Below are 57,671 nucleotides of genomic sequence, written 5' to 3' on the forward strand. Positions count from 1 at the left end.
CTTAAAGTGGTAGCGGTTTTGAGCTGACAACTGCTTTGCCGCCGCCAGCCCGGCTAACCCACCCCCAATAACAACAATATCAGTCACATCCTTGATACTTTCAAAGTTAACATTGTCCAGCACTTGAGATGCCAAGTGCTTTAAGTTAGTAGTATGATCTGTTGGTGCTTTCATTTTTCTGTCCTTGTATGTGGTAATAACTAAGTTGTCTAAACATCTGCACACTAGGATAAAAGCCAGGGACTCGTTTAAGTATGTATTTGTTGTCAGCGAATGTGGCAAAGTGTGAGAGAGTGCTGGAAACCATCAAGGTTGCGTTCATATTTCAGTCGTTTTGACATCGTTCCAAAGCAATAGATCGATAAATGTCGACACTATTTTGCTTAATGGTATAAACAGTATTGGGATAGACTGAAACCTGCTCAGCAAATAATAAATTTTTAACAGTATAAACAACTGAATGCATAGAAATCGTTCGCAAATTCAACTAGCCTAGTAACACGAGCTCCGCTTTTTAAGCATCTTCTTTGGTTGCCAATCATGCATTTGGGTAAACGGCTTTTTCTAGTCTATTTCGGTTTGGTCTTGATGGCTGTTACGCCAGCGCTGTGTTTTGGCAACATCCCGGTACTTGCCAATCAATACTCAGTTAAAAAGCTGACTGCTGAGGATGGCTTCGTCTCATCCGAAATCTATTCCATCATACAAGATCAACAAGGCTTACTCTGGTTTGGCACTGCAGAGAATGGCGTGATGCGCTATGACGGTCGAAAAGTCACCCTGTTTGAATTTGATGGCCAAAGTGACACTGGCTTATCGCACAATGATGCTGGCAACCTGATGTTAGATAGAAATGGGGACATTTGGATCGGCACCTGGGGCGGAGGGGCCAATCGCTATGATCCAAAGACCGGACAGTTCGAAAACTTTCGTCATGACCCTAAACAACCAACCTCAATTTCAGCAAACCGGATCCAGTCTTTATATCATGACCTGGATGGTTCAGTCTGGCTGGGCTCATATGATAGCGGGCTTAATCGCTACCTGGGGCAAGGTAACTTTGAGCATGTCAGTAAGAGCACCGACTCTGTTACTAGGCTATCTCACAATCGAATCTGGGATATAGAAAATGATGGCATGGACCGCCTTTGGATAGCAACGAGTTACGGCCTGAACCTCTACGACAAAACCACTCAGCGTTTTAATTACTTTTTCCCGGACCCAACAAACACCACCCCAACCGGTACCAATGAAATCAGGCACATTTTAAAAACGTCGCATAACAAGCTGTACATCGGAACCCAGCAAGGTCCTTTTGCATTCGACCCAGCCAGTGCTGAGTTCAGTAAAATTGGCCCTGCAGATGGCCCCCACCTGGGACAGGTTAACTCTATGATTGAAGATCAGGAGGGTTATATCTGGTTTGTAACCAGTCAAGGCGTGTTCAGAAAACACCCGTCGAATGAAGAATTAGTACAGCTGGAACTTGAGTACAATAATGGCATGCGGATTATATTTGAAGACAATGCCAAAACACTATGGATCACCAATGAGGTGCACGGTATTTTTAAGCTGGTACCACATCGTAAATTCAAATCTATCAGCAACTCGATGCTCAAAGCGCCAAATGGCATTGCTACGGATAAAAATGGTGACCTGCTCATCGTCAATTCGACTTCTCACTTGCTCAGATGGGATGTCGCATCACAAACCCTGCACCCTCTCTCCCCGCCGTTATTTAATGAGTTTAATGGCTTTAGTGAAAATCGACTCCTTGAACGCCCTGTTTTACATCTCGACGGTGATGCCACTTTGTGGGTCGCGCAGAATGAGGGGCTAGCACAGTTTAACCTGGATACACGTGCCGTGACGCTTATTCGCTATCCAAAGGATGATCCAAACCACAGACAATTTCGGGAAATAAGAGCACTTGCAGTTGATAAACAAGGCAACCTCTGGGTAGGGACATACAAAAACGGGGTTTACATTTATAATCCGGACGCTGGTACCTTCAGACACCTTGATAGCTCTTATGGCTTGTCACACCCAGAAGTATTAACCATATACAAAGATAATGCGCATAATATGTGGGTCGGCACCGGTAACGGCGTAAACCTATGGCTTGAAAAAGAGCAGATTTTTCAACCTTTTGTGAATAACCCCTATCGTGAGGACAGCCTGCTTGGCAGCATTGTACAGGATATCTACCAAACCCAGGATGGGCAAATCTGGATTGCTACCCAACAAGGGCTCAACCTGTATCAGGCCAAGACGAACAACTTTGCGCACTTTAGCACGCAAAATGGCCTGCCAAGTAACTTGATCCGCGCAATCTCGGACGATATGAGAGGTAATTTATGGCTAACCACAAACCGAGGCATCACTAAGTTTTCACCGTCAACGGGTAAAGTGAGTAATTTTGACAGCCATAATGGATTACTTGGATTAAATTACTATTCTGATAGCCTGATCAAAGCCAAACGAGATCTGCTCTTTACCAGTAGCCAGCGCGGTATCGAATATTTCAGTACACGTCCTTTGCAATCAAACCTCAAGGACCCTACGCTTATCTTGACGGGCTTTAACAAGATGGGACAACCCGTAAAACTGGATAAACCTTACTCCTACGTCACAGATATATACCTCACCTACCTGGATTATATTTTTTCTCTTGAGTTTTCCGTGCTCGATTTTGTGTCACCTAATAAAAACCAGTATGCCTATAAACTAGAAGGCTATGACGACAACTGGATAGACATTGGTAACCGAAATTCAGCCTCATTCACGAACCTGGATGGCGGCACTTATACACTTCAGGTAAAAGCCACCAATAGCCGGGGTGAGTGGAGTGAGCAACTGTTATCAATTAACTTGCATGTTGCTCCACCTCCCTGGAAAACCTGGTGGGCTTACACACTCTATGCCATAGCATTTGTTTTGCTTATTTTTACCGTGATTTATCTGCGCACCCGCATGCAAAAAGCAGAAATCAATCGCCAAAAACAATTCGTTGTGCAGCTTGAAGAACAAGTTTCACAGAAAACGGCTTCTTTGAAATCACAAGCGATGGAGCTGGAAGCTGCCCTAAAAAAAGCAGAGCAAGCAACCCGCCTGAAATCTGAATTTTTGGCTAACATGAGCCATGAAATAAGAACGCCAATGAACGGGGTGTTGGGCATGCTGGAGCTTCTTAAGCACAGCGAATTGACACCTGAACAGGAGCACTCTGTCGGCATTGCCAGCAGCAGCGCTCACTCCCTACTCGGTCTGATCAACGATATTCTGGACTTTTCAAAGATTGAGGCTGACAAGCTGGAACTTGAGTTTATCGATTTCGACGTCAGGCAGCTTTTTGAGCAGCTGGCTGAATCTATGGCACTTGGCGCTCAAACGAAAGGGGTAAGCTTAGCCGTCGACCTGACCGGTGTCCAAACAGCTATGATTAATTCAGACCCAGGTCGGATCCGACAAATCGCAGCAAACATCCTCAGTAATGCGATTAAATTTACTGAGCAAGGCGAAATCGTGATGAGCGCGTCACTGACTCATTCTATCAGTGATGACAAAACCATGCTTACCTGTCGCATTCAGGATACCGGGATTGGCATACCTGAAGAGATGCTTTCGAGCTTGTTTGATTCCTTCACTCAGGTTGATGCTTCTACCACCAGAAAGTATGGGGGGACAGGATTAGGCCTGAGTATTACCAAACGGCTGTGCCAGTTGCTGGGTGGTGATGTATCTGTTTCTAGCACCGTTGGGCACGGCAGTTGTTTTGAGTTCACATGTCAGGTCAACCCATGTGAGATCACAGAGCCAAAAGCCCCCGCATTTTCGTCATTAAACATCCATGCCCTGCTAGTCGATTCAGATACCTCAAGTAACGAAGTCATAAAGCATCAGCTCGAGCGTTGGCATGTACAGGTTAGTGAAGCACACAGCGCAGAACAGGCTTTGCAGATACTCTCTGTAAGCAGCATTGACATTGTGTTTTTCAGCAGAACACTACCTACAATGAGTAGTGAATTAATGACCCGTGAGATCAGGCAAAACCGCCAGCTTAGTCAGCTAAAGCTCATCATGATGACGCTACTGGACGAACAGTTTGATGCGGTTGAATCAAGCCCGGTGCCTTTGGATGGCTACTTCACGAAACCAGCTACCCAACACGATTTGATGAAAGCACTGTCTGGCTTAGAGCCCAGTAAGAATCAAGAAGAGGATACAGGCCCTAGCCACAAACAAAATCAGGCCGATACACAAAACTTCCCGTGGGCAAAAGACACCCATGTATTACTGGTCGAGGACAATAAAGTCAATCAATTGGTCGCAACGCGGATCTTAGAACACCTGGGCGTGACCATCGACATTGCAGAAAATGGCTTAGAGGCATTGGACAAACTGCGCAACACGGAAACCGAAGCATATACTCTGCTACTAATGGATTGCCAAATGCCAAAAATGGATGGCTATGAAGCCACCCGGCGTATTCGCTCAGCTCAGGCTGGCAATCATTATACCGATATCCCCATCATTGCAATGACAGCAAACGCAATGCAAGGCGACAGGCAAAAGTGCCTGGATGCAGGTATGGATGACTATATAACAAAGCCCATAGAGTCAGCCAAAGTTACAGAAAAGCTTGAATACTGGGTAACCAAAACCACTATAACCTGAGTGGAATGGCAATTGGCTGGCCCCACTTACAGAAGCCCTACGCCAGCCAATACTGGTGAATTATTAGATAATGGTTTTTCTGCTTCTAAACAGGCATTTGGAGTCCTGACTCTGGTCGAGTTTAACGCCAATTAGCGACTCATAGCTGTCACCAAAGTAATCTTCTGTTTTCACCGCCGCATCCTTAAAGCTGATAAATGCCCCTTTCGTCTCTGGTATATCAAAACTTCGACATGACTCTATCCAGTCTTGTGCTCTGTTTTCATAAAATCGTGTTGAGATCAGCTTTGCGATATCTGCGGGTTCATTACCCTGCGCCGGCTGATCCCACCACGTCTGATACTGAATCGTAAAGGGTCTGTCCTGATAGGGGAATGCACAGCTCACTTTATCCTGTTCTGATAATTGCTGTTTGTCGGAATAATATTGGCCACTGATAGCGCCTAAGGTAATGTAAGCTGCGATGTTGCTGCCTGTAGCGTCGCCCTCTAACAAGGTAGACTGCAACGATTTGACCAGCGCTTGTCTGCCAGCGCGACCCCATTTTGAGGTAGGCATTCTCGACGTTATCTTATGTGGTGCAGGCCCGTCTGTTTCTAACTGAATACCACCGTGTTCTCTGTCCCAGCTATCAAAGTCCAGAGAGTAACCAGTGTGATTAGTCGCGGCGTTAAACTCTACTGCATGTGCGCAAGTTCTCTGATAAAACTCGTTGAATTCGTGAATGACGTCATTTTTTTGCTGTTGCTTCTCTGTGTCAGTTAAGCAAGGGTCCTGATTGATTAGAGAGACCAGATAGTAAGCCCATTGTGTCATCATGGTTTCCAGTTCAGTTTTTGTGCCACCAAAATGGCCATTCAGTTGCCAGCTTAATAGAGCATTTTCACTGATCTCGGATACACACTTAACCCCTTTTGCATTTACTTTAAGGTTGGTACCGATCAGGTTTGGATTTTGACCAGGTGCGGTTAACTGCTCCCAGGCCGCGATAATGTCTACAGCTTTGATTTTTTCTAGCGCCGGAAATGAGTCGCTTTTAATCACAAAACTCTGAGCAATCTTTGGTAATTTAAATGGCTTAAAAACCAATTCTGTGACAATACCATAGCTGAGCCCACCGCCGCCTCGCAGCGCCCATAATATACTGTTGTTCTGATCAGGATCGCTTTGTGGCTCACGATCAGATAAGGTCGGCTCCTGATTGAGCTCAGCACTCACACCTAAGTACTTTACAGTCCCATCGCCAAGTACTATGGTCGCACCAATCAATCGCTCACATCCCATACCGTATTTGCGCGTCCAGGGACCCCAGCCGCCGCCCATGGTATAACCAGCAATGGCCACACTCTGACACGTGCCATGAGGGATACCAAGGTGATATGTATCGAGCTCTGCCTTAATCTTCTCAAAGATAGCACCTGGTTGAATACGCACACCAAACGTTTGTTCAGTGCTGGATGGCAGTTGCGCCTGATAAACATTCACATTGTTCATCAGTTTAAAATCTATCAGTAGTTTGCCGGTTGCAACGCACTCACCTTCGTGGTCATGACCTCCAGATTTAACGGCAATTTCAATATCATGCTTGGTTGCATGCTCAATAAGCGCAGCAACCTGTGCCGTATTCTTGACCTGTACAATGGCACTGGGCGCAAAATCAAATCTGCGATTAAAAACTTTACGTGATTTGTCATACTCGTCACGACATTCATCAGGGCTAAATATAATTGGTGGGTTGGCGGCGAATGGTTCAAACAGGTGTTTAAGGTCGTCGATTAAAGACATAGCGACTTATTCCTTTTGTAATAGTTCATAGCTGCATTGTGTGTCGGCACGATAACTAAAACCATTACATCGTGTTACAGCGCTGGTGCATGAACATACCTGTGAGAGTACGCATTCACCTAAGAGTGTTAAGCCTAACAGCCTGACGCCGGGTGGTGCCGCGCTGCCAAGTGCCGGCACAACCCGCTTGTTAGCTGGCCACTCCCGCTCGATATAAATCCAAAACGAGCTGCTTAATTTCGCTAGCCATTGCTATTGATTCTCGCCACTCTTTAGGTATTCCACTATACCCATAATAAGCTCCAGCAATTTGCCCACATATTGCCGCTGTTGTATCTGCATCGTTTCCGATATTCGCTGCGAGTAGTATTGAATCCTTGAAGTTTTCGCCATGGTAAAAGCACCAAAGTGCAGAGATTAAGCTTTCAATCACGTAACCGCTGCCAGTAAGCTCCATGTAATTCAAAGTATTAAAACTAAAGTCAGATATCGGCTGCAACTCAGCACAAAAATTACCAGGGATGGTTTCGAATATTTCGTTTTTACTATTAGCGTTGAACGCTTTATGAATTAAGTAGCCAAAAAGCTCGCAAGATTCAATGCACAGAGGAGAACCATGCGTGGTTCGTGAACTTTCTCCCGCATACTTTATACAAGCATCGATATCCCCCGAAATAATATATAGGGATAGGTGCCAATCTCATAATTGACCCATTACCAGATGAAAACTTGTCGATGGAACCGCTAAAAGGATTCCTGGTTTCCTGGTACTTTCTCAACGCGTCAGATACCGTCATTCCAATATCAAAACACTTTCCGTTACTGCTCATGTAACCATCATTATACCAATCACAGTAACGAATCATTTGATCAGTTGGGTCAAACGCATTCTTGTGGAGCAGGCTATGAGCTAAACATAACGCCATCGACGTGTCGTCGGTCCACTGCCCTTTCTTCAGATTGAAAGGACCGCCACCGACCATATCCTCAATTGGCTCAAAAGAGCCTCTTGACGCAAATTCCAAGGTAGTACCTACTGCGTCACCACAAGCAAGCCCTACCAATGAACCAATTATCTTATCTTCCAAATCAACTCCATTTTCTCACTCAACAGGACTAGCAAACACCCATTCCAAAGCTTGTCAGCTGTACATAAATACAGAGCATAACGAAACATACAGGGTTTAGGTACAGATGGGTGTCTGTGTTTTTTATAGTGGATTTAATCAACAAGACCCTTACGTAAACTTTTTGCTTCACTCTCAGTGAAGTTAGCCTTAAAGGTAAATGCATAAGCTGTGTCACCCATTTTTCTGAGGTGTTCCAGTCGCTCTTTAGCTTCATTGAGATCAGGGGTTTGATTATCTTCGATCCACCAAAGAACATACGTATCTTCTGGCAAACGATGAAACCACTCGCTTTTCCTGCGCATAAAATCGCGATGGTGGGTGCGGAACATAAAGTTTTTCAATGCATCTACAGATTCCCAAACCGACATATTGACAATCATATTAGGGTCATCAAAGGCCTTAATAGATGTTGCATCACCTGATTCATCTTTGAGGCGCCAAATAAACCCTTCACTACTTTCCGCTATTCCATTGATTAAATCTAAATTATCGACAAAATCTTTCATTTCCAGACTGTCTAGAGGGTATTTTGCTAACGCTATGTTCAACTGTGCTAATTTCATACACATTGTTCCTTTTCATATTCCGAAAGCGTATAACGCTGTTGTCTGAGAAATCCCCAGATATTTAAAATTAAAACCAATATGATGAACACACTCCGCCTTGTTTGACTTAGTTCATATCGCCAAAAAACCAACCGGATAATAACACCATACGTGAGATCTCTAGCCTACACGATATACTCAGAAAAAACTGCCTCCAAATTCATGTGCGCCTTATGAGTGGCGCTAATCTGGTGCCAGTCTTACTGTTCAACTGAGCTGGCAAACCCACAGGCATCCATTCCTAAATTCGTGCCCTCCTCCAAGTATGCAGCGAAGCGGAACTGGTCTACTGTTAAGCATCCGACTTTGAGGCTTTATTATATGCCATCAAATAGTCAAAAACCTTATCTGAAATGGCTTCTAACTTTGGTTGAGTATTTTCCTCTGCTAAATTTGTTACGATGAAAATACCAACATTTTTACTTGGATATATGGCCAGCCAACTAGAAGTGCCCATTGAGCCACCACTTTGATAAAGCATCAGTTCATTGGAATCATATTTAGTTGTGTACCAATAAAATGCCGAGCCGTGGCCCATCCAACTCTCTTCCAAAAGTTGATGAGAAATTGCCACCTCAGGCTCTGAGGATAATTGGTGTTGCATGTAACGAGTGACAGACTCAACGTTCGAAGTTAATCCTCCACTAGCAAACCAATAAGCACTAGCCAAGGGCATTTGATTGCCATTTCCATCTGTACCGACTGTCACTTCACTTACCTCGGATTCTGTACGTCTAAATTTCGTTCCCTGCTCTCCAGACTTGCTCGTGATCATTTCAAAAACCAGCAACTCAAAAGGTTTTTGGTAGACTGATTCCAGAATATATCCGGCTAAATTAGTACCGACGTTTGAATACAGGTAATCCTCACCAGGGGTAGAGTTAAGCTGCACTTTTTCAAGATCATCAAAGTAGTCATCTCTGGAGTATTTTGATATTTTTTCAAAATATCTGCCTTGCTCAATGTCTTCACGACTAACAGCAAAAGTTCCTGGAAGACCACTAGTATGGGTCAAAAGGTGTCGTAAAGTTATATATTGGTTAGACAGCTCTAAGTTTTTGTATTTTTTATCTTTAAGGTAATGACGGATATCTTTATCAAGCTCAACTTTCCCTTCAAGAATGGCCTTAGCAACAACTAACCCTGTATAGGTTTTGGTTAAAGAACCAATTTCGTATATTGTTTGGTTGTTAGGCATATCGCCATTACTAAACGTCCCTAAATGATATTGGTGAGTATCTTCTGAGTCTACAATCGAAATTGAGACGACCTGCCCAACATTTCCATCAATAAGTTCTATGAGTTCATGTTTAGTGTTTGATTCAAAATTAGTTGCATCATGACTTCTACAAGAGGCCAACGCTGCCATTAATGAAATAACCAATATCGTTGATTTAGTTTGAGTTATGAATCGGCTCATTTTTTTCCTTTTAATATATTTTGAATATCATTCTTTAGACGATAAGATTCCGCAAAAGGTTTAAATGTTAAATTAACCCAGATACTTAGCGCCTTAGTCTGGGGTTTCAGATATTAATATAGTGGCTAGAGTTAGAGAGGGGCTAGCAGACACCCCCCCCAAATTCCAAAAGCAGGGCTCGCAGATACCCCCAAATTTGCCTGCCCTACTTTGTCAACGATCACCGACAACTGATCCACTTTTAGCCTGAATTCGATCATTCAAAATTGATCCACTTGTTTACTCAGGTATTGCGCCTGCTCGGCGCTTGTCTTTCAATCTGTAGCTTTTCCACTCAACTGTAAAACATGCGAATGGTGTAGTAAGCGGTCTAACATTGCTGCTGTTAATGTGGCGTCATCGGCAAACGCCATGGGCCATTGCCCAAACGATAAGTTGCTCGTTAAGATGACGCAGCCATCTTCATATCGCTTGGCGATCACATTAAAACACAGATTCGACTCTTCTCGTCCGAATGGTAAGTAACCTATCTCATCATTGATCAACCAGAAGGCGGCAGACATATATGGACGCTCCATTGATGTCTCTTTTAATTCTCACATCAGACCCCCAAATACAGAACAGTTTCTGATTGGGTGTCCGTGTTATTCAACCAGCTAACACCTAATTAAGTAGTGAGTAACGCTACCACCGACCTAAACCATTGTGCCGTAAACACTAAAGCTGATTCAAACAAAAAGCGCCTAGCGTTGTGAATCACTCTTAAATTTATTGTTGTAGCGATTTTTCTTTCAGGAAAATCGACCGAGCAAAAGAAGCAATTAAAATACCTACAACTAGCCCTAAACCATTTGCGCCTAAGTCGAGCCACTCACCATAACGATTTACATATGGCTGAACCAATTCAATAACACCACTATAAACTAAGAAACCTACGATAAATAACAGCCACTTTTCGGGTCTCGCTAACGCTACTGGAAATGCCAAAGCCCCATAAGCAATAAAATGGTGAGTTTTATCTGTCCCAGGAACGGAAGGAAGATTATCTATCGGATATAGGGACAAAACAGTAATTGCCACAACTATTAAAGCCGTGAATAGCAACCAATAAAGTCGAACTAAGTTTAACAAAGATTTCAAGATATTCTCCGGATCGCTATAACGCCTCAGTCTGAGGAATCCCCAGATAATTATATTTCAAATCAATGTGATGGACACGCACGGCATTGTTTGATCTAATTTATTTCGCCAAAAACTAACCAGATAACAACACCATGCGTGATATCACCATCCTACACGATATGCTCCGAAAAAACTGCCCCCAAATTCATGCTCGGCGCCTTGATTCATTAATGCTGGCAACTGAGACTTTGCTCGATAGCAATCAACTCTCACTTACCGAGCTTGGCCGGAATATGAAGGGCCCTGTCGCTGCTAAGCACAATATCAAGCGCATGGACCGGCTGCTTGGCAACACAGCCATGCATAACGACCGACTTGCTATTTACCGCTTCCATGCGCGCCTGATATGTGGCGCTAATCCCATGCCTATTTTGCTGGTCGACTGGGCAGATGTGCGTGAGCAACTGCGGCTGATGACGTTACGTGCTTCCGTCAGCATTCAGGGACGCTCAATGATAGTGTATGAACGTACCTTCACGTTTGCTCAATACAACTCACCTAAGTCCCATCAGCTGTTCCTTGACGAACTTGCCAGCATCCTGCCTGATAAATGTATTCCACTCATCGTGACCGATGCTGGCTATCGAAATACCTGGTTTAGACAGGTCGATAAAAAAGGTTGGTTCTGGCTGGGACGGGTGCGTGGCAAAGTCACTTATCAGCATCAAAACAGTGAAGATTGGCATGTAAATCAGGCTCTTTATCCATCAGCTACTCCCCGTGGTCGTTATATTGGAGAAGTAAAGCTTGGCCGAAAAAGCCCAATTAGCTGCCATCTTCATTTATATAAAGCCAAACAAAAAGGCCGTACTGACAGGCGCTCATCAAAAGCAGGCAGGCATCATACCGCCCAAAAAAGTTATCGAACTGGCAGTAAGGAGCCTTGGCTATTAGCCACTAACCTGCCCGCAGAATTGTTCAAACCCAAACGTGTCGTCTCACTTTACGCCAAACGTATGCAAATCGAAGAAAGCTTTCGAGACCTGAAAAGCCCCCAATACGGGATGGGTCTGCGGCATAGTAAAAGTCGATGCCCCAACCGGCTCGATATATTGTTATTACTCTCTTTGCTGGCGACCATTATTCTCTGGTGGATAGGCCTGTATGCCCAACACTCAAATTGGCAACGAAAGTTCCAGGCAAATACCATCAGAGATCGTGCTGTGCTGTCGACTGTAAGGCTCGGCAAAGAGGTTAGGCGACGAAGCGATTATGTTATGACGGGGAAGCAGCTGCGCTGGGCTATACGTGAATACGTGCGCTTGATACATCTGCTCGGGAGGCCTCAATTATGAGGGGATCCCCCAGCGCTTGCCTAACCGGCGTAAAATAGCAGGCTAAAATTAGCGACAAAGGAGCGCAAGCCTGCTGTTTTGCGTCCTTTGGTTTAGCACTTGTTATACATCATTATATCCCTACCTTTCACTAGGTGCTCTTGGAGGTGGCGGCGGAGCTTCCTCTGCTGACTCGAAGCTAAGAAGTTCTGTTAACTTAAACACCTTCCAATTTGCACAAAAAATTATATCCGACCTATCTTTTTTAGTAGTATTATATGACATGATTATCTCTATTTTATCTACGTGTTTACTAGCAACACTAAGATAGGAGCGATAATACTCTCCGATATAACTGAAGTCCTCGTGTATGTCTAAATCTAACTCAAATTCACCATCTAAATTTGCAGTAACGCTACTTAAAAAGGTGTCGCCTTTCTGTATTGGCGATAATATTTCATACACTTTTAGTTTTTGATTGGGGTTGGTCTTTTCAAGAATTTCTACGGAGAAAGGTAAAAACTCTTTTGCTTTCTCACCACATGCGAAAACTTTTAAACTGAACAAAAATATAAATGCTAGAAACGTACGCATAACTTTCCATGATGTATAACGCCGCAAATAAACGGCAAAAATTAGTTGGCTAAAATTTGTGAGGCACGAACAAAGCCAACTGGTTTTTGTCCGCACTTTTAATTTGCTTTGTTAGGCATCAAAATGCCAATACCTCTGAAAAGCTATATAACAATTTTCCATTAAGGCACTTATGATTACTTGATACAAATTGAGCTGTCCACCCCTTTGCACCACTTGAGCCAATTTTAGATTCAATTAGCTGGTCATATAACTGTTCTAAGTTTAATTCTTGAAACGAAGATAGTGCTTCCTCCAAGTCAGCCTGACTCCCTGATGCGGGTATATTTACGTTGGCGTTGTAAACTGCATCTATACTCTTAGGTTTGTAAGCATCAAACTTTGCAACAAGCTCAGGATTGCTTCCCATAAACGCATCCAATTCTTCTTTTTCATTTGAATCCAAATGATAAACAAATGCAGAATCACAGCTTTCTGTTGAAAAGGAGCGCTTATAAGAGTCGTTTACAAAGCGTGAAGAGAAAATGACAATTCTAGGTTTGTTAGTTTGACTTTGAATATCAAAATCATTGAGTTCTAGAATTCGGTGAACTCTCCATATTCCTGAACCATAGCTTCTGACCCAATCTCCGATCTTAATGTTATCGTCCATACTTTCCTTGATGCCTAACGCCTTACTATTGGGCGCAAAAATGCTTGGCTAGAATTAGCGACGAAGGAGCACAAGCCAAGCGTTTTGCGTCCTTTTGAGTAACTTGTTATAAGCCGTAATTACAGCCAAGCAACCGCGAACGAATATATTTGTCAATCTTGCGCACTGTCAAATCATTATATATTTTGCACCACTCTTCGTGGTTTCCGTAGTCTGCAATTTTATAGATTATTAAATCTAAATTTCTATTTGTGATTTTAGGGTGATTAAGAGTTTCAATAAATTTAGTAGAATTTTTCAAACCCCAATTTACGATTACCCCATAGGTAGCAGCCCCCGGAGCCTCACCTTTATACTCATTCAAATAATCAATAATTTGCTCACTAGAAGGGTTTTTATCTAAAAATGAACTAGTAACTCTATTTGCTTCACAGATTGAATCGCACTCACAGCCAACTAATAGTAATGCAACTAGTGTCACCGAAAGTCGATTCATTTGCCAAACTCTCCTAGGCTTATAACGCCCTGTTAAGGTGTGAGCAACGCAATACCGATGCTGCCGCATACCATCTTAAACACTAAAACTAACGCATAGTAAAAATGCCACGCGTTGCGAATCACTCTTAAACAGTTTGTTAGCAGTAATTAGATCACCGTGACTTCTTGAAGGCGAGACCTAATCTGATTGCACGCTTTATCTATGGCTGAGGATATCTGCTCACTATTTTGAATTGCGTCTTGGTAATAACCTGGCTCATGACGCCTGCCCACCTCAAAATCAACACTCTCATGATGACATTTAGCTTTTACCTCTTTTAGTGCCTCATAAACGGTTTCTGCATAAAATGGTTTATGAGTTTCGAGCATAATTGAAAACTCGCTGTAAGGTTTAGCAAACGCTTTAAGTCGCTCGAACTTTCGAGCATCTTCCGTTTGGTTGGGGTCAATATAGTCCATAAATGGTCGTAACTTCTCCGTAGCAACTTTAAGTTCTACAAGTGAACTCCAAACCTTACTATATATCTGGTATTCATGATCAAATTGCACTTGTGAGACGTAAGTAATTTTACTTAATCGAGCCTCATAGCGTTTCGAAGACTTATCCAGCTCAACCTTTAATTTGGACAGATCTTTATTAATAGAGCCTTTATATTTCTCTATTACTACGGATAACCAGAGCTTGCCTATCAAACCAAACAACGCAGCAAGAACGACGCTCGTTCCTCCCATGATTACAACAAATTGATTAAATAGCTCCATAGTTCCTCATTACTGCTAACGCTCGCCTAACCGGCGAAAAATGCTTGGCTAAAATTAGCGACGAAGGAGCGCAGCCAAGCATTTTGCGTCCTTTGGTTTAGGCACTTGTTAGGCATTTGCATGACTATTTATTCGAATTGGGCCCATATGAAGACCAAAAACAATTGTAAGTTTCCTCTTAGGGTTATGAAAGAAGATCATAAAACCTGTGTCATTGGGTTCTTCGAATTCATCAACCGTACCGTAGTAATTAATAAACCAATCAAGTTTTTGAGCTTTCTTCTTGTCATTGTCATTAAACTGTTCACTAAGATAATTTACAAATGAGATCTTATCAGCAGAAAAACCAACGTTAATACGGGTTTCATGATTCTCTGCAACATACTCAAAATCGACACCTTTCTCTTGTGACTTTTCAACTCTTTCTACTGAGGAGAATTTAGAGAGAAGGTCTTTTACCTCTTCAGGTGAAGCTTCCAATTCAATAATTGGGAAGTTTGGTTCAAATTTTTTCTTTTTGAATAATGACAACATAGATGCCTAACGCCCTGTTAAGGTGTGAGCAACGCAATACCGATGCTGCCGCATACCATCTTAAACACTAAAACTAACGCATAGTAAAAATGCCACGCGTTGCGAATCACTCTTAAACAGTTTGTTAGCAGTAATTAGATCACCGTGACTTCTTGAAGGCGAGACCTAATCTGATTGCACGCTTTATCTATGGCTGAGGATATCTGCTCACTATTTTGAATTGCGTCTTGGTAATAACCTGGCTCATGACGCCTGCCCACCTCAAAATCAACACTCTCATGATGACATTTAGCTTTTACCTCTTTTAGTGCCTCATAAACGGTTTCTGCATAAAATGGTTTATGAGTTTCGAGCATAATTGAAAACTCGCTGTAAGGTTTAGCAAACGCTTTAAGTCGCTCGAACTTTCGAGCATCTTCCGTTTGGTTGGGGTCAATATAGTCCATAAATGGTCGTAACTTCTCCGTAGCAACTTTAAGTTCTACAAGTGAACTCCAAACCTTACTATATATCTGGTATTCATGATCAAATTGCACTTGTGAGACGTAAGTAATTTTACTTAATCGAGCCTCATAGCGTTTCGAAGACTTATCCAGCTCAACCTTTAATTTGGACAGATCTTTATTAATAGAGCCTTTATATTTCTCTATTACTACGGATAACCAGAGCTTGCCTATCAAACCAAACAACGCAGCAAGAACGACGCTCGTTCCTCCCATGATTACAACAAATTGATTAAATAGCTCCATAGTTCCTCATTACTGCTAACAGCTTATTAGCGTGAATGCCGGTTAGATCCAGTTCCTAAAACCGTACAGATCCACAACTAAATTATTTTATTCATAGCAAGAACAATAACCTACCACCATTGCTCTCATTGCTCAAGCCAAAACGGCTTTGTTGAAACCGAGCCTTGTTCTTAGCGAGACTTGGGGTCTCGTTATGTAAAACGGCTAACACAATAAATTTCAATAGTTTAACAAGGTATACGGCATAAACGAGACTTTCAAGCGCGGAGAAAACGAGAAATTTGACATGGAAACTGACTAAATTCATTTATACCTGTATAGATAAACAGCATTTAGAGTAGGAATGCCCTAGTCTCCTTTTTTGGTATCTGTACACACATAACTCAGCATTTTCCTTTGCAGTTAAAAACAAAGAAAGCGTCTAAACAGGCTACCCCCCACAATCTCCACCCAACAAAAAAGCGCGTATAAACGCGCTTTTTTCAGTCTTTTAATCTTTGAAGATTAAAGTACTTTAACAGGTACCGCTTGCTCTGAACCGAACTTAGTTGTTAGTTCTTCTTCAAGCGGGGTGAACGCAGTCAGGTCGATGCCTTCAACAGCAACCTGGTACTCGTCCATAGTTGGGAAACGACCCAGAATCGTTGAAAGTACTACCAGTGGCGTAGAGCCAAGTAGTGATTCACCTTTCTTCTCGTTAGAATCCGCTACAACACGGCCCTGGAACAGACGCGTAGAAGTTGCGATAACTGTGTCACCTGGTTCTGCTTTTTCCTGGTTACCCATACACAGGTTACATCCAGGACGCTCAAGATACAGGATGTTTTCGTACTTAGTACGTGCCGCTGTCTTCGGATTTTCATCATCAAACTCAAAGCCTGCGTACTTAGCCAGTACTTCCCAATCGCCTTCTGCTTTTAGCTCATCAACAATGTTATATGTTGGTGGCGCAACAACCAGTGGTGCTTTGAACTCGATTGAGCCGTTTTGCTTCTCAAGGTTACGTAGCATCTGTGCGATGATCTGCATGTCACCTTTGTGAACCATACAAGAACCAACGAAGCCCAGGTCAACTGGCTTGCCATCGTAGAAAGAAACAGGACGGATCACATCGTGCGTATAACGCTTAGAAACGTCTTCGTTGTTTACATCCGGGTCAGCAATCATTGGTTCAACGATTTCGTCCAGGTTAACAACCACTTCTGCGTAGTACTTAGCATTGTCATCAGGTGCAAGTGCAGGTTGCTCACCTGAGTTGATACCCGCGATACGCTCATCAGCCAAGTCGATAAGGCCTTGTAACGTCTTCGCTTCGTTCTCCATGCCCTTGTTGATCATGATCTGAATGCGGCTCTTAGCCAGCTCGATTGACTTGATCAACGTTTCATCGTTAGAGATACAGATTGACGCTTTCGCTTTCATCTCTGCAGTCCAGTCAGTGAAAGTGAACGCCTGGTCAGCCATCAGAGTACCAATGTGTACTTCGATGATACGGCCCTGGAATACGTTCTCACCGCCGAATTGCTTCAGCATTTGTGCCTGAGTCGCGTGTACCACATCACGGAAGTCCATGTGCTTAGCCATGGCACCTTTGAAGGTTACTTTTACAGACTCTGGAATTGGCATTGCTGATTCACCAGTTGCCAGTGCCAGCGCAACAGTACCTGAGTCAGCACCGAATGCCACACCTTTAGACATACGCGTATGCGAGTCACCACCGATGATGATAGCGCGGTCATCCACAGTAATGTCGTTCAGTACTTTGTGGATTACGTCTGTCATTGAGTGGTAAACCCCTTTAGGGTCACGTGCTGTGATCAGACCAAACTTGTTCATGAACGCCATTAGCTTAGGAATGTTCGCTTGCGCTTTTTTATCCCAAACAGACGCAGTGTGACAGCCTGACTGGTATGCGCCGTCTACCAAAGGAGAAATTGTAGAAGCAGCCATGGCTTCCAGCTCCTGAGACGTCATTGGACCTGTGGTGTCCTGAGAACCAACGATGTTCACTTTAACACGAACGTTAGAACCAGCGTGAAGTGGTGTTTCAGAAGCAACACCTACTGCGTTACGGTTGAAGATTTTCTCAACCGCAGTCAGACCCTGACCTTCGTGTGAAATTTCTTTTGAAGCCGCGTAAACAACAGGTGCTTCAATGCCCAGCGTTTCGGCTGCAAATGTTTGTAGCTTCTTACCGAATACCACAGCGTAAGAACCACCGGCCTTCATGAACTCTACTTTTTGTGGAGTGAATGAAGAAGATACATCAACCAGCTCTTCGCTACCGTTAAATAGCTTCTGTGCTTTAGTATCGATAGTAAGTACCGTACCAGTCGCTACAGAATATGCTTCTTCCAGTACTGGGTCGCCGTTCGCGTCAGTCACTACGTTGCCGTTTTCATCGGTTTTCTTCACCCAGTTTTTAAGGTCAAGACCGATACCACCGGTTACATCAACGGTTGTCAGGAAGATTGGTGCAATACCGTTAGTACCCGCAACAACTGGTGCAATGTTGATGAATGGTACGTACGGGCTTGCTTGTGTACCTGCCCAAAGTGCAACGTTGTTCACACCAGACATACGAGATGAACCTACACCCATAGTGCCTTTTTCAGCAATCAGCATAACTTTTGCATTTGGGTGCTTCTTCTGTAGCTCAACAATTTCTTGCTGTGCTTCAGGGGTGATCATACATTTACCGTGTAGTTCACGGTCAGCACGTGAGTGTGCCTGGTTACCTGGAGAAAGTAAGTCAGTTGAGATATCACCTTCACCGGCAATATAAGTAACAACTTCAATTTTCTCAGCAATATCAGGCAGCTTAGTAAAGAATTCAGCTTTCGCGTAGCTTTCTAAGATGTCTTTTGCAATTGCATTGCCCGCTTTAAACGCCGCTTCTAAACGTGACGTGTCTGCGTCATAAAGGAAAACCTGCGTTTTAAGTACGTCAGCAGCTTGCTTAGCAACCGCTTCGTCGTTGCCCAGTGCAAGGTCAAGTAGTACCGCAATTGAAGGACCGCCTTTCATGTGAGAAAGCAGTTCAAATGCAAAGTCCGCAGAAATTTCAGCTACAGTCTCTTCGCCCAGGATAATTTCTTTTAGGAATTGTGCTTTCACACCAGCAGCGCTGGTTGTGCCCGGAAGCGTGTTGTAGATGAAGAAGTTCAGAGAATCTTCACGGTGCTCATGCCCTGTGTCTTTGATTTGGGCAATAATTTCAGATAGCAGATCAGCGCTATCGATTGGTTTTGGACTCAATCCAAGTTCCGTTTTACGGGTTTGGATTTCTTCCATGTACTCATTATACAAACTCATATAAACCTCGTCAGGCAGTAATACGTGTAGATAGAACCGCGCTATTCTACCCTACTTTGCCGTTTCACGTAATCATTTAACTAAAAAAGCCTGTTTTAACGTCACTTTTCTAGTCGGATTCACATTCAGCGTGAGGCTGCTTTATACCAAACATCATCGCTTAGCAAAAATGAATATGTGAAATTCCGACTAATTGTCTAGTGCCGACGAGCGCGTTTATGCTGCTAAAAACATGCACCCCACCGAACGTTAGCTATCTGCAGGATTATCGCTGAGCACCAATGTCTTCAGTGAACGCCTCACGGAGCGGGATACGGGCGGTGCAGTTCTGCCCACGCGACCCATAAAGACCAGGTTTTTATGCTCAGGAATGTAAGACTTGTAGAGACGCTGACATGCCTTTGCCCGCCTGCAAACGGATTGATCGTCTGTAAAGGTCACATCGCTATCGAGGTAACGAGAGAAAATAACCGGCGTTAACCCCGGCTGTAAGCCAAGCTGCAATGCATCGGTCATTAACCAAAACCGATAAATTGCTCGCCCGGCAGCCAGATAGTCATTCTGTAACTCAGCCGGATGTGGCGCGCACAAGGTAAAATGTGCACTGGAACAAATACCCGGGAGCAGATCTAACTGAATTCTGGGTGCGAGCGTGCCAAACAGGTATCGATTTAAAAAGGCGACCCGGCTCCACTTTTTAAACGCCCACTGCATCAGCTGCCCCATGCCTTTATCTATGCCCAAAGCTTGCTCTGGTATTTTGCTGTCGCTAAATTGCTGGCCCCAATCAATGATCTCCTTATGGACGTGATACGCTTCCTTCATGGTCAATCTGGTTTTCGCATTTTTAAAGTTCAACCAGGCACACCGCCATTTTTGCGCCAGGCTCTCATAAAAGTGCAGCTTAAACCCGGCAGGTAAGCACTGCTGCAACGCCGCTTTTTCCTCATCCGTTAACGCCCGGGTCCCCATTGGACGGCGCTGCACTGTGCGGGTTTTAATATAGGGAAGCAATGGATCTGGCTTTGCGTTACTGTCCCGTTCTAATTTAACCTGATAATGGATTGTGTCAGTGAGGCCTTCTGGTGTTTGCGTCGCGGTCTGGTTTACAATCGCCCGGCAATGGTAGCGGCTTGCCACAATGTCGATGGCTTCCAGTAGCATGCCGTGTGCCAGCTCGCTGGAATGTCCATCCAGGTCATACACACTGTGATCACGGGTATTGCTGGCATAAATAATAAATGTTGTGTCACTAAGCAGTTCAAAGCGCCATGGCTGGGTGTTGTCGCCACTGGGCGCCCACCTAGCCAGTTCAATCACTTTTTCCGCCGTCGTCATCGCATTACTTGCGGGCACAGACTCGGAAAACCTGACGTCACTTTGGGGCGTCTGTAATTTTTTCCTGATCAGTTTGAACAAAAACTGCTGTAACGGGTTACGGTTGCCACCCGGTCGCCATACTTTTTTCATTTTATTGCTGAAGGCATCAAAGTGCAGGCTACGCGGCGCGCAGATAACTGGTCCACGATTAAGCAGGATTTTGGCAACCTGAGCCACTGCCACGCCCGTTGCCAGCTGGCACCCAACCACAGTCGAGGGCCCTTTTTTATTTGCCAGATCCACCGTTGACGGGTCAATCAGTGCCTGTTTTTGCAAATTGGCAGGTGTCAGGCCCAGATAAAATCGAATGTACTGTTCACTCTCTGTATATCCCGCAAGGTCAAAGTACTGCTCAAACGACATTTTACCGGGCAAGAAGTTGATGTACGCAGTCCCCATGCCAATGGGCGCAGCCGTCGTCGCCGGAATCCCCTGATCATAGCACTGTGCAAACACCCGCCGCCTGATACCCAAAACAAAGAAATCCAGTGCATCTATATAGCAATCAACATCCGCTAAAAACTCAGTCAGGTTCTGCTCGGTCACCCCCTCACTGAACCCTGTGATCTCAATCTCCGGATTGATTTCTCTGGCCATACGGATCATGGTATCAAGCTTCTTTTTGCCATAACTTGTTGTCGTCGCCCCCACCTGACGATTGGTGTTTTCGCACCCAAACTCGTCAAAATCGGCAAGGTTAAAACGTGTAATACCCAGTCTGACCAGGGCTAATAAATGAGAGCCGCCGACCCCGCCCAACCCGGCAATGGCCACCTTTTTACGTTTTAAAATCTGTTGCTCCGTGGAGGTCACCCACCCAATGTTTCTGGAGAAAGCCAGATCATAATCAAAATGCGTATTCATCATCATTCCTTAGGATAATTCACAGGCAAGTTCAGTATTGTTTAACTGCTGACACAGCCGACGCTCAACAGCCTGGTATAGCTCACTGAGTACGTCACTGCGCAGCTGCTGCGCTTTAAATTCATGCGTATCAAAGTGGTATACCGCCCTGCACCCTCGGTGCTCAATATCTTCACTGAGCCTGGTCAGGGTCAGACCGAGCATTTTGAGGTGTCTGCTTAATTTCGGACTGGCTAATAATAAGGTGCCCCGACAACCATGCAGTTTGGCAAGCGCGATACAACAAAAGTACAAGCTGACCGACATCAGCTGAGTATGTTGAGACGCAGGCTGCGACACAGTACCAGGCTCATCCTGGCGATAATCCTTGATATTTTTGCGCCTTACATCAGGCAGCAATGCCAATCGGGAGCATTCACTCAACGTCCCCGACTGCAACAAAGGCAACAACAGGCTTGTTTTTAGATATCCACCATACTGGTCCTGGCTGGGTAAGGTTAACGACGAGTGAGGCGAAGGAATGATCAATCGAATACATCCGATATATTCCTTGCTGGGCTTGTGCTGCAACAAACAATGAATGGAATGAGCGTCATATTCGTCCCGCTCCAGTTGCGTTTGCTGCCTGGCCTCCCAATTCAGCTCATCACAATAAACTTGATGACGGATAGTAAAAACAGCGTCCTTTTGTTTTTGCGACTGCGCTAGCTGCACATCAAACGTTCGCATAAACTCAGCGCCAACAGACATAGGTTCCATATTTTTCCTTCCTAACCTGAGTATTCCCGATGGCTGTGCAGTATAGGGTCGACCTATTTTGGAGACTTGGTAGAAACAACGATGTTGTGTGGAAAAAAGGGCCACATAGGACCAAAGGGGATGGACGCCTCGCTGTTAATACGTCAGTCAATCAGTTCTGTATGAAGGCTATATTTATAGGCAAGGTTGAACGCGTATTTTCGCTGGGTAACTGGCAACCTCTCACAACAATGCGTTTAACGCAGGTCTAACCAAGGATCTTCACTACGCGCTCTGAGGTAGCAAAGAACTGATTGAATGACGAAAAGTGCACCACCTTACCTCTGACGTCTCTGTGTATCTTTCGCCCACCTCTGATTGATGCTTTGTAATCTTATGATCAGCATTTAACGCAATGTAACTAAAAAAGCATAAAAACTTGAGCCATTATAATTTATAACGAATTCGAATTTCGCATCGAATTTTCCACCTTTAGTATTGCCGTCCTTTTCATGGGCAAGACTACGTAGCCCGTATAGAAATCAACATATAAACAGGAATCTCTATGTTAAGACCGAGTACTCTGGCAGCCAGCATCAGCTTGGTGCTGGGCGCCGCCGCTTCGTTTCAAATTAATGCAGAAGAAAGCCAGGCACCCAAAGCCAGTAACACCACAGAAGTGATTGAAGTCACAGGTACTCGCCGCAGCTTGCGCAGTGTTGCTGAAAGCACAGTACCGGTCGATGTGATCAGCATGGATGAAATCACCAGTTCTGGTCAGCTTGAACTGAGCCAGGTTTTGACAACGCTGGTACCCAGTTTTAATTTCCCTAATTCACAACTGGCAGACGGAACAGATCACGCTCGTCCAGCCGTATTACGCGGATTGGCGCCAGACCATACTTTGGTGCTTATCAATGGTAAGCGCCGCCATGCCAGTGCGCTGCTCAATCTAAACGGTACCGTAGGTCGTGGCTCTACAGCGGTAGACCTCAATACTATTCCAACGGCGGCTATCAAGCGCATTGAAGTTTTACGTGACGGTGCCGCTGCACAATATGGCTCAGATGCCATTGCTGGCGTGATCAACATTGTGCTAAACGATGCCGACGAAGGCGGCAACCTGTCCGTCACTTACGGTGAATACGATACTCAAATGGCCGGTTCACCTCAGCTGTTGCGTACCTACGAAGATGCTGAAGGCAACCTGGCGTTTGATAAAGGCGCAGACCGCGAGCTGAACGATGGTGGCACAACAACCATCAGCGGTAATATGGGCTTTGCATTGGGCGACAATGGCTTTATCAATGTGGCTGCTGAGCTGCGTAACAAGCAGCCGACCAATCGTTCTGGTATCGATGAGCGCGAACAATATGCCCGGGATGAAAACGGTAAGCTGGATCCACGAGAATTTTCGGCTGAGCGTTATAACCACAGGTTTGGTAAAGCCGACATCGAAGATTTCGCACTATTCTACAATGCAGGGTACACACTTAACTCCGAGCTGGACCTGTACTCCTTTGGTAGCTTCTCAAGCCGAGATGGTAATTCCGGTGGTTTCTTCCGTCGCCCACAAGATAGCCGCAACCTGACTGACGTGTATCCTGATGGCTTCTTACCACAAATTGACACCGAAGTACGCGACTACAGCTTTGCAGTCGGTGCCAAGGGTGATGCGGGTGACTGGCAGTACGACGTCAGCACAAACTATGGTCTGAACGACTTCGGCTTTGGCGTATCAAACAGCCTGAACACGTCAATGGGTGCAAGCAGCCCAACAGAGTTTGACAACGGTGCTTTGGTCTACAGTCAGCTGTTGGTTAACGCTGAAGCAAAAACCGAGCTGGACTTAGGCCTTTACGATAGTGTGTTTGTGACACTGGGCAGTGAGTACCGCCGCGAAACATATGAGATCCAGGCCGGTGAGTTAGCCTCTTACCAGACCGTTCTGGATGCTAACGGACAACCTGTTGCCGCTGGTGGTGCTCAGGTTCTTGCCGGGTTTTCACCAGAAAGTGCGGTTGATGAGTCACGTCATAACATCGCCTTGTTTGCCGAATTGGATACTTACCTGACAACAGACTGGAACCTGGTTCTGGCAGCGCGTTACGAAGATTACAGCGACTTTGGCTCTACACTGACCGGTAAACTTGCAACACGTTATGTAGTTAATGACCAACTGTCACTGCGTGGTGCACTGAGCACAGGATTCCGTGCCCCGTCTCTGGCGCAGACGTCCTACAAATCCATTGCCACGGTTTTTGAAGACGGTGTCCCTAACGAAGTAGGCTTGTATCCGGTGGATACCCCGGCGGCTGTTGCACTTGGCGCACAACCTCTAGAAGCAGAAGAGTCGGTCAATCTGACTGCCGGATTCATTTACACACAAGACGCTTTCAGCCTGACGCTGGATGCATATCGCATTGATATTGATGACCGCATTGTGATGTCAGAAAACCTCAGTGGCGACGCGGTTGAGCAGATCCTGCAACAGGCTGGTGAGTTTAACGTACAGCGTGTGCGCTACTTTACCAATGCCATCGATTCTCGTACTCAGGGCGTAGACATTGTAGCGACCTATCGCTTTGACCTGGCTGACTATGGCGATCTTAACCTCAGTGCAGCGTTGAACCTCAATGACACTGAGGTGAGCAATGTGAAAGCGAACCCAGCAGAGCTGGCTGCGCTGGGCGAAAGCTATCAGTATTTTGCTCGTCGTGAAATTGAACGCTTTGAATCCGGGACACCAGATAACAAATGGAACCTGGTTGCTAACTGGCAGCGTGGGCAGTGGCAGGTCATGGTTAAGGCAACCCGCTACGGCGAGGTCACCGACCCTTCCAGCACAGTTGAAAAAGATGAAGTACTGGATGCCAAATGGATCACTGATCTGGAAGTAGCGTACAAAGTTAATGAGCAATGGCGCGTTGCCCTTGGTGCCAATAACCTGTTTGATCAATATCCGCAGGATACCGTCAGCAACATAGGGTTCAGTAACTTTAACCAAATCTTCCCATACTCAGCGTTCTCGGCTTACAGCACAGATGGCCGCTTTGTGTACGGTAAGGTTTCATTTAACTTCTAGTAGTTTGCCTGATTTCCCGGTGGTTATGGCTGATAGCCATCGGGACGTTTTTAATACTCACCTTCAACACCTGCTCCCCGATGGCGGTTTTTGCATTGCGCTTAAATTACGCCGATTGATGAACACTTACCATACCGGCTTTAATCTGGTAGTCCATTGGCAACGCCTTATTAAACGCAATCATTTCGTTAAAAAAGAGCAGGGTCAGATTCAACCTCTTTCCGAAAAGACTCCCATCCATGCGATGAGTTAGCTTGTGTCCAGGGTGCCGCATTGGGGCGTCAAATTGCCGCACAGAACACCCTGATTTGCCGTTTCAAAGCGCCTGGGATAGACATATAAATTGTGCACCAAAATTAGGATTTACCTGATAAAACAAAGCCCGCATGTGCGGGCTTTGTATAGCTGGTTAAACGCTATCGAATAAGGTGCCATTGCGTTTGTCGACCGGCCAGATACCATACCTGCTTACCATCAAATACCGCATCCTGCTCTAGCTTGATTTGGATCCATTGATCATCCCATTCCGGTAACTGAGTTTTAATGTTACCTTCAATAGCATAGACAGTGTTTGGATAGAGTTTCCAATCCCCCTGTACAGGTGTTGGTCCCTGATTATCCCACATGCCTATGGTTGGTCCCGGCGCATGACCCACGAACCCTAAAGGGTGGGTATAGGTGCTGCTCACGATCCCTGCCGCCTCACTTTGTTTAATGGTATTGGCCAGGATCTCATTGCCCGTTAAGCCGGTTTTAAAGCTACTGGTTAAAATATCCTGCCAGCGATTACCCATCGCCATCGCCTGTTTAAGGCCCTTTGGCACATCCGTTTCATTTAATTTAAGTACATAGCCCATCTCTTGTGTGTCAGTACACTGATTGAGATAACAAATCCCCACATCGGTGTGAATGATATCTCCTGGCAAAATGGTTCGATTATATTCGCCAATAAACACGTCTTGTTCGGTAGTTTTGTCACCCTGGCGCTGAATGTTCACATACGGTTGAAACTAGGGTCTGAGCTGGAGTTCTTCGAAACGCTCACGCAAGTACCACTCAACATCCTTGGTGGTTGTAACCCCTGGCGTGATCACCTTATTGGAAAAAGCTTCAGCTATGACACGTCGTGCCAATGTTACAGCCTGAGGGTAAACATTAAGCTCCTTCTGGCTACGTGTTTCCAGCCAACGGATCGCCAGATTTTCGGCACTCACCAATCGCTCTTGGTATTTTCCGGGCAATACCTTCAATAGCTGCTGATGTAACCCGACGCTCAGACCATCAGCCAGTGCCCAGTCTTCGCTTACGTTAATGCCGATGCGTTTTGGGTCACGCTCAGCAATGACTTCAGCCAGACGCTGCCATTGCTGTGCCTTCGTGCCCCCCTTCCACACTGTCGGGTACAAGTCTCCAATGGGGTAACGACTGACACTGAAACGCTCTACACTACCATCAGCTTGCTTTGAGAAAACCAGTAATGTCGTACGCCGCGCAGCAAAAGTAGGTTGCGGCACAAGCGTATAAAACAGCTTGTCCTCACCATACTCTCGATTAATCACCAGCCACATATCCAGATCAGCTTCTTGCATCAGCTTAGGGAGTAAATTATCCAGTCGGTCTGTCACCATGTCATTAATGGGCTGAACACGCTCTCGGAATGACAATACATCGGGCAGCTCAGCTATCTGCCTGCCCTGCGCATATTCTGCAGCCTGGGAAGGCATGCTCATCCCGAATAAGGTCAAAAGTAATCCAATCGTTCTCTGCATAATTGTCCTGCTATTTGTTGATTTTCTATTGAGCTGTCGTCGCTCAGACCGCACAACCATTTAGGTATCGTTAGTCAGCGGTTTTTAATCATATTGCAGGTTTTGGGGGCCAGTAAACTATTCGGGATGAATGTCTAAAGGGGTTGTAGGTGCACTATCTCAGGTAAAGTGACAGGCAGACACATAGCCCAATTCAATGACTGGTCACAGGGCTGACCGCTTCTAAAGTGTTCAGCCATGCATGCTCAGTATGACTTAGTTATTTAGTCTCACTTAAAATTTGCAAATTATCGGTAACGTCTTTGGCCATTGGCACCAGGAAAATTTGTGCTTCCTTGAGGCGCTTAGTTGGTACGCCAAGAATATACTGGTCGCCAAACTTATACATTTCTTAGGCGTTTTCGACCAGGCTGGAATTGATGCATTAACGCAATGGCGGTAACTGGTCAATCTGGACACGAATGGCAAAGTGTTCGACGGCCAGGCACTTAACATTAAATTTCGGTGGGGCCTGAATTATTAACCATTTACCCGCTTTCAAACCAGGACAGGCCTTATAACAGGCTCAATTTAACTACGTAACCTGATATCCAGCCATGACAGGATAAGTCCGAAAACGATTTGGGCTTACCCTGATCACTTGGTTGCAACAAAGCAAACTTTGTTGCTAACCCACCATGAGCTCATCATGCTGTTGATACAAGGTAGACGCTTCAAGCTGCTGACCTTTCACAATACTGAAATGCCTGCCACCAAAACGGACCCTTCCCCGCTTGCGCTCGATAAGAGATTCGGCCATGGATTTATCTTTCATGCGGTCAACAAACTGCTTGCGCGCACGGTGGATCTGAATATTGATATGGCTTTCTGTCAGTCCTAAGTCACGCGATAATTGCTTCACCGATACCCAGCCTTGCGACGCATCATCGACTTGATGTTGTATATCTTTGACCTTGTAACGTGCCAACAGTGCGGTCAGATAATGGTGTGTCCGGGTTTCAAAATCGACTTTTTCTTGCGCTTGCTTGACCTGCAATTCGGCGTACTCTTCATCCTGGCTCAGTGTGAACAAGTACTCTAAATCGCCAGGATCCGTTTCAGCCACTTCCGCAGTGCACTCCTGCTGACTTGCTCGTGTCTGGATCAAGCTCCAGATCTGTTGCGCAAAGCGCAGTTGTTCACCATCGGTGATGCTAACCGGGTGTTCAGAACCGACTTCCTCATAACACCAGGTCTGCTCTGTGCTATTAAAATACACGATCAGTTCAGGATCTGACTCGCTGGGCAACAAATGATAGTTCTCCAACTGGATAACCGGCCCCTGACCATCAATAAGTTCATCATGACTATAGGGCACCAACAAGTCTTCTGGTGGTGCCAAGTCTGTGACACTGAAACTGTGAATACTTGAGTCTGAAAACCGGATTTCGTCATTTATGTTTAATGCAACATCCTGGTTGTAAGGCACTCTGACATCATTTAACCAGGTACCATTACGGCTCAAATCACGTAAAAACCAGTAGCCCTGTTGCCACTCAATTACGGCATGGATCCGCGAAATAGCCAATTCATCAAAGCAGCTATCCACTGAATGCTTGAGTCGCCCAAATCGATGAAATGACTTTAAATATAAATACTTAGATTGCTGTGTATGCTTTAACGTGGCCATAGTCGCTCCTCGATAACGGCTCCGGGAGGCTGTCACATATCGTGTTAAGCCAAAACCCAGTTTACTGTCCCTTTATAAGCATAACACCGTTTTCTGAAAATACAGATTTCACCGCATTACACCTAAATATTGTTATATTCAAAATAGTTACTTCTGGCCTCTTAGCGGATAAGCTGGCATTTGATTTGCTTAAACGTTACTATGACAATTCGGTACATATGGTGCTTTTCCAGGCCATTTTCCCGACATAATAAATACGTTTAAAGCGTTGCCATCCTTAAGGCACAAGATAATAGATAACATGGATAAATCGCACCAACCTTCACACACAGCGCAGCCAACGGATCACACTATCAGTGCCCGGCAAGCTGATTTACCCCCACATTATCATGTTACAAAAGTGTTAGGGGAAGGAGGGATGGGTGAAGTCTTACTCGCAGAAGATACCCGGCTCAACCGCCTGGTTGCTATCAAGCGACTTAAAATACACGGCACAGACGAAGATATCTCTGTTGCAATTGCTGAGGCACAGATCCTCGCAAGACTAAATCATACTCACATCGTTCAGCTTTACGACATAATAACGACGCCCTCGCAAGTATTCCTGATCATGGAGTACGTTGATGGCAACACCCTGCTTTTTCACCAGAAAACCCACATACTGAGCCTCGAGCAGAAGCTCTCACTGCTAATACAAATCGCCAATGGCGTTGCAGCGGCCCATCAGTGCGGTGTGATCCACTGCGACCTTAAGCCGTCTAATATCCTGATCGATATAAACCAGCTAGTCAAAATCACTGATTTTGGCATTGCGCGCCTCAGTCAGGCACATGAAGATGAGCACACGACTAAAGTGCATCAGAGCCATGGCAGTATATTGGCTGCCTCTGCGGAACAATTACGCGGCGATCCCCTGACTCCCCAGTCAGACTTGTTTTCTTTTGGCGTGCTGGCGTATGAACTTATCAGTGGGCGTCACCCATTTGGCAAAACCAAGATACGTGGGCGTATTTTAAATGGCGAATATGACGATGCCAAAGAAATCTTACCTGCTCTGCCTGAGTCACTCAGCTGCCTGCTGAACCAGCTACTTTCGGCCACCCCAACGGAACGTCCGGCAGATGCCAGACAAGTGGCCAAGCGTCTGGAACAAATTCTGATAGCACTCACACAAAACGCGATATTAGAACAAGAAACTGTGCCACTGCACGATACACCTGAACCGCAAAAAAAGACGCCCACGACAAATTTGTTCACGAATCGCCGCGTCGTATTTTTGACTTTGTGTAGCGTCTTGGTGTTTGCACTTATCACATTCTTCCAGATACTAAATGGCTCGGAACGCACAGCTCCCCGTTACATTGCAGTGCTTAAGCCACCACAAAAAAGCGTGGTGAGTGCAACCATCAACCAGGCTATCAGGCAATACATTCTGCAAAATGAAGGGCTGGAACTGGTGGTTTATAACCATGAGGCCTATCCCAGCCTTAAAGAAGTGGCCCGCGCAACGGGGGCCACTGATATTATTACCAGCGAATTAGACTGCTCTGATACCAGCTGCGAAGTGACATTTAGCAGATTATATGGCGAAAAATGGACGGTTCAGCAGCAAGTATCCTGGCCTATGCCAGCCAACACACATCTGAACAACTTTTACACGGCTCAGCAGCATGCCGCCAAATTATTTGCAGAAGTTACACCAAAAAAAGTACAGCGCTGGAAGATAAACCAACAAGAATATCTGGATTATCTTGCCATATATGAAGATGTTCATACCAATGGGGCCTACAACATCGAAAACCTCAACAGGCTTGAGGTGCTGTTAACTGACGCCCCTGCACTTTCTGCCGCGTATGCCTTGCTAGTCGATATTGGATTAAATATTTATCATCAAAATAAAGATAATGCGATACTGACTCGGCTGAGCATAAGGCTCAATAATGCACCCATAAGCTATAAACAAAGTGTCCTTTTTCAAAGAGAAATGATGCTTCTGGCGCTGGAAAAAAATGATATGCAAGCATTTGACGTGCATTATAAAAAAGCTAAAGCCAAGTCACTCAGTGAGTATGACGCGCAAATTATTTTAGCTCGGAAAGCAAAAAAACAAGGCGCACTCGATCAGTCTATCAAGCACCTCGAGCAGGCGCTCTCTTTGCGCAGTAGTACCTTTGTGATGTTTAACCTTGCCAATGATCTTTACTTAAATAGTCAGTTTGAACGTGCGATCTCCCTGTTGAATAAGATTATTCAAGTCACACCCCATGATTACCTGGCGAACCAACTGCTTGCGGACATCTTTATGATACAGGGGCAACTAGATAAGGCCATCACTCGATATCAAGTCGTTGTTCAAAAAGACCCTCAACCGATGGACTTGAATATGCTGGCGTTGACTTTGATGTTAGATCAACAATATCCGGCAGCGCTGGAAGTCGCCAGAACTCTGCCTGATGTCGAGAATAATACCTTGTTTTTATTAAACCTTGCCGACATCGAAAAGCTAAATGAAAATATGCAGGAAGCTACTCAACATTATCAACGTGTTATCCACTTAAATACAGATCAGCACTCAATGTACGAGTTACTCGACAAAGCGCAAGCGCATGCCCAGCTGGGTCAATTTGAACAAGCAATCAGCACCTTAAATCGTGCAATTAAGCTTTCTCCTGACAACAGTGAGTATGCTTTCACCGCTGCGCTGGTGTATGCATTAGCCGGTGAGCAAACGTCTGCCATCGTTCAGGCCAAAGCGGCATTAGAAGTAGGCTACGGCACGGTTTGGTTTAATTTACCCTGGTTCAGGTCTTTGTGCGGTAATCCAGGCTTTCTCGCACTATTGACACAAGAAAGCCCGCTGTGCAGAACCAGCCCTTAACCTTCACAGGCTTGATGCTGTTTAGGCTGGTTTATTTCTTCGCACGCCCACTCTAGGGTCCTGAGAGTAGAATATCTCATTCAGTTGACCCGCTGAGTTATTTAATCTCACAGCAACGAAACGGAAATCGATGGTTTCGAACATGTCACCCGGCAGAGCGGCATTGCGAAGCACATTATCAATCGTCAGCACCAGGGTTTTACCTGAGCTCTGTACTTCTGCCGTCAGATTATAATCCTGTGCATCTTGCTCACTGGACAGAGAAATACCGTTTTGCCAAAAGCGCCAATCTCCAGCAGTGCACTCTTCCATCTCAACAATAAAAACAGCCTGTTGCTTTGAGATAAGAGCACGGCGAGCATTGTCTGAAATGCCAGGTATATCACCCAGATCAAACTCAACATTGAGTTGTGCATCTTCCGACACTAACTTATATTCTCCACAGTCCGGATCGTAGTACTCTAAACCCCATTGCTCACTCGTACCCGTTGGGCTAAGTCGAAACAAAAAACTCTTGCTGTTGAGTTCTACACTCATAACTTCATTTTGCATTTTCGTCATTCCTTATCGGTTATGTCGCAGCTCAGCTTACTCCGTGTTTTAAAAAAACACCAATGAAAACCACTAATTATTATTCTTTTTATCACAACAAAAGTTCTCTTACCAACGCATGTAATAGAATGTAATACTGGTGTAATGGTCTGAGTAAACAATTCTCTTCATAGTGTTGTCCCAGATAGGTAAACTGCTAAGTTATCATTATGACATTTGAACGTAATTTACACCCTGCAGAGATCGAAAAACGCTATACTGATTGCGAAAAAGTAATGTATATAAGTGGTGTACAAGTAAGACCTGCCGGCCTTGACGGGGCCAGGCTTGTCGCCGTCGGCGGTGCTGAGGCCTTTCAGGCACATCTGGATGCAACCCGCGCAAACTACCCTAACACCCGATTATTACTCAGTCTTTCACCTGATGATAACGGCTGGCGCTATCTCAGCCAGGACATTAACGGTAGCCAGAGGTTTTGCCAGAGCGTAGTCGATTTTTTGCAATATTATGATTTGGATGGACTCAATCTGGATGCTGCCTCTTACTATGCTCAACTGGAAACACAAGCAATCAGCGGAAGCACGCGTTATCAAAACCTGATAACCATTTCATCCCATGATTTTGACGCGCTGCTGTTAGGGTTAAAATATCAGTTTGGCCAGGCAGCACGAATTTGCGAACAAACTTACTTATTAACGCAGGTGACTAACAGTACGGGGCCGCTACTAAACCATAGCTATGCTGGAGAACTGGCACCCAATTGCGATGCTATCGGAGAAATGCAAACCCAGGTGAAAAATAAAGGCCGCTCAGTCTGTCTGAGCGACAAAGAAGCCGCCACACTGAGCGGCGGTGGCTGCCATGGCAGGATGAGCGGCGTTATCAAATACCATGGAAACACGCTCAATCACGCACAAGAGCGAGATTATTTCAGATATAGCCGTTTTGTAAATTTGATAAATGATTAGAGCTGATAAGCCAATCAGCTTGACGCCGCCAGGGCAGTCAGCGCGCTCAAAGCGGCCTGCGCATGGCTGGTCTGTACAAAAATATGGTCGTGATAAAATGCAGCAACCACATTGGCGCTGATCCCCTGCTCGGTCAGGCATCGCGAAACGGCGGCAGTGAGACCAACGGCATCCAGACTGGAGTGGACGGTCAGAGTGAGCTGATGAAATGGCCCTTCAAATTCAAGGCCATACTTCTGCGCAGCTGCTTTCTCCACTATCAATGTTAAGCCTTCGGGCTCCTGAAAGGTTGCAATCGGATTCAGTGCTACATACTCCTCAAGGCGACCCGATACAGTGCAAAATACATATTCAGCTTCATGCAAAACGGGTTCCATGGTTTTAAGCAATTCTGCCAACTCAATAATGCCTGCCATTCTTGTTGTTCCTTTTTCAGGTTATTTGAACACAGTTACATTCTAGCAAACTCAAAGTGCTGCGCCAAATTCGATAAAGCTCCTAGACTGAGGCAAAACAGAGTGCAAAAGCATTAAATCAAACATATAAAACCCATCTTATTCAATTAAAATTAACCCACGTGTAATGAGAAGTAACCAATACTTCGTAGTTTACCCCGATTGAATCCTGAATAAATTCCTTAACTTGTAATCATCAACCACCTAAAAAACCTTGTTTGCAGCCATACAGCCGGGTAATAAGTCACTGAATAGGCGAACTTATTGCTTAAAAAGGAGTTTGGACAGACAAAGTTGTTATTGCTTTGGAGTCAACGATGAACGAGTTAAATCACCCAGCGACACGCCATATGTCGCCTTTCGAACAACATGCGCCCCTTACCAAATCACTCAGCCGTTATCTGAACAGCCGGCTGCCGCCACATCTGTTAAAGCAGGTACAACTGGAAGTCAGCGACTTCAATAACCCGGCCAGAACACATATCTATTTCAATCAAAACACGCAATGTACAAAAGCCGAACAACACAGCTTTCCTATTGTCTACCAGCGAAAAAAGATTGGGGCCCTTAACCTGATTAAGACTCCGGATACGCAACCAAATAAAAACCAATTATCGCTGATAACCAGTCAACTCGCCGTATTGGTCAGGCGTAATTCTGTCCAGTCTCTGTCACGCCATCACCTTGGGCATGCCATTACTCTGGCGGGCTATAGTGAACCCATCATGGCACTGGAAAAAACCATTGAACGGATCGCAGAAAGCAATTGCCCCGTGTTTATCCAGGCAGAACCAGGTAGCGAAGTACTTGATGTAGCTTGCAAACTGCATTTTAACGGCCCATCCAGTGCACATTCCTTCTATGAAGTCGATTGCGCGAGCCTGAATGATACGCAATTTTCTGAAAAGCTCCGCCATATTGCTAGTCGCTTCAAACGGGGCTGCGTATTTCTTAATAACCTGGAAAGCCTCAGTCAAACCCAACAAGGCCTGTTGTGTGATATGCTCACCACCCGCAGCTCTCATATTGGTAATGAATCCGAAGTAAACCTGCATCAGATCAGATTAATTTCTGCCACCCCTGCGCGAGCGTCACGAAGACATATTGCCGCTGGTGGATTTATTTACAAAGCGACATCGACTGTATCAGGAACAAAGATTCAGCGAAGCCGCTCGCCAATTGCTTTGCAGCTATCATTGGCCCAACAATACACAGGAACTTGAAAAAACGGTACTTCGCTTACTGACCTGCACGCAACGTCCCGAGATAGATGTCTGTCATATCAATGAATTGTGCCCGCAGCTGGTATCTGATAGCCAGTACAACAATGCGCATATAGCAACACACTGTATTCAGGCCTTGCTCGATCAACAGTTAAGTGCGTTTTCCAAGTTTCATCCTAGTTTACAAAAAGCACTCAGCTACATCAGTGCACACTGGCAACACGATCTTTCGCTGAGCACACTGGCGGCAAACGCCTATGTCAGTCCTTCTCACCTGTCCTACTTGTTTAAGCGCACACTAGACAGAAGCTTTAAACAAATTCTCGCTGAACTGAGAATACGGCATGCCTGCCTTATGCTCGAAGAAAACCCCAACATGCGGATCACCGATCTCTGTATGGATGTGGGGTTTGGCGATCTCAGTCACTTTGAAAAGATCTTTCGTCGTTTTACCCAAGTATCTCCTCGCGAGTACAAAAAACGCCTGCAGCAGGCAGTGCGCTGTCATCCCTGATAGTAATGCACCGACTCACAATGTGCCATATATCCATTCCCCGGGTCGTCACAGAAATAAACCCTCGCTGATTTGTTTGTGCACCCGGGTAACCACCAGAAACATGGCTTGTCTGAGCATTGTCATATACCGCTAAATACATTGCGGCGATTTGCCCGATTACTTCAGTACTTCCCCTCAGCGTTCTACCTACCCCAGGGCTAAGCTCCTGTTAATTATATAAAAGAAGGAAAAAATCGTGAAAAATCCATTTCTGTTTGCACTGAGTTCAGTGCTTATCAGTCCATCCGCGAACGCTACCTCCCAACTTAGTCTGTCAGGCTATATCAAGGTCGATGCGCTCTATCAGCTGTCAGGACACAGTGGGGATCGCACTGATTATGCCACCTTAGGACATGGGGAACCGACCAACACCGTGCGGGTTCATGCAAAAGAATCACGAGTCCGAGCGAGCTGGCAAAGTGATCAGCACCCCACCCTGACAAGCGTACTAGAACTGGATTTTTTTGCTGAGGGCTCTTACCCCAGTTCAGGCAGTGAAAAAATTGCTAATGGGGCCACACCTCGCCTCAGGCTCGCCTATATAGATTTCGGGCAGTGGCAGTTTGGTCAAAACTGGTCGAATTTTGTCGATGTAGCGAGTTTTCCCGAAACACTCGACTTTGCCAACGAAGCCGGTCAGGCCATGTTGCGTCAGGGTCAGATCCGATACACCTACCAACACGCCAACTGGCAGTTGAGTGTGGCCGCAGAAAATCCACAAACTGATTACACCGGGACTGAACTCTCTTCCCAATCAGATTACATCAGTGCCGATCCCGTGTTCGATATGAGCGCCCGGGCACGCCTGACATTCAGCTCAGGGCATATTTCTTTGCAGTCGGTTTACCGTCAACTAAAACTCGAAAACGCTGCTCAATCAACCCAGTCAGAAACTAAAAATGCGTTTGGTGTAGGCCTGTCAAGCAAGCTCACGCTCGGTTCGAATGCAACGCTTAAAGGTTATTTAGGATACGGCAGAGGATTAGGGCGTTATACCCAGGAAGCCAACAATTACGCCGCTTATCTGACACCCACAGGACTCAATTTGCTCAACAGCGGTGGAGGCTACCTGGCCTATCAATATCGCTTTAATGAACACTGGCGAAGTAACCTAAGCCTGGGCACAGTGCATATCTCGTACCCCAAACCGGTTACCTCTGAGAGCCCTCTGTCTTATAAATTCACCTCACTGCACTTCAACACTATCCATCAGCTGACGGCGGCCCTGTACATCGGGCTCGAGTACGCACTGGTCCGTCGAGAACTAACCAATCAGCAAACACATTGGCTACGCCGGCTTCAACTATCAACCAAATATCGCTTTTAAGGACGCGACTATGAAATCCAACCCTATATTTCTACTCTGTCTGTTATGTTGTCTATTCATCCCCTGTACCTTCGCAATTCAGTCACCAAGCGATGCCCCCGGTCTGGCGCAGGCACCCGCACTGGCCAAAATACTCAGCCGCGGCACATTGCGCGTCGCAATGTATCACAAAGATACGCCTCCATTTTACTACCACGACACCCATGGCAAGCTAACTGGTGTTGACGTAGAACTGATCCGAGGTTTTGCCGATAAGCTAGGGGTTACGCTGAGCTTTGATCGCAGTGCCAAAACCCTTAATCAGGCCATTGATATGGTTGCCGAAGATAAAGCTGATCTGGCTATTTGTAAACTCAGTATCACCTTTGAAAGAGCTAGCCGAGTGCTGTTCACCCGTCCCTATATACGCCTGCGTAAAGGCCTGCTGGTGAATCGCATTTTGCTTCAGCAACAACTCAACAATCGCAGCAAGATTGAAACTATCCAGACACTGCAAGGCAAATTGGCGGTGATTGGCAATTCTTCCTATGTCGGTTATGCCAGGCAAAGATTCAGCCAGATGACGATCGTGCCCTATCCCACCTGGCAGGACGCCATTCAGGCCCTCAAAAATCAACAAGTGATCGCGGCTTTTCGCGATGAAGCCGAGGTGAAAAAAGTCATAGTCGACAATAAAAACAATGCAATGTCATTACTCACCGTGGTGCTGGAAAAAGACTATGACCCAAAAGGCATTGCTTTGGCACCCAACGCGCACTTTTTAAAAGCGCTGCTCGAATCTTACCTCGATAACCTCTCACTGGAACTGAATGCCGACAAAGTCCTGTTCGACTACGACGACGTCATTAATCAGATCCACCGCTATTAACGGAGTAATCATGAATAAGTTTGTATTTTATCTGCACCACCTGAAAAGCAACTGGGCCATCTTTATTGGCGCCGGCGCCGGTATCCATATAGGTCTGAATGAACCCCAATTAATAAAAGTCGTATCGCCACTCGGACAGTTCTATCTCGATATGCTCACTATATGTGTGCTACCGATCTTGCTCACAGCAATTGCTTTAAGTATTGGCCGCCTGCTCAATCAACCAGACAGTCAGCGCTTTGTCAGCCGCCTGAGCTGGGTATTTCTGGGCGGTATTTTTGCAGCCAGTGCAACCGGCACTTTATTTGGTCTGATGTTCAACCCCGGCAGCCACCTGGATACCGCTTCATTAGATGCAATAGGCAACGTGATCCAGGACTTATCTGCAGTCGACCTGGCGGTCGATCTGAATGAAGCTTATCAGCCACCCAAAGAAAGCTCGCTCCTCCAGGCATTCTTTTTTACCCTGGTCCCCTCCAATATTTTTTCCGCGCTGGCCAATGGCTATACTATTAAGATGCTGTTTTTCGCCATTTTATTCGGATTTGCCATCGGCACCATCAAACACACTGTGGCAGAACACATCTGTACCTCGTTTGAGGCGATCTACTCAGCTTTTAGTAAACTCGTACAGTGGCTGATGTATGTGTTTCCATTTGGCTTGTGTGGCCTGCTAGCCTCAACGCTGTCGCAAATCGGCTCTGACGCCATTCTGGCCATGATCAAATTTATTCCTGTCGTGATCCTGACTTTTATCGGCTGGTTTGTGCTGATGTGTTTGGTACTGTGGCACCGCACAGGGACCTTCTGGTATTCTCTTAGTGCGCTCAAAGAACCCATTACGGTTTCACTGGGTACTGCAAACTCAATGGCGAGCCTGCCGGCAGCGCTCAATGCACTGACCGATAAATTTGGTTATCAAAAACAAAAGGTCGATTTACTGGTACCGCTTACTTTCAACCTTTGCCGGATAGGTCCGACCCTCTATTTTGCGCTGGCAACCGTATTTGTAGTGCAAATCTATAATCTCGATATCGATCTGCTTACCGTGGTGGTGATCATAATCGGTTCAGTTCTGGCAGGCACTGCCACAGCAGGTTCCTCAGGTGTATCCATGCTGACCATGCTGACTTTGGTATCAGGTCCGCTTGGACTTCCCCTGGATGCCGTTTTGGTGTTATTCGTGGTGATAGATCCGATTGTTGCGCCCTTTCGGGTTCTGGCCATTGTACACAGCTCATGCGCCATTATCTCGGTAGTGCTACCGAAACCCAACGCAGACGAAAACCGACTCGCACATCAATCTTAGCAGCGCATTCGGGTCGCCCATTAGCGACCCGATGATAGTTCGGACAAAATCAGGGGGACACAAAAGCAGAGCCAGGGTATTGCCTGGTATCAAACTGCGTAAACCCGCGATGATGCAATTGGCGGGATAGCCAGTTGCAATGGTAAGCAGCAGCATGATTAAATTTGTACCAATACGACTCTTTAAATTGACTCAATGCCCGAATGCGACCCGATTTAGTGATCTGGCCATATCGCCGCGCCTGCTCCAGAAAAGCCGTTTCCCGAGATGTTGTGCTGCCTTTGCCAGCCAGCACAGGCATTGTATATTCACCGAGTAATGACGTCCACAAGCGCTCGCGGCTTATGCAGTTCGGCGTTTTTATCATCTGCGAATACAAAGCACACAGCCTGCGGTAAATTGCCTGAACACGCGCATTTTTGTGCATTTGCCAGTCGTTACCAGTCAGTTTAAGGGGTTTATTGTGTTGCCAGCATTCCAGCGCGTAACAGGTAGCAAGCCAGCTCTGGCAAAGTGATGGCCAGTGTGACAAAGGCCAGGTACTCTGATAAACGTAAAGGCGGCAGCCAAACAAGGCTTCAGACATCTGTCGTACCTCATTGTGATACAAAGACTTAAAAATCACGTCATTGAGCATGCTTCGTGAAAAGCGGCTGTCAGGCTGACACAGCAAAAATGTGGGCAGCCTGTTTAGCTGAGGTTTAATCAGCATTTCAGCTAACCGCCCTGGCATTGGGCTTGAAAGGCCCGCTTCGCCAAATGACAATACTGGGTTGCGCATTCCTTCCTCATACTCACCAAAAGCCGGTAAGTGAGAAAAAGCCAGCTTACAGTAAGCTGGACCAAAACTATCGATATCGTTATCAGCACACCCCGTTTGAACAGGAGTAATATACGCTGAGTCGCAATGCCAGTTTAGGGTCACTTGTGGCATCCGCTGCAACACACCCTGCCCTGCATATTTCGCCAACCGACGTGCGCTTTTGGGTTCGATGTTAAGTGCAAGCCCGGCCAGATAGGTACCATAAAAATGGAACAAGGAATTCATAGAGGCTCCAGAAATATAAATTGCATAAAACGTTGAACCAAAGGCACTTTTGCTTTCCTGGTTCAACACATAAAGGGGCTAGTAAGCCTGTGCTATTGATTAACCTGATGGTGGGCGCGCAGACATTCCGTAAAGCGATTGATGGCCCGCTGCGCTGTCAACTTATCTGGCGTTGATGTGGCCTGAGTCGGGTCACAAGATATTTGCGCAGCTTTAACTCGCTGCTCAATAATGGCCTGAAAGGCCTGCGCAAACGCAAAGCTGCTTAGCTGGCAATAAATGCGATGTTGTTCGGTACCTGAGTGGTCGTCGCGCGGCAGACTGTAAGAAACCAGATAAGGCGGTATGTCAGAAGCCTTGCTGTGGTTGGCTGCCTGAGGGAAAAGGACGAAATCAGTCGTGTGGTAGCGGTCCATCATGTCATCACAAACAGGGAGGCCACTGGCATTCCCAAGCGCGTAACTACAAAACAACACATCCACACCTGCAAGGAGTTCGGATAACAAGGCATTAAATCCATATCTGACTCCCGGTGGCAGACCTGTTTCCGCCTGTAAGGGGGCAAATGACTCTCCGGTCACGCTGTATTCACTTGCCCAGCTTTGGTGCGGCAAAGTCGGTATAACGCTATGCCGATTTCGACTCGCCAGCGTATAGCCCAAATCGAACAAGTCTGTGACCTCAGGCTGATCTGACAAACAGGCAAATCGAAGCCCATCGACAGCCTCACATAAACGAAAACTCAATGTACTCATTTTTTCTGCTCCATAGTTTGAACATTTAACTAGGATCAGAATAAAATTTATCACGCCAATTTATCGGGGGGTTTCTGCGATTTTTTGCTGTAAATCTATGCACTTGTTCATAAAAACATGGCCTGATTAACAGGGTGATTGACGGCTATCGCAACTCAACAACCAACATAATCAGACCATGACACTATGATTGTGCGTGACGACTTAGCGTCACTGTGTCGGTCAGCTCACTGAGCATCAGGTGAATTTGCTCAGGCGTAATATCTGGGTCGCTGGTGAGCTTTTGTTGGATAGCAAGGATCCCAAGGCTGACCGAGGTGAGCTGCTCCAGTTCTTGTAAACGCACTTGTAAAGCCAGGGATTGCGTACTGTTATCAGGCGCAGGCGTGGCTGGCGGAGCAATAAAAGACTGTATCGTTTCAACCACTCGGTCGAGTATTTTGTACACCAGATTAGCCGAAAATCCACCAACCAATGCCATCGTTATTCTCAGTGCAGCCTGACTGATCTCAGTACCGCGATGTTGCGCTGCTGTGGCATCGGCCACTGCCTTTAGGTCAATAGGAATAAGCTGTGTAAGAATGATCCCGGCAATCAGACCGACCACAAAACGCACCCAATAAGAACTTTCATATTTGGGATCGAAGCAGCCCGCAGTCACATAGCTATTTGCTTTAAACAGCGCGGAAAATGAGGCCCCGATTGCCGCCGCTGCAAGCAAAATTGCCTGTACATAGAGCAGTCGGGTACCTTCCATATCGAACATACTGGCGACCATGTTCTCATTGTTAATATAACTCGACAGACTCAGCGCAATGAGCGCAACCAGTGAGCTGATCGCCACCAGCATCATTTTTCGGATCAGTTTCACCCGGCCCAAAAATAATAACCAGGACCCCTTGTGGCTTTCTTCCGCCATCAACCAGATGGTCTCTGGTTTGGCCGGTGATACCAACTCCGCCAGGCGATTGTGTACCCGGGCAAGATCCCGAGCACCAGTCGCATCTTTGTCCGTCAGGTCTAGTTGATAGAGCATCATCACTGTACTTTCGGGTACCTGCAATCCCTTGCGAAATGCAAATGCCATCATGGCATGACACTCCTCGATGAGCTGCGTCCATGGCCTCAACCGGACCACTGTAGTCCCGGCACCTCTCTCTTTGCTGACAGCTTGCGTCACCATTATTTGTTCTCCCTGACTCACCAGCGAAACTTGCTCACCCGCTGACCCTGATAGTCAAGCAAACATGTTTCGCCTCCCTCACGTGACCACAAAGCCTGTGGACTATTGAAACTAAATCCGCCAGTTTGTGGATTGCACAGGCTTGTATAAACTCGCACCATGCCCTGAGGACGTAACACTGCGCCAGAGGGAAACTCAAACTGCTGAGATTTATCGCCACTAATAGACCAGCCACTGAGATCTACCCAGGCCGATCCCAGATTGGCAATTTCGACATATTCATCGTGCTGTGCTCTGTCATAATGAACCTGACTGATCGCAACTTCACAGTGAGCAGCAACACCATATTTCCAGCAGCAGATCTCCGCCCAGCTGACATCCAGCAAAGTCGCGCTGTCCCCCCGGTTATTCCAGATAGGTCTGGTGCTGGCAAAGCTGGGGGTTGAGTCACATTCACTGGTTGCTATGGTGAGCTTTTCCTGCGGGTATAACAATGTTCGGTGTGGAAAAACCAGAGACTGTCCTTGATCACCCGCGCATAATCTCCAGCCATGTAAATCAACTATCGCCGGACCCCGATTGAAAAGCTGTATGTATTCTTCCAGATAATTCACATGACAAATCTGGATCTGATGTGCCGATAGCAGCTCAAAACACGTTTGCCACCAGACCGACATGGCATCCACGTCCTGAACATTGTTACGCGCCTGAACAAAGTTTTCTTTGCATTGCTGTAAAACAAGATGCTCCAGTCTTTGCCAGCACAGTTCGCTATTTTGCAGATAGGCAAAGTGACGACTCAGTTCAATCAGTGACATTTTGCTGATTGCATCCATCGTCACACTCCCTGATCTATCGACATAAACTGTTTGGCACGATTTAAAAATGCCGCCCTGTCCTCCAGGCCATGGATCCCGCCGTTGATTTTTCGCGTGATGGCGACCAATTCGTCCTGATCAGCAAGCCTGTTTAATTTGCGACTTTGCCAGTAAAAGCATGCCGATCTGACAGCAACATCCGGCTCACTGCATAGCAATTCTGGATGGCTAAGCAAGTCCTGCCCTATTGCTTCTGAGCATCTTTGATAGTTACTTTTGCCTGTCAGCTGTATCAATCCCCGACCGCGATAGCGCCAGCCGTCCCCGGAAGCTTCATCGCCATTGCCCATTCTATCGGCATACACCCGATTAGCTATCAGCTCTGGCTTACGCGCATAATCAGCAGCAATCGTCTCATCATCAAAGTACTTACCAAATACGGTGCGCAGTGCCACTGCTGAATAATTGAGGTTTTCCTGCTTATATTTCAGGCTGCCACTTTCGTGACCAATTTGTGCTAAAAAGTGTGCCACCCGTAATGGCGTTGTTATCTCGTACTCGGGCAACACTGAGTTGAGCGCACTCAAGTAATAGCGAATATTATCAACGCTGGCATGGGGCATAATGTCCTTGATAAGGCTTTGTTTTAGCTGCATGGTAGTTATCCTGTGATCTGTTTAGATGACCACCAGTTTGCCTAAACAGCGATGCAGAAACTCGGACAATCCCATGCCGGTTCGCTGGTATTCTACGATTTGCAACAGCAAGAATGGCTGTAAATTTGAACTAAGAGAAAGACAAGGATAAGGGCCTAATGGCCGGAGCTGGCCAACTCAGCGAGACGCGCCTGATAATATTGAGCCCGGGCTGTATCTCCGGTGGCAAGATAATGCTGCACCGCAATCTCAAAGCAGTCAACCAGTTTGTTGGTCAACTCCAAAGAGGCAAAGTGTGCGATCGCAGTCTCAATCGCCTGAGGCACATCATGATGTTCGAATGTAACTCGCCACAAGACATTATGATAAATCACAAAAGACAAGATCTCTATGTTGTTCAGTGTCCTGTCGGCTTTCATTTTTGCCAGTAGCTGCATGTCCTGTTCGGCCTGAAGCCAGTCCAGCCGCTGCGGTGTATACTGCCAACCCACCCAGCGATAGTAAACCTGCTTTTCAGATTGCTCGCTGTACTGAGCCTGTAATTTGCTCAAAAGCGCCTGTGCTTGTGCCTGCTCGCCACGAGAAAATGCCAGTTTGCTACGCATAAAATCAATGGCCGGTGCCAATTCAGTATGCTCGAACCTGACAAACTCAGCAGCCTGAGCAATTTTTCCTTCAGCCAGTTCTCCCTGCCCTTGCTTAATGTACACCGCCGCTTGCTTAAGGCGGGCCAGTCCCATTTGTGCTACGTCATGCCTTTTACTGGCATATCGATAGGCATTATCGTAATACTGTAAAGCCTGCTGATAAGCCCCCTGCTGACGTTTGCGATCCCCTTGAGCCAGCCAGGCTGAAGCCTGCCGCTGATAGGTGTTAACCTGATAATCTCGCTCTGGCGCCGAGGAACAACCGGTCAATCCACCCAGGACGCAAAGCAATATCAGACAAGGTGTCTTAATCATGCATTTCTATCCCTTCGTTGTCTGCGGGCACACTGATCCCCTCTCTGAAAACGGGGTGATTATTAAGCGCCTCCAGGGTTTTTTCCATTTGTGTCAAAACCTGCTGCACACTGTGCACAGTCAGGATAAACTGCTCTCGCTCACCGTGTACATCTTTGAGCATTTGCTGCATCACAGTGAGATTCGCGTTAAGATTGTGCAGGACCAGCGGAAGCTGGCTATCTGTGATTTCTTTCACCAGTTCAGTGGGCTGACCATAAGTTGTTAAAGTCGATTGTGCCTGGGTCAGCATACCGTCAGTTTTCACCAGGGTCTGATTAAGCTGACTGAGTAATTGCGGCATCTGAGCCAGCCAGACCTGACTCTGCTTAAGGGTTTTCTCAGCTTCAGGTAACAATTCGCTTTCACGCAACTCTTCACTGACTATCATGATGTGATCACTGATCTTTGCCACTCTGTCGAGTGCTCTGAACAAGGAGCCTGCTTCGGGATTATCTTCTTTTTGTAAATTCTGCAAAAGATCCTGAATACTGGTCAGGATCGATTCCACATCGTCTTTTGAGCGCGATACATAGCCTGCGGCGAGATATTGCTGACCAAGCGCACTATTGATGTGAGGTACCAGTGCTCCTGCTGGCAAGGCCACAAAAGGACCTACTTTGTCTGCTTCGGGCAACAGCAAATCTAGCGTCGTCACTTCATCAAAAATAGGATGTTGCTCGCCCGTTAGCAGCGCATATTTTACGACTTTCGTGCTGTATTCTTGAAACACCCAAAACTCAACGTCAATCTCATTGCTCTGCAAATTGAGCTGATAACTGTCAATCCGGCCTATTTCCATCCCTTTGAAATATACGGCAGGCAACGCACTCAAGCCGCGCGCATTATCCAGCACCGTCTTATAATAAACTTTGTCGGCAAAGGTGTGGTTATTCACCAGGATCATGATGCAAAATGCAGCCAGGAGTAATACCCCGGTAAGGCTGAAGGCGATGACTATTCTATTGGCATTTTTGGGCTTGTGCTGCATGCTCACTCCCCAGGGTTAATTCATCCACAAATCCCAAATGCACTTGGTGGTCTGCCAGGCTGGTGATTAACTCCTGACGATTTGAGCAAAGCACCAGTGTCGTTCCTTTTTCTTTAAGGTGTTTCAGTAGCTCTAGCTCATGCTGGCACCAGGCGCGGTCAACTTGTGCCATCGGCGCATCCCAAATTAACGCTTTTGGCTCCATGATCAACGCACGGGACAGCCCGGCAAGTGATGCCAACCCGGAAGACAAACGATCAGTGCGTTTATCCAGATACTGAGTTAAACCGAACTGCTGGCAGATCTCCCAGACTTTTTGGCGCTTTTCGTCCGAACTCAGCCGACTATGATGGCGATTTAATGGCAATAGCAGGTTTTCTTCGAGTGTCAGGTTGGATATCAGCGCAGATACTTGGAAGATCACCCCCAGATCACGCCGAAAACGCGCATACTGCAACGCCGTCATTGTCGCTATCTGTACGTCATCGATCAGCACATGACCTTGTTGAGCCCGGGTGATATCACAAATAATGTTGAACAAAACCGATTTACCACTGCCTGAGCGTCCGGTGATCAACAAACACTCTCCTGACCCAACCGTCACGTTGATATTGGCAAGAATAGGTTGTTCTGCCACGCTGTGGCTTATGTCTTTTAGTGCTATTTTCATCACCATTTACCCATCAGAGCAAAATACAACAAAGTAAACATCACATGGATCACACATAAGGCAATCAAACCCCGACCAACCGCTTTAATATTGCGCTGCGGTACCTCAGTAATCGCACTTTTCACGGTCAGACCGTGATAGCTGGCAATCAAACTGATCATTAATCCGGAAAATGCGACCTTAGCCAACATGACCACCATATCGAGCCAGTGCAACTGTGCCATGAGCTTAGCGAAAAACGTGCTCAGAGGGATTGAGGCAAATGCATTGCTGACCAGGTAACCGCCAAAAATGCCGCACGCAACAAAGTAACTCATGAGTAAGATGAGCGACGCAACCATGCCCAAAACCCTGGGCGCAACGAGATAGGAGATGGGTGATACGCCCATGGCTATCAGTGCATCTATCTCCTTACGAACCACCATATTGCCCAACTCTGTGGTAATTGCAGTGCCCGACCGGGCCAGTACCACAAAGCAAACAATAAACGGGCCGAGATCCCTGACAATGGTTGAGATCAAAATGGCATAGGTCCACTTAACCTGACCAATGGAAGACAACAAAGGGTAGCCCTGAACAATGATCAGTGCACCTATCAACAAGGCAATCAGCATCACCAGACCGAGTGCCTCTACACCGGTAAAGCGGATCTGACGTAATAAAATTTCCAGACTAATTGAACGGTGACGGTGAAAGACCAAAAAGTCAGATATCACATAGGCTGAAAAAGGTAAAAATCCATACTTAATCATTACTGCTCCCTATTGTATTGGTACAACAGACACAGCATGCTCTGGCCCTAATTGATTCAGTTAACTTTAAGCGTAGCAGTAATTTGGTGTAATACCGTGAACAAAAAGTGATTACTTCAAGAAGTGTGGATTTGCTTGCTAGATCAAGAGGAAAACTTATCTCAGTATACTGTAAAGAGAGCGTGATCCCCGTCAAAAGACCGAAGAACCGTGCACATTTGATACCGGTCAATGTTAATTCTAATCACAGTGCTAGGCTAATTACTCCAAATCGCGTGCTGCTTAACAGGGAGATCATAATGACAAACAGTCAAACGACAAACGCGCCTGCTGGCTTATTACAAAAGAAACGCCTGTGGCTGCAAATTTTAATTGCACTGGCGCTCGGCATTTCAGTTGGCTTATTGCTTTCTCCACAGGGCGCTGCCCTGGTCAGCCACTCTGCCGCTATGGACATCGCACAATGGGTTGCCCTGCCCGGACGGGTATTCCTTGCGCTGATCCAAATGGTGGTGATACCACTGGTTTTATCTTCCATTATTTTGGGCATTGCAGGTAACAAAGACACTGATTTTTTAAAGAAAGTCGGGATGCGTATATTACCTTACTTTGTCACAACCACTTTCATTGCAGTTATACTTGGCCTGGCGGTGGTCTATCTTATAGAGCCGGGTAACTATGTGGACAGTGGTTTGTTTAGCGCCATTGTGGATCAACCTGTTCAGGTTGTCGCAACGCAGGCAACACAAACCTCTATACCGGATAAAGTCGCAGCCATCATTCCCGCCAACCCTACGCAATCCACGCTTGATAAAGACATGTTTGCTATCGTCATTTACGCCAACTTTATTGGTATGGCGCTGACCACCCTGGCAGAACGGCGCAAAGCCCTGATGATAGATTTTATGGATGGGATCCAGTCTGTTTCACTGCAAATCGTTAACTGGGCCATGCTGTTGGCACCGTTTGCAGTATTTGGCCTGCTGTGTGATATCACCATAAGTATTGGTGTGGATGCATTAATTGGGGTTTCAGCCTATGTTGCGACGGTTCTGCTGGGACTCGCAGACTTGTTGATTATCTATACCCTGGTCGCCTCATTTGTTGCTAAAATCCACCCTCTGGCTTTTTTAAAAGCGATCCGCAGTGCGCAATTACTGGCATTTTCAACGTCCAGCTCCGCGGCGGTAATGCCGCTCTCTATGCGTACTGCCCAGGAGCAACTTGGGGTAAAAAAACCGATTGTGCAATTTATCGTACCGCTGGGTGCCACCATAAACATGGACGGTACCGCGCTGTATCAGGTCGTGGCTGCGATTTTCCTTACTCAGGTATTTGGCGTTGACTTGTCTGTGAACCAGGTCGTGCTACTGATCCTAACCACAGTCGGTGCATCAATCGGCTCACCCAGTACCCCTGGCGTCGGTATTGTGATCCTGGCGTCTGTGTTGGCCAGCTTTGGTATCCCTGCTGCGGGTATAGCACTGATACTCGGGGTTGACCGAATTTTAGATATGTGTCGCACCGTTATCAATGTGAGTGGCGACCTGACGGCCTGTGTCGTAATGAACCACTGGTTAAAAGACGAACTGGCTCTGACTGAGCGGGAACAAATAAGTACAAAGATGGATGACGTGATCACAAACTAGTATCAGGTACGCCATCTAAATATTAAGCCTGTACTTTACATCTGGCCTGTGCCTCTTCAACGGATTGCCCACCCAGACAAAAATCAAGCCGTACAATTTTTTCTTCAGCCTGAGGCGCAGTATCCGACGTCAATGACCATGGCCACTTTTTAGTATTTTCTTGCCCGGTCTTGATAAAGACGTAGCCGGAATACCGTGCAATAACACAACCGACTCGGTGTATCCTTGTGCATCCAAATTGACCTTAAAAATCGCGCAACCAACGATGCCCTTGCGTGCCAGGGAAACGGGATAGCGAGACTTATGCCCGGCATCAGGTTTCCAGTATACTTGAGCATTAGTTGACTGAACGTCTGTCAACCTGACATCGCCGTACAAGGTTTTGGCCTGAGCATTAAATACACTAACAACGGACAAACCAGCCAGTAAGATATACCGCATAGTAGATTCCTTTTTACATTATTTCTTACTGCGGCATTTGTACCATATTCAGACCCGCATAGCCATCAGGCCGGGTTGCGGTGATCAGTTGACGTTATTTTTTTCTAACTGCTCAATTTGTTGCCACAGCGACTCAGCTTCCGATGTGAGCATCGCATAGCCGCGAATATCACCATTACGCTGAGCGTGCATCGCTTGCTCCAGCTTGGCATCATATGCTTTACGTAACTTTTTGACCGGATCGCGTTTTAAGAATTGAAACATGAACGAACATTCCTGATAGCAGATTTTGATCTGTTAAACGTGTAACTGGTCACTTTGGATCATCCTGTCATCGAACGGATTTCACTGCGAGTTTTGCCACTCAATTTTAGCCATTAAATTGCGCCAATATCGCCCGCTTTTGCACTGTTGACCCTGTGTAATCCGCTGTAATTGCCCATTGTGTATCCCTCACCTATATAAAGCAGTGTGCTCTATCTCACACACTCGACTGACAACTAGGCGCAGATGCTTTGAACCCACAGGACAGATACCATGACTGACATTTCGACGATCCCCCTACCCGAGCCCATCAACTGGGATGACACAAGCTCTCTGGCAGAGCTTCATATTGCGGGTCTGGATGGCGTTTTTCTTGAAAATCAGCTCAACCTGCTTTGGTACCTCGAAGCACTCGCCGAAGTGTGCTCAGAAACCCACATTGCCCGACGTAAAGATATCGCAGCTTTCTGGCAACCGTATTTGTATCGTGAGCCTGGCTATACCCTGCAAAGCTTTTTTGCTCAGTGGTTAACTTACACACCCACACCAGACAACCCTGGGCAATACATCGAATGCTGGGACTACCTGGTGAATACAGAGTCCGGCCTGAAGCTGGCTAACGACGGCTACTTCAGAGGCTGGTTCAGACAATTTCTGAACTTCCATGGCGACTGGATAAACAGCACATCGTCTACCGGCACATTAAGTGCATGGATGAACTACGCTGGGACAGAGTAGCATCCTTTTAATATTAATCATTATGAACGCCCGGACCCTCATAACCCTCAGGGTGGCTTTGGCTCTTTCAATCAGTTTTTCCTGCGTAACCTTAAGCCGGGACAACGTCCTCTTTGCCCCAGAGCCGGCGAGCAAGGGGTTATTGTCTCCCCCTGCGATGGTGGCGTCTTTTTCCTCGATAAGGGCGGCTATGACGTTAACGAAAGTCATGCTAATAACCACTATGTGCTGCCAGGAAAATCCGGTGATCGCTTTAATCTGATAGACGCTATTCCGGGATACGGGCGCTGTTTCATCGGTGGCCCTTTGCTGGATATCTTGCTTTGGTTTACCGATTATCACCATTTTCATGCCCCCGTTTCTGGCACTGTGATTGACCAGGGTTTGTATGAAGGCGCATATAACTATGACTTTGATAACTTTAATCCGCGTCATCCCTATGACCCGTTACCGCCTAAAAATAGCGATAAGGCCGGCTGGTATCAAAAACTGGGTAAGCATCAGCGCTATGTTTGGGTGATAAAAACGCCCGATCTTGGGCTGGTGGCTATGATTGCCATTGGCTTTTGGGGCGTCGGGAGCATAGTGAATGTCATAGAAAATGGCGCTGAGGTGGAGCGAGGTCAATATATGGGTCACTTTGGCTACGGAGGCTCTTCGATTGTCCTGGCATTTGAACCCGGCAGAGAATATCAATTTAAAGTCGGTGAGCGACCAGTGAGTGAGCCAAATAACCCAACACTAATGCAAGTCAGAGGGTGCCTTGGCCGAGTTGTACCTCCACTTGAATGGTAACAGTGAACAGGTTGATATGTGGTCGTTATGCGCCTAATGCTTAAATGCATCTAGGCGCACAAACTATTGGGCATAGTGTCTGACCATTTCCCAACTCCATGTAGGGAAAGTGACCTGCGCACTTCGTTCCACAGTAAAATTATGAGCTTTGTTTTACTGTGAACATCGCGTCCATGCCATAGGCGGCGTAGATATGTTGCGTAACTTTTTTCGCAAGCGTGCGAGTCTGACACTGTCAGCCACAATCAGAAAAAACTACGCCACCGTTTTAATGATTCATTGGGGCGTTGTTTCCTAAATCATTGAACTAATTTAGCCTTATGTGATCAGATCTCGAAAGCAAACACAGAGACTGAACTTTGAAAGAAAAGCGTATCACCAACTGGCGCGAATACAACAAAGCCCTTATCGCCAGAGGTAACATCCAACTTTGGTTTTCCGAGGACGCGATTGAACAGTGGAAAAACACGCAACATCACGGCGGTAAAGGCCGAGCTAATCATTTCTCTGAACTGGAAATTGAGACCTGCCTGACTTTGCGGGCTGTATTTCGCTTGTCTCTTCGAGCTGCACAGGATTTTGTTTCCTCATTAATATCAATGATGAAGCTTGATTTGGATACGCCAACTTATAGTTGTTTGTGTAAGCGTAGTGCAGAGCTGGCAGTTCGTTATAGGCCAAGCTCCTGTGCATCCAGAGGCATTGATATTGTGGTTGATAGCACTGGTTTGAAGGTGTACGGAAATGGTGAGTGGCATGCAAGAAAGCATGGTGCAAACAAGCGCCGAACATGGCGAAAGCTACACCTGGCAGTTGATTCAGATACACACCAAATCGTAGGCGCTGAGTTGTCCACAGTGTCTGTAGCTGATTCAGAAGTTTTGGGTGACCTACTCAGACCATTGCGCAGGAAGATCAGTTCAGTTAAAGCAGATGGTGCTTATGATACCAGAGGCTGCTATGCCGAAGTAGCAGCTAAAAAGGCCGGAGCCAGTTGAAGGGACCCCCGCGGTTGCAGAATATACCAGCACACTCACAACGACACTTGATGGGCTGGTGTCAGTAATGCAACGGGAATACGCCTATGTCGATGAAAGTTTGCCGATTGTACCTAACTTCAAGGTTGGTAACCTGAATATGGTTTATATTGGGCAGGTACAAACGTCGCCGACCCTGATCGGCTTTATCGAAGGCGCTCCTCCGGTACCCAGCGAAAACCTCACACGTCCGTATTATGACAGCGCGACCAGTTATCATGAGTACTTTGGTGCCAGCTCTATCGCCCTGAGCGAAAGCAAAGACGTCGAATACCAATTTGAGTACAGCGACTATGAAACAACTCAACTACAAAGCTTTACAGCCAATGCTGGGGTGTTTGGTCAAACTAAAACAAGTATTGGGACTGGTACCCCCTTCTTTAAAATAACGGATGAGACATTCAACAACACCTACAAGGTTGGGGCCAAAGTCAATGTTGAACATCAGGACGGTGAGACATCCGGCTCGATGCTGAGTACCGGTTTGTCTACCAGTATCACAAACCAACTTTCCCTGCGGGGCAACTGGGAGCCGAAGCAACCCAACAACGAGGACTATCTCAACCCACAAGTAGGCAGGCGCTTCCTGCCTGACAATACAGGCTATGCACTGGTGGTATCACTTACGGCAGACCTTTATAGCCTGCAAATTGAGTCCCCCGGAGAAATGGTTGGCAAGGTTGTTGTTCCAAACACTGAGATTCCCCCCGATGAGAACATCATTACCTTCCCAATCAACCCCAAATATATTAAAAATGGGACATTGGATGGTAAAGTAGGCCTCGTCAATGATCCGGATTACCCCAATGCAGACTTTCAGCGAGGGAGTTATTTCAATACAAGTGAAGCCTATGTGCTAAAAAACAAAATTGACAAACAAACCAAAGATGCAGAGCTGGCATTCGAACAATTTAATGCTTCAAAACAAGGTCGTTCAAAAGACACCAACCTCAGTCCAGCCAAAGCGATACAGGCATACAACTTTGATGAAGACTATGCGCGACAAAGCCTGGTTAACAAGTATGTTTGGACGGCCGATGGCGGGCTCTATAAAGAAGAGAATCAAGCCATGGCCAGAACACAGGCCAGCTTTAGCGGCGCTTACAACCTGACGTTTGCTGCCGGTCCTAGTACAGAAACGGAAACCGCGTTTTTCATTGGCGTATATTCTAGTATCGACGCACTGTTCGGCAGCCAAATCAATGTCAGTGTCACAAAATCCCGATCTGAATCCCGGGGCTTTGGTTTGGAGGCCTCCGTCACTGGCGACCCAACACTGCAAGGCTGGGAACCTGATGCCGATAATGGTTCGGGTGCTTATTCTGCTCAAGCCTGTCCCGGTAAGGTCAATGCTTATTGTTTCATGTCTTACTATTTGGCCCCTTCGACAGACAACTCCGAGGCATTGCTCGATACTGTGATCGATGACAATTGGTACCGATTTAGCAACGACCCCAATGCCATCGCGCTTCGCAGTGCAATGATTAAAAACAACAAAGCCTGGCGAGTGCTTTATCGCACGACCTACGTAAGCCGGGTTCCGCCTCATGCAAACAACTCGGTTGATCAAACGGTCGGGCCGTTGGTCGATCAGGCTATTTCAGTTGAAGACAACCAGCTGTTAATTGCTTTGGTTCAAACCGAGCTCGGAACACATCTACCAACTAAGGTCAATTTAGGTGAAGCCATCATGCAAGTATTTAAGCCGGGTAAAGGTCAATCTGTACTGTCAAATTACCTTCCCTGGTGGCAAGCTTTTATAGACAGCAAAGATCCGCAGGATATTGACACGTTCAATCACCTGCAACTGGATACACTGGAGCTCTTTGTCACTGGTTTTGCCAATGGACAACTGACCAGCGCTGCACAACAATAACCCAAATGAGTGAATGATGATGACTAAATACCGTCATCGTCATTCATTTCAGCCTTCAAAACCCTCCCTGTAATAAACCGTAATGGTTACCCCGCCTATTTTGGTCCATGATTTTGCTAAAGCTGTCAAACAGTTAAACCATAGCTACCTAACACCGTTAATTTGCAGCATCTTTTTAGTGCTTTAACCACTATAAAAGACCAAAAACAAGGAACAAGCAATGACTAGCAAGACACCACAATCATCCGTTCGTCCATACCCGGAACTGAAAGGCAATGAACCCACAGTGCCGCAGTTTGGCGTGCTCGATAGACTGCACGGTACCTGGGTGAACTGGAAAGGCGGCCCCAAAGGGCTACATACCACTCCAATGCCCTCTCCCGGTACTTCTTCGGAAACCATATTTGGGGTTTTTCATTTCAAATCACAGCAATACCGCGAACAGTTAACCTTTACAAAAGTAAACGCGCCGGTTCGTAACCGTGCAGGATCAAATGAGCAATTTAATGGCCCGGTCAAATATGAAACGGCCATCATAGATAACGATGGCGACCTGCAACACTTTGAAAATGGTATGTACCTGTGGCTGGGCGACAACACTATGCCGTGGGAAGAAAATGGCCAATACCAGAATCCACGTACCATGTTTTCTCGTCCGTCAACCGTTGAAACGGTTGCAGAGGATGGTGGCGTGCCCGTCATTGGCCCGGGCGAACAAGGTCCCCAATTTGTGCCGCCCCACTCCATCTCTCGCTCAGGCGTGATCCCCCATGGCACCACGATCCACCTGACAGGTAGCGTAACCAGCTTTGACAAGGAAAAAACCCCGGATGCACCCGAAAGACCGGAAATTGCGAAGCTTTGGGAGCAACCCTACCTGTCTATCTCTCCCACCATGGGGATTGATCCTGAACGCGACCTGATCCCGGGCAGCCTGGAAAAGCCATTCTGGACAAACCTGCCACGGAACGAGCAAAGAGATTACCCCGGTCAGCCTGAAGCACATCAGGGGGTCAATAGCGCACGCGCCTATTTCCTGAATATTTTCAACTACGATAAGTACGGTGCTAAGTTCCCCTACACTGTTCAGCCAAACCTGTTACTCTCAGAATTCAATGAAGGATTAGATTTCAAAAGCTATGATCTGATCGAGTTAGACAGCCAGCACGATACGGGTGTTCAGGGTGCTACCGTTAACAACGTTATGATTGAACGCTACTGCCGTGTTGTTCGAATGCGCCATCGTATGTGGCTGGAGCAGATCACCGTTCAGGACGAAGCGGGTAAAGACAAAGTCATCGACCAATTACAGTATGAGCAAATCGTAGATTTTGAATTTATGTTTGGTGCCAGTGGCGAAACCACACAGTGGCCGCATATTCAGGTCAATACTTTAAGGCGTCTGGAAGATATTCCGGAAAATGAGCGTTATGACGCCATCGAGTTGCCTGAGGAAGAAGAGGAAGAGCCTGTAACCAAACCCAAAGCACAGGTGCACCATATGAACCACAAAGCCAAATAACATAACCTGGTTTAGCGCGATTTCTGCAAGCCTTAGACGGCGACAGCTATCGCGTTATATCACTTGCATCATATAACCTTATTTACCCTTAAGCGCTGCATACCAGCCCCCGGTCAGGACAAATTTTGGAAATGTGTAAACTTGCTCCAGAATGATCCGCAACACTGCATTGAGCGCACCCGTAAATGGCGCCGGAGGCAAGGCCTCTTCTTTATGACCTATTCCTTGTGCAATCAGAGATCCCACCATCAACAATGTAGCACTACCGAACAGTGTTATATTGAGAAAAAACAGCGCCGCAAAGCACAGTGCAAAACCCAAAATAAACAGCGGTACCGCGACGATATGTAGCCATAAATTGGTCGTCGACTGGTGAAATGTCTCACATCCTTGCCATTGCCAGGCTAAAAGCGCTTTGACTTTCATACTTGTCCTTGTTTTTGTCGTCATTTAATAAAACGAAACTATCTCGCTAGCATCGTTCTTTCTCGTTATAGCTGTTGATAAACCCGAAATGGAAATGCCTTCCAGTAAGCCGCATTCACCCCGTCCGATTTTCGATAACGCTCAAATAACTGGCGACGAACCTGGTACATAGCCTGGGCCGGAGAGTGACCCAATTTAAGCTGTGAGAAAAACCCTTGAATAGTGGCACTGGAAGAGTCTCCCGCTTCGTTACTAAAAAGCGGTGCAATCAAAAAGCGATTGTCGTAAGCTCGCAGCGCCTGAATGAAATGATAGGCGCTGCCCATTTGGCAGGAATCCAGATAAATTAACTGAGCACCAAAATGTTTTAAATCTCGGTCAGTCAGCGTCGCTGCATTAAAGTCCATCGTCCCGTTCAGATGGTCTCTGACGCCATGTAAGCTCAGCAATAAAACGTCTTGTTTTCTGAACGCTTTAAACTGCGACAAACTAACATCTGCCATCTGATAACTGCGACTTTTTGGGAAAAATTCGGGTAACAAAGCGCTGGCATTGTCTGGATCTGCTGTGGGATCAGCAATAGATAGTCCACGCCAGCTGGCAGAGTAAAACCCATCAGCTGTCACAGACACGTCGTTTAGACTATAGGAGATTGGATACTGAAGAAACAACGGCTTGTTTCTGTATGGGATCAAGCCCAATGCGTAATCAACAGTGGTCTGATCAAGTACAAAGTGAATTTGCTCCGCTTGGTCCAGCAAATGGGCCATCGGGCGCAACAACCCCTCCTCATACCGATTAAGCTGTGCTACGTCCTGAGCGGTAACTTCCCACTCGTCCAGCTTTTTCCACAGGGTTTTAAAGTCTGAATGTATGCTATTGACAGGATAAGGTACTCGGAAACGCTTTTGCTTGGAACCCAAAGTGGCAACAACAGACACGACAGCCGGCGTCTGAGTAATCCGAACATAAAGCACATCGCTATTTTCTGCCCTTGCAATTTGCATAAACATACAATTATACAGGAGCGTCACTGTCAGCAGTATCATCCTGATCATATTTCGTCTCCCTTGTTCATATTTTTGCTAATTGACTCTATGACTGCGTTAAGCTCACCAAACCAGTCCCTCAGCCCAACACGCTTTATTGTTCATCACAGCAAACTCTTTTACCTACTTAGCGCAGCCTTTAACGGCTTGTCCGTATAGAAGCACCATTTCAGGTCTACAGCGACTCCCATTATCCATGTTAACCGGGTAAAAAAACGCCCTGCGCGTTGCTGAATACGATCAACCAGCCTAAAAATACGAACATTTAATGGGCAAGGAAAAATAAACAAGTAATAAATTACTATTTTGGCATGCATGCTGCTTATAAATGGCGACTGCTCAATCGGGCAGTATTAAAAACTAACCCGTGGCTTTTAATTCAGAGCCACAGACAATTCATTTTTTCCTAAGGAGTAGAGTAAAATGAAACAACTTTTAATTTCCACCGCCCTTCTGGTTTCTGGCACTTTCTGTTTTTCCTCTCACGCCAGTAATTTAGACCCTGAACTTCAAACCAAACTGGACGACACGTTTTACCTGTATGACTCCGGGCACTACCAGGAAACACTGGACAATGTTCACTGGCTGGTGAAAAAAGGGGTTGCAGTAGATTACGATTTCTATGGCTACCGACTGGGAGTGGTTTTACCACTTTGGCGCAACCTGGCGCAAGATTTTGAGCCGGCTCGCATCAGCTTTAATCAACTACTTGAATCCAGTGTTCAGAAGGCAGTAAATTCACCACAAAACTGCGCAGCTTTTGACGATGCCCGTTCAATGCTCAGACTTCAGCACCGTGTTACCGACATCATTGCTACGTTAGAAGAGAAAGAAGCTGCACACCCTCAGGTGTGGTCGCGCTGCTGGGATGACACCGCCACACTTGATGCAGTGGAGCAAACTTCCAAGCCTCTGATCGACGCCTATATCGGCGACCTCTCTGATCACTTTGCTGCCCACTATATTCCCAATATCGAGCAGTATTACAACCAGTGTTCAACAGAAGGCGATTACCGTGAAGCTTGTCAGGACGGCGTGAAAGAGTATCTGACATCAGTCTCAAACGCATTCAGACACGCAGCCATGACCCATTATGGCCTGAATGAAGCCGGTCAGGTCGGCGGTTTAACACTTTCACTGTTACTGAAGTGGCAAGAGCAAAATAACTAATTTGCTCATCAT

51 protein-coding genes and 1 pseudogene (1 of these 52 running past the window's edge) are annotated in these 57,671 nt (G+C 46.3%); 17 read left to right on the forward strand and 35 right to left on the reverse strand.

All coding sequences use genetic code 11. From position 1 onward, the window contains the following. Positions 1–174, reverse strand: partial view of a flavin monoamine oxidase family protein gene (locus AT705_RS03605; protein WP_237113776.1) — the beginning only. Its footprint begins 1,248 nt before the window's first position; the window shows 174 of its 1,422 coding nt (coding positions 1–174); its start codon is at positions 172–174; its stop codon lies beyond the left edge, outside the window. A 414-nt stretch (positions 175–588) separates the two neighbouring features. On the opposite strand from AT705_RS03605, the gene AT705_RS03610 reads away from it, so the two are divergent. Continuing rightward, positions 589–4,677: a hybrid sensor histidine kinase/response regulator gene (locus AT705_RS03610; protein ID WP_058795526.1), complete on the forward strand. Its 4,089-nt coding sequence runs from the start codon at positions 589–591 to the stop codon at positions 4,675–4,677. A 63-nt stretch (positions 4,678–4,740) separates the two neighbouring features. On the opposite strand, the gene AT705_RS03615 is transcribed toward AT705_RS03610, so the two are convergent. The 7 genes and pseudogenes from AT705_RS03615 to AT705_RS03640 all read right to left on the reverse strand — a co-directional run bounded on the left by AT705_RS03615 (position 4,741) and on the right by AT705_RS03640 (position 10,757). After that, on the reverse strand, positions 4,741–6,462 hold the full coding sequence (locus tag AT705_RS03615) for an FAD-binding oxidoreductase (protein WP_058795527.1): 1,722 nt from the start codon (positions 6,460–6,462) through the stop codon (positions 4,741–4,743). A gap of 190 nt (positions 6,463–6,652) precedes the next feature. Then, positions 6,653–7,141: an ADP-ribosylglycohydrolase family protein gene (locus AT705_RS25625; RefSeq protein ID WP_335339071.1), complete on the reverse strand. Its 489-nt coding sequence runs from the start codon at positions 7,139–7,141 to the stop codon at positions 6,653–6,655. Then, positions 7,059–7,550, reverse strand: coding sequence for an ADP-ribosylglycohydrolase family protein (locus AT705_RS25630; RefSeq protein ID WP_237113777.1), 492 nt, complete (start codon positions 7,548–7,550; stop codon positions 7,059–7,061). Before AT705_RS25630 ends, AT705_RS25625 begins: the two co-directional genes overlap by 83 nt. Positions 7,551–7,684: 134 nt before the next feature. Then, entirely contained in the window at positions 7,685–8,155 is a 471-nt protein-coding gene (locus AT705_RS03625) for a DUF3291 domain-containing protein (protein ID WP_049865238.1), read from the reverse strand. A gap of 334 nt (positions 8,156–8,489) precedes the next feature. Further along, positions 8,490–9,617 (reverse strand): serine hydrolase domain-containing protein, encoded by a 1,128-nt coding sequence (locus tag AT705_RS03630; RefSeq protein ID WP_058795528.1) that lies wholly within the window; start codon positions 9,615–9,617, stop codon positions 8,490–8,492. Positions 9,618–9,896: 279 nt separating this feature from the next. Then, positions 9,897–10,162, reverse strand: a pseudogene (locus AT705_RS03635) (ATP-binding protein); the annotation flags it as partial. A gap of 223 nt (positions 10,163–10,385) precedes the next feature. Beyond that, complete coding sequence (locus tag AT705_RS03640) at positions 10,386–10,757, reverse strand: VanZ family protein (RefSeq protein WP_058795530.1); 372 nt, start codon at positions 10,755–10,757, stop codon at positions 10,386–10,388. A gap of 134 nt (positions 10,758–10,891) precedes the next feature. Between AT705_RS03640 and AT705_RS03645 the strand changes: the two genes are divergently transcribed. After that, positions 10,892–12,094, forward strand: coding sequence for an IS4 family transposase (locus tag AT705_RS03645; protein ID WP_058795531.1), 1,203 nt, complete (start codon positions 10,892–10,894; stop codon positions 12,092–12,094). 120 nt (positions 12,095–12,214) lie between these two features. Here AT705_RS03645 and AT705_RS03650 read toward each other — a convergent pair whose 3' ends face one another. From AT705_RS03650 to AT705_RS03695, 9 genes are all read right to left on the reverse strand, one after another. Beyond that, positions 12,215–12,667 (reverse strand): hypothetical protein, encoded by a 453-nt coding sequence (locus AT705_RS03650; RefSeq protein WP_058795532.1) that lies wholly within the window; start codon positions 12,665–12,667, stop codon positions 12,215–12,217. A 118-nt stretch (positions 12,668–12,785) separates the two neighbouring features. After that, the gene (locus AT705_RS03655; protein ID WP_058795533.1) at positions 12,786–13,319 is read right to left on the reverse strand and encodes a hypothetical protein; all 534 of its coding nucleotides are present in this window, start codon (positions 13,317–13,319) and stop codon (positions 12,786–12,788) included. Positions 13,320–13,425: 106 nt separating this feature from the next. After that, complete coding sequence (locus AT705_RS03660) at positions 13,426–13,815, reverse strand: hypothetical protein (protein ID WP_058795534.1); 390 nt, start codon at positions 13,813–13,815, stop codon at positions 13,426–13,428. A 149-nt stretch (positions 13,816–13,964) separates the two neighbouring features. Then, positions 13,965–14,579 carry a hypothetical protein gene (locus tag AT705_RS03665; protein ID WP_058795535.1) on the reverse strand — a complete coding sequence of 205 codons (615 nt, stop codon included), beginning with the start codon at positions 14,577–14,579 and terminating at the stop codon, positions 13,965–13,967. Between the two features lie 108 nt (positions 14,580–14,687). Further along, the gene (locus AT705_RS03670) at positions 14,688–15,113 is read right to left on the reverse strand and encodes a hypothetical protein (protein ID WP_058795536.1); all 426 of its coding nucleotides are present in this window, start codon (positions 15,111–15,113) and stop codon (positions 14,688–14,690) included. 134 nt (positions 15,114–15,247) lie between these two features. Further along, positions 15,248–15,862, reverse strand: a complete 615-nt coding sequence (locus AT705_RS03675; RefSeq protein ID WP_058795535.1) for a hypothetical protein — start codon at positions 15,860–15,862, stop codon at positions 15,248–15,250. A 504-nt stretch (positions 15,863–16,366) separates the two neighbouring features. Further along, positions 16,367–19,177 carry a bifunctional aconitate hydratase 2/2-methylisocitrate dehydratase gene (locus AT705_RS03685; protein ID WP_082668909.1) on the reverse strand — a complete coding sequence of 937 codons (2,811 nt, stop codon included), beginning with the start codon at positions 19,175–19,177 and terminating at the stop codon, positions 16,367–16,369. 249 nt (positions 19,178–19,426) lie between these two features. Beyond that, positions 19,427–21,421, reverse strand: coding sequence for a ThiF family adenylyltransferase (locus tag AT705_RS03690; protein ID WP_058795538.1), 1,995 nt, complete (start codon positions 21,419–21,421; stop codon positions 19,427–19,429). 9 nt (positions 21,422–21,430) lie between these two features. Then, positions 21,431–22,180, reverse strand: coding sequence for a PEP-CTERM/exosortase system-associated acyltransferase (locus AT705_RS03695; RefSeq protein WP_058795539.1), 750 nt, complete (start codon positions 22,178–22,180; stop codon positions 21,431–21,433). 544 nt (positions 22,181–22,724) lie between these two features. Between AT705_RS03695 and AT705_RS03705 the strand changes: the two genes are divergently transcribed. Continuing rightward, positions 22,725–25,244, forward strand: a complete 2,520-nt coding sequence (locus AT705_RS03705; RefSeq protein WP_058795541.1) for a TonB-dependent receptor plug domain-containing protein — start codon at positions 22,725–22,727, stop codon at positions 25,242–25,244. A gap of 416 nt (positions 25,245–25,660) precedes the next feature. Here the strand turns inward: AT705_RS03705 and AT705_RS25635 are convergent, their stop codons facing one another. The 3 genes from AT705_RS25635 to AT705_RS03715 form a co-directional block, all read right to left on the reverse strand. Then, on the reverse strand, positions 25,661–26,242 hold the full coding sequence (locus AT705_RS25635) for a M24 family metallopeptidase (protein ID WP_237113778.1): 582 nt from the start codon (positions 26,240–26,242) through the stop codon (positions 25,661–25,663). A gap of 12 nt (positions 26,243–26,254) precedes the next feature. Then, positions 26,255–27,013 carry a hypothetical protein gene (locus tag AT705_RS25640; RefSeq protein ID WP_237113779.1) on the reverse strand — a complete coding sequence of 253 codons (759 nt, stop codon included), beginning with the start codon at positions 27,011–27,013 and terminating at the stop codon, positions 26,255–26,257. A 667-nt stretch (positions 27,014–27,680) separates the two neighbouring features. After that, a complete protein-coding gene (locus tag AT705_RS03715; RefSeq protein WP_058795542.1) occupies positions 27,681–28,682 on the reverse strand; it encodes an FHA domain-containing protein in 1,002 nt (333 codons plus the stop codon). A gap of 301 nt (positions 28,683–28,983) precedes the next feature. On the opposite strand from AT705_RS03715, the gene AT705_RS03720 reads away from it, so the two are divergent. After that, positions 28,984–31,560, forward strand: coding sequence for a serine/threonine-protein kinase (locus tag AT705_RS03720; RefSeq protein WP_058795543.1), 2,577 nt, complete (start codon positions 28,984–28,986; stop codon positions 31,558–31,560). A 21-nt stretch (positions 31,561–31,581) separates the two neighbouring features. Here the strand turns inward: AT705_RS03720 and AT705_RS03725 are convergent, their stop codons facing one another. Continuing rightward, on the reverse strand, positions 31,582–32,112 hold the full coding sequence (locus AT705_RS03725) for a hypothetical protein (RefSeq protein WP_058795544.1): 531 nt from the start codon (positions 32,110–32,112) through the stop codon (positions 31,582–31,584). A gap of 209 nt (positions 32,113–32,321) precedes the next feature. Between AT705_RS03725 and AT705_RS03730 the strand changes: the two genes are divergently transcribed. Further along, positions 32,322–33,080, forward strand: coding sequence for a glycosyl hydrolase family 18 protein (locus tag AT705_RS03730; protein WP_058795545.1), 759 nt, complete (start codon positions 32,322–32,324; stop codon positions 33,078–33,080). A 14-nt stretch (positions 33,081–33,094) separates the two neighbouring features. On the opposite strand, the gene AT705_RS03735 is transcribed toward AT705_RS03730, so the two are convergent. Continuing rightward, entirely contained in the window at positions 33,095–33,496 is a 402-nt protein-coding gene (locus tag AT705_RS03735; protein ID WP_058795546.1) for an ACT domain-containing protein, read from the reverse strand. 356 nt (positions 33,497–33,852) lie between these two features. Between AT705_RS03735 and AT705_RS03740 the strand changes: the two genes are divergently transcribed. From AT705_RS03740 to AT705_RS03760, 5 genes are all read left to right on the forward strand, one after another. After that, the gene (locus AT705_RS03740) at positions 33,853–34,758 is read left to right on the forward strand and encodes a sigma 54-interacting transcriptional regulator (protein WP_058795547.1); all 906 of its coding nucleotides are present in this window, start codon (positions 33,853–33,855) and stop codon (positions 34,756–34,758) included. Further along, on the forward strand, positions 34,649–35,272 hold the full coding sequence (locus AT705_RS03745; protein ID WP_442960133.1) for a helix-turn-helix domain-containing protein: 624 nt from the start codon (positions 34,649–34,651) through the stop codon (positions 35,270–35,272). Before AT705_RS03740 ends, AT705_RS03745 begins: the two co-directional genes overlap by 110 nt. 238 nt (positions 35,273–35,510) lie before the next feature. After that, positions 35,511–36,641: a DcaP family trimeric outer membrane transporter gene (locus tag AT705_RS03750; protein ID WP_058795549.1), complete on the forward strand. Its 1,131-nt coding sequence runs from the start codon at positions 35,511–35,513 to the stop codon at positions 36,639–36,641. Between the two features lie 10 nt (positions 36,642–36,651). Next, positions 36,652–37,509, forward strand: a complete 858-nt coding sequence (locus AT705_RS03755; protein ID WP_058795550.1) for a substrate-binding periplasmic protein — start codon at positions 36,652–36,654, stop codon at positions 37,507–37,509. A gap of 10 nt (positions 37,510–37,519) precedes the next feature. Then, the gene (locus AT705_RS03760; RefSeq protein ID WP_058795551.1) at positions 37,520–38,818 is read left to right on the forward strand and encodes a dicarboxylate/amino acid:cation symporter; all 1,299 of its coding nucleotides are present in this window, start codon (positions 37,520–37,522) and stop codon (positions 38,816–38,818) included. A gap of 49 nt (positions 38,819–38,867) precedes the next feature. On the opposite strand, the gene AT705_RS03765 is transcribed toward AT705_RS03760, so the two are convergent. The 9 genes from AT705_RS03765 to AT705_RS03805 all read right to left on the reverse strand — a co-directional run bounded on the left by AT705_RS03765 (position 38,868) and on the right by AT705_RS03805 (position 46,692). Next, positions 38,868–39,866 carry a hypothetical protein gene (locus AT705_RS03765; RefSeq protein WP_058795552.1) on the reverse strand — a complete coding sequence of 333 codons (999 nt, stop codon included), beginning with the start codon at positions 39,864–39,866 and terminating at the stop codon, positions 38,868–38,870. A gap of 92 nt (positions 39,867–39,958) precedes the next feature. Further along, positions 39,959–40,621 carry a hypothetical protein gene (locus AT705_RS03770; RefSeq protein ID WP_058795553.1) on the reverse strand — a complete coding sequence of 221 codons (663 nt, stop codon included), beginning with the start codon at positions 40,619–40,621 and terminating at the stop codon, positions 39,959–39,961. Positions 40,622–40,805: 184 nt separating this feature from the next. After that, positions 40,806–41,804 (reverse strand): hypothetical protein, encoded by a 999-nt coding sequence (locus AT705_RS03775; protein ID WP_157576654.1) that lies wholly within the window; start codon positions 41,802–41,804, stop codon positions 40,806–40,808. Positions 41,805–41,821: 17 nt separating this feature from the next. Next, positions 41,822–42,640, reverse strand: coding sequence for a lamin tail domain-containing protein (locus AT705_RS03780; protein WP_058795555.1), 819 nt, complete (start codon positions 42,638–42,640; stop codon positions 41,822–41,824). A gap of 2 nt (positions 42,641–42,642) precedes the next feature. Beyond that, entirely contained in the window at positions 42,643–43,278 is a 636-nt protein-coding gene (locus tag AT705_RS03785) for a glycoside hydrolase family 19 protein (RefSeq protein WP_058795556.1), read from the reverse strand. Positions 43,279–43,433: 155 nt separating this feature from the next. Further along, the gene (locus AT705_RS03790) at positions 43,434–44,240 is read right to left on the reverse strand and encodes a hypothetical protein (RefSeq protein WP_058795557.1); all 807 of its coding nucleotides are present in this window, start codon (positions 44,238–44,240) and stop codon (positions 43,434–43,436) included. After that, positions 44,233–45,270 (reverse strand): MlaD family protein, encoded by a 1,038-nt coding sequence (locus tag AT705_RS03795; protein WP_058795558.1) that lies wholly within the window; start codon positions 45,268–45,270, stop codon positions 44,233–44,235. Before AT705_RS03795 ends, AT705_RS03790 begins: the two co-directional genes overlap by 8 nt. After that, positions 45,242–45,940 (reverse strand): ATP-binding cassette domain-containing protein, encoded by a 699-nt coding sequence (locus AT705_RS03800; protein WP_058795559.1) that lies wholly within the window; start codon positions 45,938–45,940, stop codon positions 45,242–45,244. Before AT705_RS03800 ends, AT705_RS03795 begins: the two co-directional genes overlap by 29 nt. Then, complete coding sequence (locus tag AT705_RS03805; protein WP_058795560.1) at positions 45,940–46,692, reverse strand: ABC transporter permease; 753 nt, start codon at positions 46,690–46,692, stop codon at positions 45,940–45,942. Before AT705_RS03805 ends, AT705_RS03800 begins: the two co-directional genes overlap by 1 nt. Before the next feature lie 299 nt (positions 46,693–46,991). Between AT705_RS03805 and AT705_RS03810 the strand changes: the two genes are divergently transcribed. Continuing rightward, complete coding sequence (locus AT705_RS03810; protein ID WP_058795561.1) at positions 46,992–48,341, forward strand: dicarboxylate/amino acid:cation symporter; 1,350 nt, start codon at positions 46,992–46,994, stop codon at positions 48,339–48,341. Positions 48,342–48,470: 129 nt separating this feature from the next. Here AT705_RS03810 and AT705_RS03815 read toward each other — a convergent pair whose 3' ends face one another. Next, on the reverse strand, positions 48,471–48,782 hold the full coding sequence (locus tag AT705_RS03815) for a hypothetical protein (protein WP_058795562.1): 312 nt from the start codon (positions 48,780–48,782) through the stop codon (positions 48,471–48,473). An 84-nt stretch (positions 48,783–48,866) separates the two neighbouring features. Continuing rightward, on the reverse strand, positions 48,867–49,046 hold the full coding sequence (locus tag AT705_RS03820) for a DUF6435 family protein (RefSeq protein ID WP_058795563.1): 180 nt from the start codon (positions 49,044–49,046) through the stop codon (positions 48,867–48,869). 273 nt (positions 49,047–49,319) lie between these two features. On the opposite strand from AT705_RS03820, the gene AT705_RS03825 reads away from it, so the two are divergent. The 5 genes from AT705_RS03825 (at position 49,320) to AT705_RS03850 (ending at position 55,014) form a co-directional block, all read left to right on the forward strand. Next, a complete protein-coding gene (locus AT705_RS03825) occupies positions 49,320–49,784 on the forward strand; it encodes a hypothetical protein (RefSeq protein ID WP_058795564.1) in 465 nt (154 codons plus the stop codon). Positions 49,785–49,865: 81 nt separating this feature from the next. Continuing rightward, positions 49,866–50,579, forward strand: a complete 714-nt coding sequence (locus AT705_RS24815; RefSeq protein ID WP_237113815.1) for a phosphatidylserine decarboxylase — start codon at positions 49,866–49,868, stop codon at positions 50,577–50,579. Between the two features lie 359 nt (positions 50,580–50,938). Then, positions 50,939–51,577 (forward strand): IS5 family transposase, encoded by a 639-nt coding sequence (locus AT705_RS03840; RefSeq protein WP_237113780.1) that lies wholly within the window; start codon positions 50,939–50,941, stop codon positions 51,575–51,577. Between the two features lie 67 nt (positions 51,578–51,644). Next, positions 51,645–53,492 carry a hypothetical protein gene (locus AT705_RS03845; protein ID WP_058795567.1) on the forward strand — a complete coding sequence of 616 codons (1,848 nt, stop codon included), beginning with the start codon at positions 51,645–51,647 and terminating at the stop codon, positions 53,490–53,492. 220 nt (positions 53,493–53,712) lie between these two features. Continuing rightward, positions 53,713–55,014, forward strand: a complete 1,302-nt coding sequence (locus AT705_RS03850; RefSeq protein WP_058795568.1) for a peroxidase, FMP-type — start codon at positions 53,713–53,715, stop codon at positions 55,012–55,014. A gap of 78 nt (positions 55,015–55,092) precedes the next feature. Here the strand turns inward: AT705_RS03850 and AT705_RS03855 are convergent, their stop codons facing one another. Further along, complete coding sequence (locus AT705_RS03855; protein ID WP_058795569.1) at positions 55,093–55,440, reverse strand: hypothetical protein; 348 nt, start codon at positions 55,438–55,440, stop codon at positions 55,093–55,095. A gap of 65 nt (positions 55,441–55,505) precedes the next feature. Further along, complete coding sequence (locus AT705_RS03860) at positions 55,506–56,498, reverse strand: hypothetical protein (protein ID WP_058795570.1); 993 nt, start codon at positions 56,496–56,498, stop codon at positions 55,506–55,508. 414 nt (positions 56,499–56,912) lie between these two features. On the opposite strand from AT705_RS03860, the gene AT705_RS03865 reads away from it, so the two are divergent. Beyond that, a complete protein-coding gene (locus tag AT705_RS03865) occupies positions 56,913–57,659 on the forward strand; it encodes a hypothetical protein (RefSeq protein ID WP_049865283.1) in 747 nt (248 codons plus the stop codon). Positions 57,660–57,671: the final 12 nt, after the last annotated feature.

It is taken from the genome of Pseudoalteromonas rubra (genome assembly GCF_001482385.1).
In the GTDB taxonomy this organism is placed as follows: domain Bacteria; phylum Pseudomonadota; class Gammaproteobacteria; order Enterobacterales; family Alteromonadaceae; genus Pseudoalteromonas; species Pseudoalteromonas ardens.

Coding starts and splice junctions, on each gene's coding strand:
- AT705_RS03775 (WP_157576654.1), bottom strand. CDS start 41,804: ATGGTGACGCAAGCTGTCAGCAAAGAGAGAGGTGCCGGGACTACAGTG.
- AT705_RS03785 (WP_058795556.1), bottom strand. CDS start 43,278: ATGCAGCTAAAACAAAGCCTTATCAAGGACATTATGCCCCATGCCAGC.
- AT705_RS03735 (WP_058795546.1), bottom strand. CDS start 33,496: ATGGCAGGCATTATTGAGTTGGCAGAATTGCTTAAAACCATGGAACCC.
- AT705_RS03845 (WP_058795567.1), top strand. CDS start 51,645: ATGCAACGGGAATACGCCTATGTCGATGAAAGTTTGCCGATTGTACCT.
- AT705_RS03740 (WP_058795547.1), top strand. CDS start 33,853: ATGAACGAGTTAAATCACCCAGCGACACGCCATATGTCGCCTTTCGAA.
- AT705_RS03630 (WP_058795528.1), bottom strand. CDS start 9,617: ATGAGCCGATTCATAACTCAAACTAAATCAACGATATTGGTTATTTCA.
- AT705_RS03715 (WP_058795542.1), bottom strand. CDS start 28,682: ATGGCCACGTTAAAGCATACACAGCAATCTAAGTATTTATATTTAAAG.
- AT705_RS03675 (WP_058795535.1), bottom strand. CDS start 15,862: ATGGAGCTATTTAATCAATTTGTTGTAATCATGGGAGGAACGAGCGTC.
- AT705_RS03790 (WP_058795557.1), bottom strand. CDS start 44,240: ATGATTAAGACACCTTGTCTGATATTGCTTTGCGTCCTGGGTGGATTG.
- AT705_RS03760 (WP_058795551.1), top strand. CDS start 37,520: ATGAATAAGTTTGTATTTTATCTGCACCACCTGAAAAGCAACTGGGCC.
- AT705_RS25640 (WP_237113779.1), bottom strand. CDS start 27,013: ATGCAGAGAACGATTGGATTACTTTTGACCTTATTCGGGATGAGCATG.
- AT705_RS03825 (WP_058795564.1), top strand. CDS start 49,320: ATGACTGACATTTCGACGATCCCCCTACCCGAGCCCATCAACTGGGAT.
- AT705_RS03730 (WP_058795545.1), top strand. CDS start 32,322: ATGACATTTGAACGTAATTTACACCCTGCAGAGATCGAAAAACGCTAT.
- AT705_RS03725 (WP_058795544.1), bottom strand. CDS start 32,112: ATGCAAAATGAAGTTATGAGTGTAGAACTCAACAGCAAGAGTTTTTTG.
- AT705_RS03615 (WP_058795527.1), bottom strand. CDS start 6,462: ATGTCTTTAATCGACGACCTTAAACACCTGTTTGAACCATTCGCCGCC.
- AT705_RS03820 (WP_058795563.1), bottom strand. CDS start 49,046: ATGTTTCAATTCTTAAAACGCGATCCGGTCAAAAAGTTACGTAAAGCA.
- AT705_RS03670 (WP_058795536.1), bottom strand. CDS start 15,113: ATGTTGTCATTATTCAAAAAGAAAAAATTTGAACCAAACTTCCCAATT.
- AT705_RS03685 (WP_082668909.1), bottom strand. CDS start 19,177: ATGAGTTTGTATAATGAGTACATGGAAGAAATCCAAACCCGTAAAACG.
- AT705_RS03780 (WP_058795555.1), bottom strand. CDS start 42,640: ATGGATGCAATCAGCAAAATGTCACTGATTGAACTGAGTCGTCACTTT.
- AT705_RS03770 (WP_058795553.1), bottom strand. CDS start 40,621: ATGAGTACATTGAGTTTTCGTTTATGTGAGGCTGTCGATGGGCTTCGA.
- AT705_RS03795 (WP_058795558.1), bottom strand. CDS start 45,270: ATGCAGCACAAGCCCAAAAATGCCAATAGAATAGTCATCGCCTTCAGC.
- AT705_RS03665 (WP_058795535.1), bottom strand. CDS start 14,579: ATGGAGCTATTTAATCAATTTGTTGTAATCATGGGAGGAACGAGCGTC.
- AT705_RS03860 (WP_058795570.1), bottom strand. CDS start 56,498: ATGATCAGGATGATACTGCTGACAGTGACGCTCCTGTATAATTGTATG.
- AT705_RS03660 (WP_058795534.1), bottom strand. CDS start 13,815: ATGAATCGACTTTCGGTGACACTAGTTGCATTACTATTAGTTGGCTGT.
- AT705_RS03690 (WP_058795538.1), bottom strand. CDS start 21,421: ATGAATACGCATTTTGATTATGATCTGGCTTTCTCCAGAAACATTGGG.
- AT705_RS03800 (WP_058795559.1), bottom strand. CDS start 45,940: ATGAAAATAGCACTAAAAGACATAAGCCACAGCGTGGCAGAACAACCT.
- AT705_RS03765 (WP_058795552.1), bottom strand. CDS start 39,866: ATGAATTCCTTGTTCCATTTTTATGGTACCTATCTGGCCGGGCTTGCA.
- AT705_RS03855 (WP_058795569.1), bottom strand. CDS start 55,440: ATGAAAGTCAAAGCGCTTTTAGCCTGGCAATGGCAAGGATGTGAGACA.
- AT705_RS03720 (WP_058795543.1), top strand. CDS start 28,984: ATGGATAAATCGCACCAACCTTCACACACAGCGCAGCCAACGGATCAC.
- AT705_RS03815 (WP_058795562.1), bottom strand. CDS start 48,782: ATGCGGTATATCTTACTGGCTGGTTTGTCCGTTGTTAGTGTATTTAAT.
- AT705_RS03650 (WP_058795532.1), bottom strand. CDS start 12,667: ATGCGTACGTTTCTAGCATTTATATTTTTGTTCAGTTTAAAAGTTTTC.
- AT705_RS03705 (WP_058795541.1), top strand. CDS start 22,725: ATGTTAAGACCGAGTACTCTGGCAGCCAGCATCAGCTTGGTGCTGGGC.
- AT705_RS03655 (WP_058795533.1), bottom strand. CDS start 13,319: ATGGACGATAACATTAAGATCGGAGATTGGGTCAGAAGCTATGGTTCA.
- AT705_RS03755 (WP_058795550.1), top strand. CDS start 36,652: ATGAAATCCAACCCTATATTTCTACTCTGTCTGTTATGTTGTCTATTC.
- AT705_RS03865 (WP_049865283.1), top strand. CDS start 56,913: ATGAAACAACTTTTAATTTCCACCGCCCTTCTGGTTTCTGGCACTTTC.
- AT705_RS03645 (WP_058795531.1), top strand. CDS start 10,892: ATGCGTGATATCACCATCCTACACGATATGCTCCGAAAAAACTGCCCC.
- AT705_RS03625 (WP_049865238.1), bottom strand. CDS start 8,155: ATGAAATTAGCACAGTTGAACATAGCGTTAGCAAAATACCCTCTAGAC.
- AT705_RS03805 (WP_058795560.1), bottom strand. CDS start 46,692: ATGATTAAGTATGGATTTTTACCTTTTTCAGCCTATGTGATATCTGAC.
- AT705_RS03850 (WP_058795568.1), top strand. CDS start 53,713: ATGACTAGCAAGACACCACAATCATCCGTTCGTCCATACCCGGAACTG.
- AT705_RS03810 (WP_058795561.1), top strand. CDS start 46,992: ATGACAAACAGTCAAACGACAAACGCGCCTGCTGGCTTATTACAAAAG.
- AT705_RS03610 (WP_058795526.1), top strand. CDS start 589: ATGGCTGTTACGCCAGCGCTGTGTTTTGGCAACATCCCGGTACTTGCC.
- AT705_RS03695 (WP_058795539.1), bottom strand. CDS start 22,180: ATGGAACCTATGTCTGTTGGCGCTGAGTTTATGCGAACGTTTGATGTG.